The organism is Rhizobium sp. GW821-FHT14E12, from assembly GCF_058803745.1.
Map to the genome: position 1 here is coordinate 282436 of NZ_JBXAPH010000004.1, position 56611 is coordinate 339046.

Here is a 56611-nt window from a genome sequence, read left to right on the forward strand (position 1 = left end):
ATCGGCATCACGCAGACCCTGACCGCGATGAACAGCGATTCGGAGCTGACCGTCATGGAAGCGGCAGGCGCGAGACGCAGCATCATCATCCGCCCGATCATGATTCTCGCCATAGCGATCAGTGTCTTCTCCTTCCTCGTTGACAATATGGTAGAGCCGAAGGCTCGCGTCGCTGCCCGACAAATGGTTGCGGAAGCCTATGCCGACCTGCTCTCGACAGTGATCGAGGAGAAGAATTTCCGGCGCATCGAAGACGGGCTTTACGTGCAGATCACCCAGCGCATGTCGGGGCGAATCCTGAAGGGCCTGTTCGTGGTGGATTCGCGCGATCCGGCTTTCGATCTCATCTATTATGCCAAGGAAGGCGCCGTCGATGCGAGCGGTTCGTCGCTGCTGATGAGGGACGGCGAAGTCCACCGCAAGACGTCTGATGGCGACGTCTCCGTCATCAAATTCGATTCCTATTCCTTCGACCTCTCCGACATGACGCAAAGCCGTGGTCAGGCAACCCTGCGCGCCGGCGACCGCAGTCTCGGCTTCCTGCTCAATCCTGATCCGAACGATGCGGATTATAAGGCCAAACCGAGCGGATACCGTTCCGAATTGCATCGGCGCCTGACCGATTGGGCACTGCCAGCCATTTTTGCCCTGATATCCCTGGTGATTGCAGGCGACGCGCGATCCCATCGCGAGGCACGGCTGCATCCGATGGTATCGGCGCTCACTATCGCTTTTGCACTGCGATGGGCGGATTTTTACGCGGCCAACCAAATTGAGACGGCCCCCTATTTCGTCGGCATCCTCTATGGGATCAATATCGCCGCAACGCTGATTGCGATCGTCCTGCTGTTCAGGAACCGACGAATGTCCATGCCGGTGTCGATCCGCAACCGTTTCGGTAGCTGGCGGCAGAAGCTTCAGGAGCGCATCCCGACGCCCGGCAGCTCGAATGGGGGCGGCGCATGATCTTCAGCACGCTTGGCCGCTACTTCTTCACGCGCTATATCGCCACGACGCTCTGGTTTTTCCTCGGCGTCACCTCACTGGTGTATCTGATCGACTTCAGCGAAACCGCTGGCCGGCTCGCTGGCCTTCCGGGATACACGGTCAAAATCGGCCTGCTGATGACGGCGGTCAGATTGCCGTTCATCATACAGCAGACGGTGCCGTTCATCGCCCTCTTCGTCGGCATGACCGTGTTGATCACGCTCAATCGCCGCCGGGAACTGGTGATCGCTCGCGCGGCTGGCATCTCCGTCTGGCAATTCATGACGCCTTTCGTCGTCGGCGCCTTCTGTGTCGGCTTGCTGACCATGTTCGCTATCAATCCGGTTGCGGCGTGGGGTCAGCGGCAGGCGGAAACGATGGAAGCCGATCTGCGCGGCGACCCGTCCTATCGCAATACACTTTCCATTCCGTGGCTGCGTCAGTCGGATGGCAAAAACGACGTCATCATCGGTGCCAAGGCTGTTCTCGACAACGGCACGACGCTGATGAACGTCGTCTTTATCCACTTCGATTCACAGGGAAATATCATTCTGAGGCAGGATGCCCAGTCGGCTAAGTTGGAAAATGGTTACTGGCTTCTTAACAGTGTCGTCGAGCGCGCACCGGGCGAAATTCCCGCGCACAAGAGCACGACACAGGTACGTACGAATCTGAAACAGGATTTCGTTTCAGAGCGTTTGGCGCAGCCGGAAACCATTGCTTTTTATGATCTTTCTAATCGAATAGCGATTGCAAAGTCCTTTGGCATCTCAACCAAGGCGCTTGAAACGCAATTTCACTCGCTGCTGTCACAGCCATTCCTTTTGGTGGCAATGACGCTGATCGCAGCAACCGTGTCCCTAAAATTCAGTAGATTCAACCAATCGCGCTCCGTGATTCTGGGTGGAATCCTCTCAGGCTTCGTGCTTTATGTTGTCACCGTGCTTGTAAAAGCATTTGGGAGCAGCGGAGTGGTTCCTCCCTTCGTGGCGACATGGATACCCGTGATCGTCGCTTTAGCATTCGGAGCAACGATCCTGCTTCATCAGGAGGACGGCTAGTGGCGGGCGACCGCAAGAGTATCAGAAAGTTTGTGGCTGCCCTTATTACGGGCACGGCTGCATGCGCGTATATCATGAGCCCGGTCGTAGCTTACGCCCAGGCTACCAACAACAATGGCGGCGCCGGTGCTGCGACCGCTCCTGTAAAGGTCAACGTACCCGACGGCTCCAAGCTGATCCTTTCGTCCAACGAATTGGTCTACAACAAGGACAACCAGATCGTCACCGCCACCGGTGCCGTGCAGATCAACTATGGCGGCTACAAAATGGTCGCCCAGAAGGTTGAGTATAATCAGAAGTCCGGTCGGATGACGGCAATCGGCAATGTCGAGCTGATCAGCCCCGACGGCAATCGCATGTACGGTGACAAAATGGATGTCACCGACAGTTTCTCCGACGGCTTCGTCAATGCCCTGCGCATCGAAATGCCGGACAATACCCGCATGGCCGCCGAAAAGGGCGAACGTGTCGGCGGCACGCAGATGATTCTGACCAAGGGCGTCTATACGGCCTGTCAGTCCTGCTCCGAGCAGGGTCGCGCACCGCTGTGGCAGGTCAAGGCGCAGCGCGTGGTGCAGAATGGCGTGACGCATACCGTCCGCCTCGAGCATGCCCGCTTCGAACTGTTCGGCCAGCCGATCGCCTATATTCCGTGGATCGAGGTTCCGGACAATACGGTAAAGCGCAAGTCCGGCTTCCTGTTCCCGTCGATGAGTGTTTCCCAGCACCTCGGCTTCGGTCTGAAGGTTCCGTACTACTACGTCATCTCGCCGAGCATGGACGCCACGATCAGCGCCACCGGCTACACGAACCAGGGTCTGCTGCTGGAGGGTGAATTCCGGCAACGCCTTGAAAACGGCACGCATACTCTGCGCGTCGCCGGCATCAGCCAGATGGATCCCAGCGCGTTCACGTCCGGGACCACCGATGCCGAGCACAAGACTCGCGGCATGATCTCCTCCAAGGCGGATTTCAGGATCAATCCTCGCTGGACCTTCGGCTGGGATGTCATGGCGCAGAGCGACAACAACTTCTCGCGCACCTATGGGCTGGATGGTCTCAACCAGAGCACCCATACCAACCAGGCCTACCTGACCGGTCTCGGCAAGCGCAATTATTTCGATATGCGCGCCTTCTACTACCAGGTCCAGGACTCCGACAATAACGACACCGCCACGAAGCAACAGGCGACCGTCTATCCGAGCGTCGACTATCACTATGTCGATCCGAAGTCGGTCTATGGCGGCGAATTGTCGGCAACCATGAACTTCACGCACCTGTCGCGTAATACGACATCGGTGCTCGATGCCACCAATACTCTCGGCGACTCCAGCCTGAACGACCGCTATCTCGGTCTTTCCGGCGATTATACGCGCCTCAGCACCGAGGTGCAGTGGCAACGTACCTTCACCACGGATCAAGGTCTGGTGTTGACGCCATTGGCGGCACTTCGCGGTGACGTCTACGGCCTCGACATGGATGCGCCGGGAGCCGGCACTTATTCCGGCAATTACGACACGAGCGATTATGCCACGCGTGGCATGGCGACGGCCGGTCTTGAAGCGAAGTATCCCTTCCTCGTCACCACCAGCAACAGCACGCATGTGTTCGAGCCGATCGCACAACTCTATGTGCGTCCGGACGAGCAGCTTGCCGGACGTCTGCCGAATGAGGATGCGCAAAGCTTCGTCTTCGATGCGACCAACCTGTTCGATCGCGACAAGTTCTCCGGTTTCGATCGCGTCGAAGGTGGCACGCGGGCCAACGTCGGTTGGCGCTACACCGGCAGCTTCGACAGTGGCTACAAGTTGCAGCATATCTTCGGCCAGTCCTTCCAGCTCGCCGGCCGCAACTCCTTCGCAGAGACTGATCTTGCCGGCGTCGGCACGGATTCGGGACTTGAAACCACCCGCTCCGACTATGTGACCATGTTCGGTATCACCACGCCGCAGGGCTTCTCGCTTTCGCAGTCCTATCGTTTCGACGAAAAGGATTTCGCGTTCCGTCGCGGCGATACCACGGTCGGCTTCGCCAACGATGTCTTCCAGACCACGGCGACCTACACCCACATCGCCGCACAGCCGCAATATGGCTTCACCTCGGATCAGGATGAAATCCAGACGCGCGCCCAGATCAAGTTCAAGGAATATTGGTCGGTGTTCGGTACGGTGAACTATGACATCAACGATAGCGAGATCACTCGCCAGGGCGTGGGCCTCTCCTATGAGGACGAGTGCACGATCTTCAGCGTTTCCTTCCTGAACAAGAAGGATTCGACGAGCGCCTCGGCAAGCGACTGGTCGATCGGTGCCCGAATCACGTTCCGCACGCTCGGCGACGTCAATCTCGGCAACACTCAGGACGCCACGTTCTGACCTATCAAACTCCAAAAGAGGGCCGGCTCCACAAGCCGGCCCTTTTTGTTTGAAACCGGCCTCCACTCCCCTCCGCGTCATTGTTTCGCCGCAAGGATTTTGCAATTCGTCGTGCTTGTTGTAGACATGTGGCGCAAAATTGCCGTATTGCGCGAACGGCGTCCCGATGTGACGCAGTGCGGATAAGGACCTTTGGGAAGGGGTAATTGATGTTCTCTGAAAAGACACCGATGCGCGCTGTGCTATTCGGAGCCGCGGCGCTGATCATGGCCACGTTCGCCATGCCGAGCAGCGATGTTGCCTTCGCAGCAAGCGAGGTAAAGGTCGTTGTCAACAATTCGGTGATCACCTCGGGCGATATCGCCAAACGTGTCAACTTCCTCAAATTGCAGCACCAGAAGGGCGACCTCAACAAGCTGGCACAGGAACAGCTTGTCGACGAGACGCTGAAGCGCGCTGAAGTCTCCCGCGTACGCATGTCGGTCTCGACGTCTGACGTCGACAGCGCCTTTGGCCGCTTCGCCGCGAGCAACAAGATGTCGCCGCAGCAGCTTGGTCAGATCCTCGACAAGATGGGCGTCGGTGTCGATCACTTCAAATCCTATATCGCCGTCTCCATGAGCTGGCCGCGCGTCGTCAATGCCCGCTTCGGGTCGAATGGCGGCAACCGCCTGTCGAACGACGACCTCGTGACGCGCATGACGGAAAACAAGACAAAGCCGGTCACCACGGAATACTTCCTGAAACAGATCGTCTTCGTCGTCCCGGCCGCGAAGCGAAATGCCATTATCAACCAGCGCAAGGCGGAGGCGGAAGCCTCGCGGGCCAAGTTCCCAGGTTGCGATCAGGCGAAGGTCTTTGCCGCGACGATGCGTGACGTTTCCGTTCAGGATCTCGGCCGCGTGCTGGCCCCCGATCTTCCCGAAATCTGGAAGCCGCTGCTTGAAAAAGCCCAGGGCAATACGACCACCCCTGTCGTCACCGATCGCGGCGTTGAATATGTCGCCATCTGCTCACAGCGTCAGGTGAACGACGACGTTGCCGCCGCGGCCGTCTTCCGTGCCGAAGACATCGGCAAGGCGGGCGCCCAGGGCGCCAGCGCCAACGACAAGAAGTATATGGATGAACTGCGCTCCAAGGCGCAGATCCTTTATCGCTGATCGCCGCGATGCCGCAGCACTTTTCCCGCCCCCTCGCGCTGACGCAAGGGGACCCGGCAGGTATCGGACCTGACATCACGCTCGCCGCCTGGCTCCGCCGCGGCGAGCTTTCTCTGCCGCCCTTCCTCTTTCTCGGCGACCCAAAGATCCTTGCGGCGCGTGCCCTGCAATTGAACCTGGATGTCCCCCTGCGGGAAGCAGACGCATCGACGGCCTGCCATGTCTTTACCGAGGCCCTGCCGGTGCTGCCGATCGCCGCCGGTGCGACCGTAGTTGCGGGCGAACCGCATGTCGCGACCGCCAAGGCCACCATCGCCGCCATAGAAACAGCGGTCTCGCTCACCATGAACGGCGATACCTCCGCCGTCGTCACCAACCCGATCGCCAAATCCGTTCTCTACGATGCCGGTTTCGGCTTTCCCGGCCATACCGAATTCCTCGCCGATCTTGCGACACGCGCGACAGGCAGACCGGTGATGCCGGTGATGCTGCTGGCCGGGCCGAAACTGCGGGCCATACCCGTCACCATTCATATTCCGCTCAAGGACGTGCCTGGCGCGTTGACGGCCGATCTCATCATCGAGACCTGCCGGATCACCGATCACGATCTTAGAACCCGCTTCGGCATCGCCAAGCCACGACTGGCGGTCGCCGGGCTCAATCCGCATGCCGGCGAGAACGGCGCGATCGGCAAGGAGGATGAGGAGATCATCCGCCCGGCGATCGACGTACTCCGCAATGAGGGCATTGATGCCTTCGGTCCCCTTCCCGCCGACACGATGTTTCATGACGACGCCCGCCGTCGCTATGACGTCGCCATCTGCATGTATCACGATCAGGCCCTGATCCCGGCCAAGGCGCTCGGCTTCGACGATTCCGTCAATGTCACCCTCGGTCTTCCCTTCGTCCGCACCTCGCCCGACCACGGCACAGCCTTCGGTATCGCCGGCAAGGGTGTCGCCAAGGAGGATAGCCTCGTGGCCGCCCTCAGGCTGGCAAGCGAGATCAGCCGCCCAACAGGAAGCACTCGCTGATGCCTGCACTCGACGGTCTGCCCCCGCTTCGCGATGTGATCCAGCGCCATGGCCTCGACGCGCGCAAGGCACTCGGCCAGAACTTTCTGCTCGATCTCAACCTGACCCAGAAGGTCGCCCGCACCGCCGGGCCGCTGGAAGGCGTGACCGTCTTCGAAGTCGGCCCAGGACCGGGCGGACTGACACGCGCCATCCTGGCGCTCGGAGCCGCCAAGGTCATTGCCGTGGAGCGCGACGCGCGCTGCCTGCCGGCGCTCGCCGAAATCGCCGATCACTATCCCGGCCGGCTGGAGGTTATCGAAGGCGATGCGCTAAAGACGGATTTCGCGGCCATGGCGTCGGAAGGCCCGGTGAAGATTATCGCCAACCTGCCCTATAATGTCGGCACGCAATTGCTGGTGAACTGGCTATTGCCCGACCATTGGCCGCCCTTCTGGCAATCGCTGACGCTAATGTTCCAGAAGGAAGTCGGCCAGCGGATCGTCGCCGACGAGGATGACGATCACTACGGCCGTCTCGGCGTTCTCTGCGGCTGGCGTACGAACGCCCACATGGCCTTCGACATATCGCCGCAGGCCTTCTCGCCACCACCGAAGGTAACCTCGACGGTGGTGCATCTGACGCCCAGGGAAAACCCGATCCCTTGCTCCGTCGACAAGCTGGAAAAGGTGACGCAGGCAGCCTTCGGCCAGCGTCGCAAGATGCTGCGACAGAGCCTGAAGCCGCTCGGTGGCGAAACGCTGCTACAGAAGGCCGATATCGACCCGCAGCGACGCGCCGAAACGCTCTCAGTCGAGGAGTTCTGCAGGCTAGCAAATTGCCTCTGATCGGATCGGAGTTTCCGATCGGGATCAGAGCTTCGGCGTTTCTTCCAGGAGACCACGTACGAAATCGAACATGCCGTGGCGACGGTCGCGGCGCAGGCGTTCGGCCTTCACGATCGACTGAACGGCGTCGAAGGCGGCATTCAGGTCGTCGTTGATGATGACATAGTCATACTCACGCCAATGGGCGATCTCGGATCGCGAATTGGCAAGCCGCGTGGCAATCACCTCTTCAGAATCCTCGGCGCGACGGTGCAGGCGCGATTGCAGCTCCGTCATGGTCGGCGGCAGTACGAAGATAGAGACGACATCGGCGGGCATCTTCTCCTGAAGCTGCTGCGCGCCCTGCCAGTCGATATCGAAGAGCATGTCGCGGCCTTCGGCCATCGCCGTTTCCACCGGCTCGCGCGGCGTGCCGTAGAAATTGCCATGTACCTCGGCCCATTCGAGCAGCGAATCGGAATCACGAAGCCGTTCGAACTCCCGCTGCGAGACGAAGTGATAGTGCACGTCGGCGATTTCGCTCGGCCGACGCTGCCGCGTCGTGACGCTGACGGAAAGGCCGACATGTTTGTCGGTGTCGAGCAGCGTGCGTGCGATCGTTGACTTTCCCGCGCCCGACGGCGAGGAAATAGCCAGCATCAGCCCCCGGCGGGCAATTGGAATGGATGTGGATATCGCCGGCTTCATGGCCTACTCCAAATTCTGGACTTGTTCGCGGAACTGGTCGATGACCACTTTCAATTCGATACCGGCGGCGGTGACCGCCGCGGAATTCGACTTCGAACAGATAGTATTCGATTCCCGGTTAAATTCCTGTGCAAGAAAATCAAGCTTGCGTCCAACCGGACCGCCCTTGGCGATGAGGTCGCGAGCGGCCACGACATGCGCCTTCAGCCGGTCGATCTCCTCGCGCAGATCGGCCCTGGTGGCGATCAGCGCGGCCTCGGCATGCAGCCGGTCGCGATCAAGGCTGGCAGCACCGTCCAGAAGCATGGAGACCTGTGTGGCAAGCTTCGTGGCAATCTCCTGCGGCGAGCGCGACGGATCGCGCTCCACTACCGCCGTCAGCACCTCTATCGTGGCGACGTGACCGAGCAGGATCTGGCCAAGTGCGCGGCCCTCCTGGCTGCGCATCTCGCTGAGATCGCCAAGTGCCGCTTCGAGACCTGCCATGATGGCGACATCTCGCGCTGCGAGCACTTCCTCACTCTCCTCGGCTTCCTTGAATTCCACGATGCCACGGATGCCGAGCAGCGTGTCCAGCCGCAACGGCGCGGGATCTATGACGCCTGTAAGCTGATCACGCAAAGCCAGCACGGTCGCCAGCGCATCCTGATTGACCACGGCTTCGACCCGGCTTTCGTCGCCGGATACGGAGAGGCCAACCTGGAGATTGCCGCGCGAAAACCTGTCGGTGATCAGCTTGCGCACATCTGTTTCCAGGCGCTCCAGCCCCGGCGGCAGGCGCAGGCGGACGTCGAGGCCCTTGCCGTTGACCGACCGCAGCTCCCATGCCCAGCGAGAGCGCCCGCTCGTTCCTTCACGCCGGGCAAAACCGGTCATGGACTGCAGCACCATGCAAGCCTCCGATGATTCAAGTCCTCATCCGCCTAAACCGGCGCATTGCGGACGAATATAAAGTGAGTCCGCCCGTGCGTCCCATCGAAAGCACGGTACGGGCCAAGGATCAGTTCGTCTTCTTTTTCTGCTGTGTGCCGGAACCGGTGGTAGCGCCGCCATCGTCAGGCTGACCGTCGACCGCGATCGCGCTCGGGTCTTCGCCCTTCTCCGCCACGAGCTTGCGCCAGCGTTTGACGTTGGCATTGTGCTCTTCCAGCGTCGCGGCAAAGACATGCCCGCCGGTGCCGTCGGCAACGAAATAGAGGTCCTGCGTCTTCCAGGGGTTGGCAACGGCTTCCAGCGCGTCCCTGCCCGGATTGGCGATCGGCGTCGGCGGCAAGCCCTTGATGATATAGGTGTTGTAGGCTGTCTCTTTCTTCAGATCCGACTGGAAGATCGGGCGGTCGCTCGGCTTTCCGTCACCGCCAAAGAGACCGTAGATGATCGTCGGGTCGGATTGCAGACGCATGCCCTTGCCAATGCGGTTCAGGAAGACGGAGGCGACATGGGCGCGCTCGTCCGCCAGACCGGTTTCCTTCTCAACGATCGAAGCGAGCGTCACGAATTCCTGCTTGTTGGCAAGCGTCAGGTTCGGATCGCGCTTCTGCCAAATCTGATCGACCAGCTTTTCCTGCGCACCCGCCATCTGCTGGACGATCTCCGTCCGCTTGGTGCCGCGCGTGAATTTATAGGTGTCGGGCCGCAGGCTGCCTTCAGCCGGCAGCGCCGACGGCAATTCGCCTTCCAGTACCGGGTCAGCCTGCAGCTTGTTGAAGATCTGGCGCACCGTCAGCCCTTCCGGCAGGGTGACCGAATAAAGGATCGATTTGCCGGATTTCAGCAGTTCCATGATGTCCTTCATGGAAGCGCCGGCCTTGATCTCGTATTCGCCGGACCGCAGGGTCTCGCCGTCATGCAGGTTGGTGGCCGTCATATAGCGGAAAATGCGGGCGTCGGAGATGAGGTTGTTGGCTTCCAGCCGATTGGAGATTTCGGCAAGGCCTGCGCCACTGCGCACGATGAAGTTGCTGTTGGTCGCCAGCGGGCCGGGGCTCTGATAGGCGGAGATGGCGTAATAGGCGCCGATGATCGCGAGAACGATGACGAAGACCACAAGCGTCATCAGAAAGTTCAGGAAGATCACCATCTGGCTGCGGGCTTTGCGGGAGCGCTTCGGCGGATCCGGAACACGCTCCGGACGCAGCGCCTCGTTGGCCGATTTCGGGATGATCGGCCCCTTCTGCCCGTTCGGAGTTCCGTTGCTCTGATTCGTATCGCTCACCGGCAATCCCTTCATTTTGTCGTCGCCTGCTGTTTGGCCAAGCAATGCGGCAAAAAGCAGGTTCTGGAAACAAAGCGGAGCCCGGTGGAGCTCCGCTTTCGACCGATCAGACATTACCGCGAACGCATCGTCGATGCGCGAAAGACGCGGTAACATTCAAGGGCGGCGCACAACCTTGCCGAAAAGCATCTCTGCCTTTCGGACTTATATGCGCAGTTTATTATGCCTGATAGCGCCTCAGGACAAGTGACGCATTCGTACCGCCGAACCCGAAGGAGTTCGACAATGCGACATTGATCTCCCGCTTGCGGGCCTTGTGCGGAACGAGATCGATCGCCGTCTCGCGCTCCGGATTGTCCAGGTTCAGCGTCGGCGGCGCAATATTGTCGCGAATGGCAAGCGCGGAGAAGATCGCCTCGATCGCGCCGGCAGCTCCCAGAAGATGGCCGGTCGCCGACTTGGTCGAGGACATCGAGATCCTGGAAGCTGCGTCGCCAACCAGCCGCTCGACGGAGCCGAGCTCGATCGTGTCGGCCATGGTCGAGGTACCATGCGCGTTGATATAGTCGACATCAGCTGGCGCCAGACCGGCACGCTTCAGCGCCGATGTCATGCAGCGGAACGCGCCCTCGCCGTCCGAGGATGGCGCGGTGATGTGATAGGCGTCGCCGGAAAGGCCGTAGCCGACCACTTCGGCATAGATCTTGGCGCCGCGCGCCTTGGCATGTTCCAGTTCTTCCAGAACGACGATGCCTGCGCCCTCGCCCATGACGAAGCCGTCACGGTCGCGGTCGTAGGGGCGCGAAGCCTTCTGCGGATCGTCATTATAGTCCGTCGACAGCGCCTTGCAGGCGGCAAAGCCGGCAAGCGAGATTCGGCAGACCGGAGCTTCCGCGCCGCCGGCGACCATGACGTCGGCATCGCCGAGCATGATCAGGCGGGCCGCATCGCCGATGGCGTGCGCGCCGGTCGAACAGGCCGTGACAACGGCGTGGTTCGGACCGCGCAGCTTGTGGCGGATCGAGACCTGGCCGGAAACAAGGTTGATGAGGCGCCCGGGAATGAAGAAGGGCGAAATGCGCCGCGGACCCTTATCGCGCAGCGTATAGCCGGCCTCGACAATGCCTTCCAGGCCGCCAATGCCCGAACCGATCATGACACCGGTGGCGATCTGGTCTTCATCCGACGTCGGATGCCAGCCGGCGTCGGCCAACGCCATGTCGGCCGCTGCCATGCCGTAAATGATGAAAGGATCGACCTTGCGCTGTTCCTTGGGCTCCATCCAGTCGTCGGCATTGAAGGTGCCGTCGCTGCCATCGCCGACCGGAACGCGGCAAGCAATCTTTGCGGGGAGGTCTTCGACCTCGAATTCCGTTACCAGACGCGCGCCGTTGTGTCCGGCGATCAAGCGCGACCAGGACACCTCCGTGCCACAGCCCAAAGGTGATACCATGCCGGTACCCGTGATAACGACACGTCTCATCGCCTGCAGACCCCCGTCCTCTTATGCCATGCGTATGAATAGAAAGCGCCCGGCATCGCCGGACGAAATAGGGCGGACTCAGAGAGCCCGCCCATCACAAAGTGCAAATGATTAGGCCTGGGCCTTTTCAATGAACTTTACCGCGTCGCCGACCGTCAGGATCGAGTCAGCTGCGTCATCGGGAATTTCAACGCCGAATTCTTCTTCGAAGGCCATGACCAGTTCGACGGTGTCGAGCGAGTCAGCGCCGAGGTCGTCGATGAAGCTAGCGCCTTCAACAACCTTGTCGGCGTCAACGCCAAGATGATCAATAACAATTTTCTTTACGCGTTCTGCGATATCGCTCATGTCGGTTTCCTCGACCTTATATCCTGATCAGAATGTCGTTTGACATCCCTACCCTGTTCAAAGCCTGCAACGCCCCTATTGGCGCCGCTGGCAAATCTGTTCAACCCCGCCCTGAGATCCGGCCCAGCCGCCTTAAACGCGACGCGGTCCTTCTGCATTTTCGGGGCGACTGTTCACAGTCATGGCCCGCTTAACACGGTTTAAGTCCGTCGCAAAGCCAGAAAATCGCCGGTTCTGCGTTGCTCAACATGCTATTGGAGGGAAAGTTCCCACCAATAGACTTTTCCATTTCAGATCATCGCCATGCCGCCGTTGACGTGAATCGTCTGGCCGGTGACGTAGCTCGCCTCGGAGGAAGCGAGATAAGCGACAGCAGATGCGACTTCGGCACCGTTGCCCATGCGCTTCATGGGAATGGCACCCATGATCGCTTCCTTCTGCTTGTCGTTGAGCTTGCCGGTCATGGCACTCTCGATGAAGCCCGGAGCGACGCAATTGACCGTCACATTGCGGGTTGCGATTTCCTGCGCCAGCGACTTGGTGAAGCCGACCATGCCGGCCTTGGCCGCACAGTAGTTGGCCTGGCCAGGATTGCCGACGACGCCGACGACGGAGGTGATGTTGATGATGCGGCCATAGCGGCGGCGCATCATCGGATGGGTCAGCTCCCGCGTCAGCAGGAAGACGGAGGTGAGATCGACTTCCAGCACGCTATCCCAGTCTTCGTCGCTCATGCGTACGAAAAGACCGTCCTTGGTGATGCCGGCATTGTTGACGAGGATGTCGACGCCGCCGAGCTCCTCTTCCGCCTTGACGCCAAGCGCCTTGACCTCTTCGCGATTGGACAGGTTGGCCGGAAAGATCTTGACGCGGTCGCCAAGGTCGGCAGCGAGCGCCTCGAGCTTCTCGACGCGGGTACCGTGCAGGCCGACGATGGCGCCCTGCTTGTGCAGCAACCTTGCGATCTCTTCGCCGATACCACCCGAAGCACCGGTTACCAGGGCCTTGCGGCCGGTCAAATCAAGCATGTGGTGTTCCTCGTTCCGTAATGTTCTTAAAGCAGGCTTGCGAGCGCGGTATCGATATCGGCGGCCGAATTCACCGCGATGCCGTTCACCGATTTGTCGATGCGCCGTGCAAGTCCCGTCAGCACCTTGCCGGCGCCGAGCTCATACAATGTTGTCACGTTATGGGTGGCGAACCATTCCACCGTCTCGCGCCAGCGCACCTGGCCGGTGACCTGCTCCACCAGCAGATTGGCGATTTCGCCGGCGTCCGTGACCGGAGCGGCGCGAACATTGGCGATGAGCGGTACGATCGGATTGGATTTCGCGACGTCGGCGAGTGCCGCGCGCATCGCCTCGGCGGCGGGCGCCATCAGCGACGAATGGAAGGGTGCAGAGACCGGCAGCAGGATAGCGCGCTTGGCACCCTTGGCGGTTGCCAGTTCGGCAGCCTTCTCGACCGGGACCTTCTCGCCGGAAATGACGATCTGGCCGCCGCCATTGTCGTTGGCGATCTGGCAGGCGCCGAGGGCAGACGCCTCCGTGCAGACAGCGACGACATCGGCATGCTCGAGGCCGATGATTGCCGCCATGGCACCGACGCCGACCGGAACCGCCGCCTGCATGGCATTGCCGCGGATGCGCAGCAGCCGCGCCGTATCGGCAAGCGAGAACGTGCCGGCGGCACAGAGAGCCGAATATTCGCCGAGCGAATGGCCCGCGACATAGGCGACCTTGCTCTTCAGGTCGAGGCCGCGTGCCTGCAGAACGCGGATGACGGCGATCGACACGGCCATCAGCGCCGGCTGGGCGTTGGCCGTCAGCGTCAGCTTGTCCTCGGGACCATTGAAGATGACGTCGGAGAGCTTTTCACCTAGCGCTTCATCGACTTCCTCGAAGACGGCGCGCGCTTCGGCGAAATTGTCCGCGAGGTCCTTGCCCATGCCGACAGTTTGGCTGCCCTGGCCGGGAAATGTGAAGGCTACAGTCATTATACTAGGCTTCCTATGGGGTCGTTTCGTTCCCAAATGACATTGTTTGCGGTGGAGTCAATAGCGCGAGCCCCGTAGCCAACGGCTTTTGCGTCTGCGAAATGTGTCAATTTTCTTCTTGCGCTTGCTCAATTCGAGCCTAAATTCGCTCGACCTTCCCCTTAGAGACGCTCCTGTTATCCGCAAGGTTTTCCCATGAAGTATAAGAATTTAGGCCGCACCGACATTTCCGTTTCGCAGATTTGCCTGGGCACGATGACCTGGGGCACGCAGAACAGCGAGGCCGAGGCGCACGAGCAGATGGATTATGCCCTGCAAAAGGGCGTCAATTTCTTCGATACCGCCGAAATGTACCCGACGACGCCCGTCGGCGCGGAGACTCAAGGCCGCACCGAGGAATATATCGGCACCTGGTTCGAAAAGAGCGGCAGGCGCAAGGATGTCGTTCTCGCCACCAAAGTTGCCGGCCCCGGCCGCGATTATCTGCGCAGCGGCCAGGGTGCCGATGCCGCCAATATCCGCGCCGCGATCGACAGCAGCCTGAAGCGGCTGAAGACCGACTATATCGATCTCTACCAGGTGCACTGGCCGAACCGTGGCCACTTCCACTTCCGCCAGAACTGGCATTACAATCCCTTCACCCAGGACCGCGAGAAGGTGGTCGCCAATATCACCGATATCCTGGAGACGATGGGCGAGCTGGTGAAGGCCGGCAAAATCCGCGCGCTTGGCCTATCGAACGAGACGACCTGGGGCATTCAGAAATACCTCACGATCGCCGAACAGAAGAGCCTGCCGCGCGTCGTCTCGACGCAGAATGAATACAACCTGCTCTACCGGCACTTCGATCTCGATCTCGCCGAACTGTCGCACCATGAAGATGTCGGCCTTCTCGCCTATTCGCCGCTCGCCGGCGGCATCCTCACTGGCAAATATGTGGGCGGCGCACGCCCGGCCGGCTCGCGCGGCTCCATCAACCATGACATCGGCGGCCGCCTGCAACCGCTGCAGGAACCGGCGGTCAAGGCCTATCTCGAGATCGCCGCCAGGCACAATCTCGACCCGTCCAAGCTGGCGATCGCCTATTGTCTCACCAAGCCCTTCATGGCCTCCGTCATCATCGGCGCAACGTCGATTGCCCAACTCGAGACCGATATCGGCGCAGCCAACGTGACGCTGTCGGAAGAGGTACTGGCGGAGATCGAAAAGGTGCATCGGGTATATCCGCTGCCGATGTAATCTCCAGCGAAAGGCGCCTTGCCCGTTTTCGGGCGAGGCGCAACGACGGCCTTGGACGATAGTTGCCTGCCTGATTTTGCATTGCGCACGCTATGAGAGCTGCCGGTATCCTGATTGTCGCGCATAAGTATTGATCGATACGTAAAGTTACTTTAGTCTGATCTGACTTATAATCTCATCTGGATAGTCAGAATGTTCGATGTAAGAAAACTTACTTTTTCCAGCATGGCAGCTATTTTCGATAGATTTCACAGCAATAAATCTATGCAGAAGATGATATTCAATGCCATTCGTCTGAACCGGCCGCAGATATCAGACATCATCTTAAACGAAGACGTCAGGTTTATTAGCTATTGCTTAGCGAGACGCGAACGATCCAAAGCCCAGATCATGCAGGATTTATGGGTCTGTTTTGAACTGTCGGAAAAGAGAAACGGGTTTTTCGTGGAATTCGGTTCAACCAACGGACTGAAAAACAGCAATACTTGGCTGCTCGAAAAGAAATTCGACTGGAACGGTATCCTGGCCGAACCCAATCCAATCTGGCACGCAGATCTCGCCGCCAACAGAACGGCCGCTATCGAGCACAAATGCGTCTCTTCGAAATCCAACGAGATTGTCACGTTTATCGCCACCGATGCATCCGATCCCGAACTGAGCGCGATCGCCGATTTTTCCACGGGCGACCACTTCTCCGACGTTCGCAGCCAGGGAAAACATATTCAGGTGGAAACCATATCCCTGGACGATCTGCTGGAAAAATATCAGGCGCCGCCCACCGTGGACTATCTGTCGATCGACACGGAAGGCAGCGAGCTGGACATATTGTCCGCCTACAGCTTCGATCGCCAATTCGATCTCATATCGGTCGAGAACAATCCGAAGACGGAAAAAGCGATACAAAGGCTGCTGGAGAGCAAGGGATACAAGCGAGTATTCGAGCAATTCTCACAATGGGACGGCTGGTATGTCTCCAACAGGCTTCGGGACGGAAAGAAAGTTGAAATAGCGGCTCCGTCATCTTGAGACGCTGATGGATCGCAGGCGAAAGCCTGCTTCTCTGCCTCCGACGCGCAAGTTTTTTGCGCCATAGCATTTCTCTGTCATCGGCATTCTCTCAGCGACACTCGCCACCCGATGCAGGACCATTTCCGCCACCAACTATCAATTTCATAGTTATTTTATCGGCAGCGATCGATATATTCAAGATATTATATCTAAAAGATTTGCAAAATATATTGTATGAAAGATAGATTTTCTTACAATTTACATCACACCAAAGAAAATACCTCGATATCTATTATTACAGGCTAGACCATTCTCAGCTTTAAACCTTCGTTATATTGAAGCTGATATTTGACCGGAACACACCCCAAACAGAGAGGTTCTGGGAATGCGTCGCCTCCAACATGCAATCTGGGCAATCACCTTCAGCGCGGCTACGGCTATCTCGTCTATCGCGTGGGCTGACGGCTTCGAAAACATTATTATCTCTTCAACCGAGGGCGCGGAGACATCCGAAGACACTTTCGCCCCTGATACCGCCAAAATATTCGTAGCGGCGGACCTGACGGATGACGTCAAATCGGGCTCGACAATCACCGTATCCTGGATAGCCGTAGACACTGCCGGAGCGGCCCCGCCGAATTACAAGATCGACGAGGTAAGCTTCGATATCAAAGCGAATGAAAATCAGGTCAATTCGTCGATCACCAAGCCGAACAATGATTGGCCCGTCGGCACCTACAACATCATATTCTCGGTCGATGGCAAACCGATGGAAACCGCCGACTTCTCCATAGAAGAATAACCCCTCGACCTGGCCAGCGGCTTTGCACCTGGCCAGGTCGACGAAACTACCTTGGTTCACCGGTTCGAAACATACGTGTCACAACAAACTTCACGGACATATGTATTGCCGTAGGTAATGAAAGCCCCCTTCGGGATCTCTTTACTTTTTCTCAACCGCTGGAACAGCTGAGAATCGATATTCTTGCCATAAGCGCCTCTGACGGTGACGGCAAAAAGCGCGTCGGAAGTCAGATGAACGGCCAGGGGAGTACTGGACTTTCGGACGGCTGATCGTGCGGCTGCAAAATTTTTATAAGTGGCAATTTCAATATATTGCTTGCCATATTTGTTTTCTTCGAATTCACGCACCCATACCGACGTGCGTCGCAGATGGCCGGCTTTGTCGCCGATCAGCACCTGGTACCAGTCTCCGTTGCGACCGACGATCTCCACCCCGCTTCCATTCGCAAAAGTCGCAATCGTCCGTGATTGCATATCGCGGCTCGCCTTTAAGGAGACTGATCCCTGGTTATCTTGAATAAGTCCATTTCGAGCGACCGGAATTTTCAGCAGCGACGGCTTTTTACTCGGTGCCGCATTCTTATTCGCGTTGGCCGCCGGGGACTCATTCGATGACGATTTGACTTCAAAAGCCTGTAATTCCTGGAATGATATCGTCGTCACCCGGAACTGCGTCATTTCGCTCGATGACAGATACCTGAGATCATTGCTGTCGTATTTGAGAGCAAGTTGCAGCAGGCTGGGATCAGCACCCATCTCGTTCATGTAGGAGATCACGTCGGCAGTCTGCAATTGAATGGCCGCAACGGCGTCCTCCACATTCATTCCTCTGGTATCGTCAAACGAGGATTTATGAACGCCGATTGAGCCCGGCTCGGCAACGCGCCTTACCCCACCTAGAAATGACAAGGAACAGGCCGAAGCACAGACCAATTCCCGCGTAGCGACGGTATTCAAGCCCAAAGAGCGGACCAGGCGGCCAAATTCCATGGCTTTGTAGACATTTCCACCACCGCTATCGAAGCTGACGGAAACGGCGTGGCTGGACAAAACTCTGTTGCGGAATACACTCAAGTCGTCATTGGCTTCAAACTTGCCCGTCACTACGATGTAATTGTCTCCAGCGTCTGTCGGATGAACATCGTAGCTCAGCCTTGCCGCAGCATTACTCGCAACGAGAACAAGCCCAAAAGCAAGACTTGCTAAAGCGAACTTTCTTTTTGATAAATTCACGAACCCAACCCCTGCACGACCCCACTAGCATGAATTCCATAGCTGTTATCGTTTCACAAGCCGCGCTGACGCATAGCCAAATGTGTTTCACCGGCGGCCTCCCCTTGCCTTTCCCGCAAAAATCCGTATAAGCCGCCCTGTTCGCAACCCGGTCTTCTGGCTGGTGGCTGAACGGAGGGCCGGTTTTCCTTTGGGAAGATCGTCGGAACGGAAGCGTTCCAGCCTCCCGTGTCTCCGCTCTCGACCGTCTCGGAAACGCTTTTCTTGCTTGGGGTTATCCCTGTCAGGAGCAGTCGTTGAGGCTTAGCCGCCGAATCCCGGGTTCAGATCAACGCAAGAAAGGCGAAGCTATCATGGCTCTTTATGAACATGTATTCCTTGCCCGACAGGATATTTCCGCACAGCAGGTTGATGCCCTCGTAGAACAGTACAAGGGTGTTATTGAAGCTAACGGCGGTAAAGTCGGGCGTATCGAAAACTGGGGCCTCAAGTCCCTTACCTATCGCATCAACAAGAACCGCAAGGCTCACTACGCCCTGATGGACATCGATGCACCGGCCGCTGCCGTCCAGGAAATGGAACGTCAGATGCGCATCAGCGAAGACGTCCTGCGTTACATGACGATCGCTGTTGAAAAGCACGAAGAAGGCCCGTCTGCCATGATGCAGAAGCGCGACCGCGACGACCGTCCGCGCCGCGATGGCGACCGTCCGGAGCGCAGCTTCGGCGACCGTGACCGTGGTCCGCGCCCGGATCGTGGTGACCGCGAAGATCGTCCGCGCCGTCCGCGCGAAGACCGCGTATAAGGAGATTTTGAACAATGTCTGAAGTTTCCTCCGCACCGGTCCGCCGTCCGTTCCATCGCCGCCGCAAGACCTGCCCGTTCTCGGGCGCCAATGCGCCGCGCATCGATTACAAGGACGTCCGTCTCCTGCAGCGCTACATTTCCGAGCGTGGCAAGATCGTTCCTTCCCGCATCACGGCCGTTTCCCAGAAGAAGCAGCGCGAACTCGCCCAGGCGATCAAGCGCGCCCGTTTCCTCGGCCTGCTGCCTTACGTCGTCGCTTAATTCAAGCTGACACTGCATGAATTGAGGGAAGGCATTCGTGCCTTCCCTTCTCCCTTTCGCGGTGGGCGCGGATCGGAACTCTAAACCCCATGTTGGGGACGGCTTTCAGACCTGAGTGTCGAAAGCATCCTCTAACTGCTCGATCATGAAGCAGGACAGCGACGTGAAGAATTTGAACGCAAAAGTGCTTGGTATCGGCGCCCTCGCCGGTCTTACCGCTGCCTTACTCGTGTATGGCGCGACGGTACAGCCGTTGCTGTTCATCCTGTTCGGCGCGCTGTCCGCCCTCCCCATTCTCATTGTCGGCCTTGGCTGGGGCAACATCGCCGTCATCACCGCGGTTGTCGCGGCCGGCGTTGTCGGTGCTGTCGGCCAGTCGCCGTCTTTCGGGCTCTTCGCCGTGCTTTTGGCGCTGGTGCCCGCCTGGCTCAGCCATCTGGCCAATCTCGCGCGCCCGGCTTCCGAACTCGGCGGGCCGGAGCATCTGACGGCCTGGTATCCGCTCTCGGACATCATGCTGCATCTCTGCGGCCTTGCAGCCGCCGTCATCGTCATCGTCGGCGCGATCATGGGCTACAACGCCGATCTCGTCGGTCAGGTGGTCGATGCCTATGTCACCGTCATGAACCAGCAGCCGCAGCCCGAGCTTCAGCTCAATCCGGCGGTGATCGAGAAGACCAAGTCGCTGATGCTCTACGCCATTCCCCTCGTCTGGGGCATGATCTGGGTCATGATGCTGCTGGCCGCCTATTACATGGCCATCCGCGTCGTCGCGGCCTCCAGCCGCAATCTGCGTCCGCGCGAGGACATTCCCTCTGCGCTGCGCATGAACCGCAATGCGATCTTCGTCTTTCTCGCGGCGGTCGTCGCCATGTTCTTCGGCGGCATCCCGGCCTTGATCGGCGCCGCCGCGCTTGGCGCCTTCGGCGCCGGCTTTATCGTTTCCGGCTTCGCTTCACTGCATTACCACACGCGTGGCAAGGACTGGCGCATCCCCGTGCTGATCCTCGCCTACCTGACGTCGGTGATGCTGACGGTGCCGCTCTTCATCATCCTTGTTCTCGGGCTCTACGACACGCGTAAGGCGATCGCGCTCACCCCGAACAAGAATGCCGAAATACCCAAACAACCAGACACGAAAATCTGACATCTGAAAGGAACACTAAAATGGAAGTCATTCTCCTGGAGCGCATCTCCAAGCTCGGCCAGATGGGCGAAGTGGTTAAGGTTCGCGACGGCTTTGCCCGTAACTACCTGCTGCCGCTCGGCAAGGCACTCCGCGCCAATGCCGCCAACAAGACCCGTTTCGAAGCTGAGCGCGCAACGCTCGAAGCCCGTAACCTCGAGCGCAAGAGCGAAGCCCAGAAGGTTGCCGACGTTCTCGGCGGCAAGTCCTTCATCGTCGTTCGCTCGGCTGGCGAAACCGGCCAGCTCTACGGTTCGGTCGCGGCCCGTGACGTCGTTGAAATCCTCGCTGCTGAAGGCTTCAACATCGGCCGTAGCCAGGTTCACATGAACACGCCGATCAAGGCCATTGGCCTGCACAATGTTACGATCGGGCTTCACGCCGAAGTCGAAATCACCGTCGAGCTCAACGTTGCCCGTTCCGCTGAAGAAGCCGAACGTCAGACCAAGGGCGAAACCCTCACCTCCGCTGACGCCATCTACGGCATCGACGAAGATGCCCTGCGTCCGGAAGACTTCTTCGATCCGGAAGCCGACGGCAACGCCGAAGACGACGACGCATAATTTCCGGCCCATCGCTGGATATCGGAAAGCCCGGATCTCACGATCCGGGCTTTCTTTTTTGCGGCCATAGAAGCCGAGCCAAACGCACGTTTCCCGGGATTGCTTCAGTCGTCGTTGACACCCACTTCCGGCTGGGAAGTCTTGTCGATCGAAACGACGACCGACATGCCCGGCGCCAGATCATCCGCCAGCGGTTGATCCTTATCGATCTTGATCCTGACACCGATGCGCTGCGCGACCTTGGTGAAATTGCCGGTCGCGTTGTCAGGCTTGATGACGGCGAACTCCGAGCCCGCCGCCGGCGAGAAGCGCTGGACGTGACCTTTGAGCCGGCGGTGGCCGAGCGCGTCGACCGAGATCGTCGCGGGCTGATCGATCTTCATGCCGTCAAGCTGGGTTTCCTTGAAATTGGCGATCACCCAGATATCTCTCGGCACGAGACCCATAAGCTGCGTTCCAGCGGTCACATATTGGCCGAGGCGCACGCCGACTTCTCCGACACGCCCGTCCTGCGGCGCGACAATGGTCGCGTTCTGAAGATCGATCTCGGCGAGCTGCACGGCCGCTTCGGCGCCGCTGACGCCGGCCTCCAACGAAGCACGATTGACGATGATCGTCGTGAGGTTCTGCTGCGATACGTCAAGGGCGGCCTTCGCCTGGTTTACGGCGGCCTGCGCTTGTTGCAGCGTTGCCTGCGCCTGCTCGGAATCGCTTGTCGTCGACACGCCCTTGGCAACCAGCGTCGTTATACGCTCCGAGGCGAGTTGGGCACGCTTCAGCCCGGCGGCGGCGCTGTCGATCTGCGCCTGGCTGGAGGCGATGCCGGCCTTGGCGGCCTGTTCCTGCTGCTGGGAGTTGGCAAGCGCCGCCTTCTGGCCGTCGAGCGTCGCGCGCGCCTGCGCCACCTTCTGCTGATAGATGCGGTCGTCGATCTTGGTCAGCACCTCGCCCTGCTTAACGAGCTTGTAATCCTTGATCGGGACATCGGTGATATAGCCGCTGACCTGTGGGCTGATGGTGGTGACATAGCCTTTGACATAGGCATCGTCGGTCGTCTCGACCGAGCTTTTGAAGGGCGGCAGGTGCCAGGCGTAAAGCACCAGCATGACGCCGCCGACACCGGCGAGAACGGCAATGACTTCGATGGGGGAGCGAACGAGCCTCGACATGGCGCTATTTCATATCCTCAGGGGTTGGATGCCACGGTCTGCGGCCGATCGTCGGCCAGCCGCGCCTTGATGAAGCGGTAGAACACATGCAGCGAAAGTCCGACAAGCGACACGACGGCGATTACGCCGGCAACCAGGAAAGCATCGGCATAGGCGAGCGTGTTGGCCTCGCGGGTGACCTGCGCGCCGAGCAGCGCCAATCCTTCGCCCTTCAGGAGCGCGCTGTCGCCGATTACCTTGCCGTAGGATGATGAAAGCTGGCTGACGCGCTGGGCGACATGCGGATCGGTCAGCAGCACGCGCTCGGTCAGCACGGCGGAATGGAATTTTTCGCGGATGACGATCAACGTTCCGTAGAATGCCGAGGCGATCAGGCCGCCGATGCTCTGCGTGAAGGTGAAGACCACGAAGAAGGTCACCAGATAGGGCGGGCCTTTCGAAAAGGCCGCCTTGAAGCCCTCGGACATGGAAGGCGGCAGGAAAAGGGCGGCGCCCGCCGCCACCAGCGCCTGGCTGAGAAACATCTGCTCGGGCCGGGTCAGCGTAGTGACCTGCGCATCCATGAAGGCGCCCGCCGCCATCATGACGAGTGCTGCAAACTGGATCTGCCAGCTCAGCCCGTAGCGCATCAGCACCGTGCAGACGAGACCGCCGACAATCGTGAAAACCAGGATGATCCAATAGAGCATCGAGAGCTGGTCATAGAGCAGGCCAACCGCATTCTGGTAGAAGGTCATGATGATCGCGCTCTGCTCGCCGAAGATGATGCGAAAGAGCAGAAGAATGCCGGTCAGATGCAGGATCGCCGGACTGAGCAGCCAGCGGACGTCGATCAGCGGCGTCGGCCTGCGCAACTCGATGACGGCGGCGAGCGTCAGGCTGGCGATACTGATCGCCGACAGCACGCCGAGCCAAGGCACCTCCAGCCACCAGTAGAGCCGCCCGACCGAGAGAACGACGGCCAGACAGCCGAAACCGATGGCGATCAGCAGATAGCTGATGATATCCCCGAAGACGATGACCTTTACGCGCGGCGGCGGCGTCAGCGGCAGCAGATAGATGATCGGCATCACCAGCAGCGCCAATGCCATTTCCAGCGTATAGAGCCCGCGCCATTCGCCATAATCGAGCAGCGACGGCGAGACAAGGCGCGTGATGGGTGCTGCCAGCAGCGTATTCATCATCGCCAGGCTGACGCCGATCGTCATCTTCCTGGCCGGTTCGAAGGCCTCCAGCATGTAGAGGAAGCCGAGCGTCGAGAGGGGCGCTGCGGCGATGCCGCTCAGGAAGCGAACGACGACGGCTGATTGCAGGTCAGAGACGAAGAGATTGAGCAGCGAGGCGACGACAAAGCCGATAATGCTGACCTCGGCGAAATTGCGCACGCCATACTGCATGCGGATCTTCACCAGTGCGATGGCGAGACTGACGTTCGGCGCCATATAGGCGGCCGACAACCACACCGATTCGGTGGTCGTCGCAGCGATCGAACCTTGGATCTGCGTGAGATTGGCAAGAGCGAGATTGAGACCCAGGCCCTGCGTCAGGAAGAACATGACGGATGCCGAGATATAGAGCAGCATCTTCCAGCCGGGCATGGGCGGTGGAGCGGCTGGGACGACAGGTGCGGCAACGGTGGCTTCCGCATTTGCGATCGGGCCTGGCTCACCGCTCATACGTCACCTCATGACTTGCCCACATTCTGCAAATTTGCAGTCATGGCGCGGATGACCTTGAGAGCCATGCCGATATCCTCGTCCGGAATTCCCTGCAAGATATCCGCGCGCACGCCACTGGCAAGAGCCTCGACTTCGGCGGCCACGACTTTTCCGGATTCCGTCATGAAAATTTGCTTGGCGCGCCGATCCGACGGCACCGCGCGACGCTCGATAAAGGTCTGCGCCTCCATGGCGTCAAGAATGCGGACCAGCGTCGGGGTCTCAAGCTCAAGCTCGTCGGCGAGTTCCCGCTGATTGATGCCGTCACGGCGCGACAGCTTATGGAAGACCCGGGCTCTCGCCAATGTCATTCCATGCTCGCGCACCAGGCTGTCGAACGCCGCCCTAAGCTTCCGATTAAAGGCGGAAAGCTCGTCGAAGATTTCTCGGCGTTGTGGCTGACCCGGCATATACCTACTTTATATGATTAAAAACCTACCCTATTTCTAGGAAATAGCTGGATTTTTTCATTTTTACAAGGGCGACCGCCAGTTTACCGATGTATGCCAGGGCGGGCTGAGTTAAAATCGTCATCAGACATTCTGCATAAGTGATTCGCGTGTCGGCAATTCCATTGCAAGCCAGCGACAAAGACTTTTTTACTGCGGAGAGTTTGTCCCTGTGGATGAGTGGAACAACGTGAATAGCGCGAGCGAATTCGTCTCGCGCGCCACGCTGAGGCTCTTCTGCAATTGACCGTGACACCGGAACGTCGCAAACCATTCGGCACACCAAGAGACGAAGAGACGGAAAATGAACGAAGCTGCGCGCAACATTGCCGCCATTGCTCCCGCCGAAGCGCATTACCGCGAGGCGCCGAACAATATCGAGGCGGAGCAGGCCCTGCTCGGCGCCATTCTCGTCAACAATGACGCCTATTATCGTGTCTCCGACTTCCTGAAGCCCATCCATCTCTATGAGCCGCTGCATCGGAAGATCTACGAAGTGGCGGGCGATATCATCCGCATGGGCAAGACCGCCAATCCCGTGACGATCAAGACCTTCCTGCCGGCCGACGACAAGGTCGGCGACATGACCGTGGCGCAATATCTCGCCCGCCTCGCCACCGAAGCCGTCTCGATCATCAATGCCGAGGATTACGGCCGCGCGATCTATGATCTTGCGCTGCGCCGCGCGCTGATCACCATCGGCGAGGACGTGGTCAACATCGCCTATGACGCGCCGCTCGACATGCCGCCGCAGACACAGATCGAAGATACCGAGCGCCGGCTGTTCGAGCTTGCCGAAAACGGCCGCTACGACGGCGGCTTCCAGGCCTTCAACGACGCGGTGGCGCTGGCGATCGACATGGCGGCCGTCGCCAAGGAGCGCGATGGCGGTCTGTCGGGCATTTCCACCGGCATTCATTCGCTCGACAGCAAGATGGGCGGCCTGCAGCGCTCGGACTTGATCATCCTCGCCGGTCGTCCCGGCATGGGCAAGACATCGCTTGCGACCAACATCGCCTATAACATCGCCGCCGCCTTTGAAGGTGAAGTGCAGCCGGATGGGTCGACCAAGGCGAAGAACGGCGGCGTCGTCGGCTTCTACTCGCTGGAAATGTCGTCCGAACAGCTCGCCACTCGTATCATCTCCGAGCAGACGGAAGTCTCCTCGTCGAAGATCCGCCGCGGCGACATCAACGATGCGGATTTCGAAAAGCTGGTGGCCTGCTCGATGATGATGCAGAAGGTGCCGCTTTTCATCGACCAGACCGGTGGTATCTCCATCGCCCAGCTGTCTGCGCGCGCGCGGCGCCTGAAGCGACAGCGCGGCCTTGACGTTCTCGTGGTCGACTACGTTCAGCTGATGACCGGCTCGGGGAAATCGAACGAGAACCGCGTCCAGGAAATCACCCAGATCACCACCGGCCTGAAGGCGCTCGGCAAGGAACTCAACGTTCCGATCGTCGCACTTTCGCAGCTCTCGCGCGCGGTCGAAAGCCGCGAAGACAAGCGGCCGCAGCTGTCCGACCTTCGCGAATCCGGCTCGATCGAGCAGGACGCCGACGTGGTGCTTTTCGTCTTCCGCGAGGAGTATTATGTCAAGAACTCCGAACCGCGCGATCCGGCCGACCCGAAATATGCCGAATGGGAAGCCCTGTTCGAAAAGGTGAAGGGCACGGCCGATGTCATCATCGCCAAGCAGCGCCACGGGCCGACCGGCACCGTGAAGCTCGCCTTCCAGTCGGAATTCACGCGCTTCGCCGACCTCGCCGACCCGTCCTTCTCCCCCTATGAAGAGCATTGAGGAAGGCCGCCCACGGCACATATGTGCAGTGCAGCACTTTCTCTTTGCAGCGATGATCACTATCCTGGCCGGAGCAATAGTCCCCTCCGGCCATTTTTTGTTCAGGCGGTCTCATGACAGATAGTTTCGACGACAATGACGCTTTCGCCGCCGCCGGCCTGCGACTGACAGTCGATCTGGATGCCCTTGTCGAGAACTGGCGCGACATGGCGCACCGCTCGGGACGCGCCCGCGCGTCAGCCGTCGTCAAGGCGGACGCCTATGGGCTCGGGATCGAGGATGTCGGTGAGGCGCTCTATCTGGCCGGCGCCCGCGATTTCTTCGTCGCGACCGCCGACGAGGGCGCGACCTTGCGGCTCTACGCCCCCGATGCCCGCATCTTCGTGCTCTCAGGCATCTGGCCGGGCATGGAACGGGTCTTCTTCGAAAACGATCTCGTTCCGGTCATCGCCTCGGAAGAGCAGCTCGCCTTCTGGATGTCGGTGCTCTCGGATTATGGCGACTACCCTTGCGCGCTGCAGGTCGATACCGGTTTCAACCGGCTCGGCCTGCCGATGGAGGACGCGCTGGCGCTGGCCGACGACGTCTCCCGCCCAGCAAGCTTTGCGCCGGTGCTGGTGATGAGCCACCTCGCCTGCGGTGACGATCCCGCCAATCCGATGAACAGGCAACAGCTGGAGGCCTTCCGCAAGGTGAGCGCCGCCTTCGAAGGCATCGAGGCGAGCCTTGCCAATTCCGCCGGCATCTTCCTCGGCCCGGAATATCATTTCGACCTCACCCGTCCGGGCATCGCCACCTACGGCGGCGAGGCAGTTCCCGGCATCGCCAATCCGATGCGGCCGGTCGCGACCGCCGAAGCGCGGATCATCCAGACCCGCTTCGTGAAATCAGGCGAAACCGTAAGCTACGGACGGGCGTTGCAGTTGACACGCGACAGCCGGCTGGCGATCGTTTCCGCGGGCTATGCCGACGGCTATATGCGCAGCCAGTCGAGCGGCGGCGTGCCGCTGCGCCAGACCGGCGCGCCCGGTGGCCATGGCTTCATCGCCGGCCACAAGGTTCCTGTCGCCGGCCGCATCACCATGGACCTCACCATCTTCGACATCACCGATCTGCCGGACAATCTCGTTCGCGCCGGCGACTATGTCGAACTCTTCGGCAGTAATATTCTGGTTGATGACGCGGCCCGCTCAGCCGGCACGATCGGCTACGAAATGCTGACGAGCCTGGGGCTCCGGCACGAGCGGCGGTATGTTGCCGAAGAGGTCGAGGAGTAGCCAACCTCAACGCGTACTGATCGCCAGGCGGACGCCCAATGCCACGAACAGCGCGCCAAGCCCGCGATCCAGCCACAAGCCGACGCTTCGATTGCGCCGTAGCGCCTCGGTAAAGCGGCCGCCGAGAAGGATGAGCGGCGGCTCGATGAAGGCGGCAACGACGATGATGAGACTGCCGTGAAGCAGTAGCTGCGCCCAGACCGGGCCAGCGCCTTCAACGACGAATTGCGGCAGGAAGGCGAGAAAGAAGATCGCTACTTTCGGGTTGAGCAACGACACGAAAATACCCTGCCGATAGATCCGGCTCCACGGCAACGTCTTGCCCGTCTCCTTGATCCAGGCTCCCTCACCCTTCGAGCGCAGCGCCTGAACGCCGAGCCAGATGAGATAGGCGGCCCCGACCCATTTGATCGTTGAAAAGGCGAGCGCCGAGGCGGCCAATATCGCCGACAGGCCGGCCGCCGCCATCAGCACATGCAGGCACGCGCCGCTCCATATGCCAAACAGTGCCGCGAAGCCGGAGCGTATGCCGCTTCTGACCGTATGGCCAAGAATAAAGGCGATGTCCGGCCCCGGCGACAAATTCAATAATGTCGCTGCGGACAGAAACGCGATCCAGTGTGCAAGCGAATAGTCGAACATCGGTCATCATCCATCAAAAAGCTGGCATAAGGGTCGCACGAACGCCGTTGATGCGGAAATCATTAGTTTTGATAGGCCGCGAAAGACATTATCTGACAGCCGATCGCGATTCGCTTTGAAGAGCGAAGCATTCGAACATTGAGAACAGCATCCGATGGCAAAAACCCGTACACAATTTCTCTGCCAGAACTGCGGCACGATCCATAATCGCTGGGCGGGCAAGTGCGACGGTTGCGGCGAGTGGAATACCATCGTCGAGGAAGACCCGATGGGCGGCATCGGTGGCGGCCCCGCCAAAGTGCCGAAGAAGGGCCGCCCGGTGGCACTCACGGCGCTGTCCGGCGAAATCGAGGAAGCACCGCGCATCTATACCGGCATCTCCGAGCTTGATCGGGCGACCGGCGGCGGTTTCGTGCGTGGTTCGGCCGTGCTGGTCGGCGGCGATCCCGGCATCGGCAAATCGACGCTCCTGATGCAGGCAGCTGCGGCCCTTGCCCGGCGTGGGCACAAGATCGTCTACGTTTCCGGCGAAGAAGCCGTGGCGCAGGTTCGCCTTCGCGCCCAGCGGCTGCACGCCGCCGATACCGATGTCATGCTTGCCGCCGAAACCAACGTCGAGGACATCCTGGCGACGCTCGCCGAAGGCAAGCGGCCGGATCTTGTCATCATCGATTCCATCCAGACGCTGTGGAGCGAGCTTGCGGAATCCGCGCCCGGCACGGTGACGCAGGTGCGCACCGGCGTGCAGGCGATGATCCGCTTTGCCAAGCAAACCGGTGCCGCGATGGTACTGGTCGGCCACGTCACCAAGGACGGCCAGATCGCCGGCCCGCGCGTTGTCGAGCATATGGTCGATGCCGTTCTCTATTTCGAAGGCGATCGCGGCCATCACTACCGCATCCTGCGCACGGTAAAGAATCGCTTCGGCCCGACCGATGAGATCGGCGTCTTCGAAATGTCCGATATGGGCCTGCGCGAAGTGGCCAATCCGTCAGAACTCTTTCTCGGCGAGCGCAACTCCAAATCGCCGGGTGCCGCCGTCTTTGCCGGCATGGAAGGCACGCGGCCGATATTGGTCGAAGTGCAAGCGCTGGTCGCCCCCACATCGCTCGGAACGCCCAGACGCGCCGTCGTCGGCTGGGATTCGGCGCGGCTATCGATGATTCTCGCTGTTCTCGAAGCACATTGCGGCGTGCGGCTCGGCCAGCACGATGTCTATCTCAATATTGCCGGCGGTTATCGCATTTCTGAGCCGGCTGCCGACCTTGCAGTCGCTTCTGCACTGGTTTCCTCCCTGGCCGGTATTGCCCTTCCCGCCGATTGCGTCTATTTCGGCGAAGTCAGCCTGTCGGGCGCCGTCCGGCCGGTTGCGCACACCGGCCAGCGCCTCAAGGAAGCCGAGAAGCTGGGATTTTCAGCAGCGCTTCTCCCGACTGCCTCCGCCGACCTGCCGAAAGGCAACGGCGGACGCTGGAGCGAGATCGATAGCCTGCCGGATCTGGTGGCGCGCATTGCCGGATCGAAAGGCGCACTCAAGCGTGCGGAAGACGAAGACTGAGCCTTACTTCAGCCGTTCTTGACGGCAAGAGAGGCGCATAGTGAGACCGATGGCAGCCATGCTTGGCATGGCAAGTCTTGGAGTGGATTATACATGCCCATTACGATTTTCGACGGTATTGTTATCGGCGTCATCCTGTTCTCCGCCGTTCTGGCCATGGTGCGCGGCTTTTCCCGCGAAATCCTGTCGATCGTCAGTTGGGGCGGCTCGGCCGTTGCCGCCTACTATCTCTATTCGCTGCTCGTACCCTACGCGCTGCGCTACACGGCGGACACGCGTATCGCGACGATCGCCTCCGCCGCCGTCATCTTCCTCATCGCGCTGATCATCATTTCCTTCATCACCATCAGGATTGCCGACTTCATCATCGACAGCCGCATCGGCGCGCTGGATCGCACCCTCGGCTTTCTGTTCGGCGCCGCCCGCGGCCTGCTGCTGATGGTCGTCGTCGTGGCCTTCTGGAACTGGCTGGTCGCGCCGCCGGCCCGGCCTGATTGGGTCAACAACGCAAAATCGAAGCCTTTCCTCGATTCGATGGTCGAAAAGCTGAAGTCCGCGCTGCCTGAGAACGTCCAGGCGATGCTTCCGGCCGAGATCATCAACAAGATCGCGCCGAACCAGCAGCAGTCGCAGCCGCAGGATAGTGGCGCGACGAACGATACGGCGCCGTCCGACGACGCACCCGCGCCGCAAACGAATAACTAACAGTGCGTTTACAGGCTTGACCCGCCGGGCGATAATCGCCATGTGAACGCCATGAAAACCGAAGATCCGGCCCGATAATCTTTCCGGCCGGATTTTCAGCTATTTTTGCATTCAGTCGCGATGCCGCCCCGACCCACCCATGTTGAGAGCAAAGGTCCTGCAGCCATGACCCATTCCCTTTCCATCGAGGATGATATCGACGGCGATACGCTGCATGAAGAGTGCGGCGTATTCGGCATTCTCGGCCACCCGGACGCGGCGACGCTGACGGCGCTCGGCCTGCATGCTCTTCAGCATCGCGGCCAGGAAGCAGCCGGCATCGTCTCCTTCGATGGTCAGCGCTTTCACTCCGAACGGCGCATGGGTCTCGTCGGCGATCACTACACCGATCCAGCAACGCTGGCCCGCCTGCCCGGCGACCGCTCGATGGGCCATGTGCGCTACTCGACGACGGGCGAAACCATCCTGCGCAACGTGCAGCCGCTGTTTGCGGAACTGGAAGTCGGCGGCATCGCGATCGCTCACAACGGCAATTTCACCAACGGTCTGACCATGCGCCGGCAGCTGATCGCCGACGGTGCGATCTTTCAGGCGACGTCAGACACCGAAGTCGTCCTCCATCTCATTGCCCGCTCCAAGCAGGCCTCCTCCTCCGACCGTTTCATCGATGCAATCCGCCAGATGGAAGGCGGCTATTCGATGCTCGCGATGACGCGCACGAAATTGATCGCGGCGCGCGACCCGATCGGCATTCGGCCACTGGTGATGGGTGAGCTCGACGGCAAGCCGATCTTCTGTTCGGAAACCTGCGCGCTGGACATCATCGGCGCCAAATACGTCCGCGACATCGAAAACGGCGAAGTCGTCATCTGCGAGATCCAGCCCGACGGTTCGATCACCATCGATGCCCGCAAGCCTGAGGTCACCAAGCCCGAGCGGCTCTGCCTGTTCGAATATGTCTATTTCGCCCGTCCAGATTCCGTGGTCGGCGGTCGCAACGTCTATGTCACCCGCCGGAACATGGGCATCAACCTTGCCAGAGAAGCCCCCGTCGAGGCCGATGTCGTCGTCCCCGTGCCGGATGGCGGCACGCCGGCGGCTATCGGCTATGCGCAGGAAAGCGGCATTCCCTTTGAGCTCGGCATCATCCGCAACCATTATGTCGGCCGCACCTTCATTGAGCCGACGCAGCAGATCCGCGCTTTCGGCGTCAAGCTCAAGCATTCCGCCAATCGCGCCATCATCGAAGGCAAGCGCGTCATTCTCGTGGATGATTCCATCGTGCGCGGCACCACCTCGGTGAAAATCGTGCAGATGATCCGCGACGCCGGCGCCCTTGAAGTGCATGTCCGCGTCGCCAGCCCGATGATCTTCCATCCGGATTTCTACGGCATCGACACGCCTGATGCCGAAAAGCTGCTCGCCAATCAGTACAATAGCCTGAAGGCGATGGGCGATTTCATCGGTGCGGACTCGCTGGCGTTTCTGTCGATCGACGGCCTCTATCGCGCCGTCGGCGGCACGCCGCGCGACAATGCGCAGCCGCAGTTCACCGACCATTATTTCACCGGCGACTATCCGACCCGTCTGCTCGACCGGGAAAGCACCAGCAATGTGCGCAAGCTCTCCATGCTTGCCAGCAACGGCTGACCCCGGTAACTGCTGATAAGGGGCGTGTCTTCGCCTCTTTCCTTCCCCAGAGCATTCGGATCCAGGCAGCATGAGCGTCAATCTCAAGGACAAGATCGCCCTCGTTACCGGCGCATCGCGCGGTATCGGCTATTTCACCGCACTGGAACTGGCCAAGGCCGGCGCGCATGTGATTGCCTGCGCCCGCACGGTGGGCGGCCTTGAGGAACTCGACGACGCCATCAAGGCTGTCGGCGGGTCCACGACGCTTGTACCTTTCGATCTCGCCGACATGAATGCAATCGATGCGCTCGGCGCCTCGATCTTCGAGCGCTGGGGCAAGCTCGATATTCTCGTCGCCAATGCCGGCGTGCTCGGCGTCATCTCACCGATCGGCCATATCGAGGCCAAGGTGTTCGAAAAGGTGATGACGGTCAACGTTACCGCGACCTGGCGGCTGATCCGCTCGGTCGAACCGCTGCTGATGCGCTCAGACGCCGGCCGCGCCATCATCCTGTCGTCTGCTGCCGCCCATCGCTGCCGGCCGTTCTGGGGCGCCTACTCGGCGTCCAAGGCCGCCGTCGAGGCGCTTGCCCGCACCTGGGCAGGCGAAACCCAAAGCACACCGCTGCGCATCACCAGCGTCGACCCCGGCGCCACCCGCACCGCCATGCGCGCCCAGGCTATGCCGGGCGAAGATCCGGATACGCTGCCGCATCCCCGCGAAGTGGCGCAAGCCATCCTGCCGCTCGCCGGTCCGGATGTGACGGAAACCGGCAAGCTCTTCGTCGTGCGCGAGAACAAGCTCGTCGATTATCGGATGCCGGAATAGAACACCTTCTCCCCTCGGGGAGAAGGTCGAGCGAAGCTCGGGTTGAGGGGGGCGTTGCACCGTAAGGGTTGCTCTTCTCTATCGCTCATGCCGCTCCGAGCTAGCGCTCATCGTCCCCCTCATCCGACCCTTCGGGCCACCTTCTCCCCGAGGGGAGAAGGAGAGATTGGGCTCTTGACCAATCACCATAGTCGAGCGATAAAGCCTGCCATGAAAACGGTTATCTGCATTATCTGCCGGAAAATTATTCGCTAGCGTTTCGCTGGCCTGGCCGTTTTCGTCTCCCAAAATCCAAGATGACAAACGCCCCGGCCTGCCGGTGACGATATTTTTCGGATTTATGCCTTTGGGAGAATGAAATGGGTACCGAGCCACAACTGAAGCTGTACAACACGCTGATGCGCGAAAAGGTCGACTTCCAGCCGATCGACCGCGAGAATGTGCGCCTGTATGTCTGCGGCCCGACCGTCTATGATTTTGCCCATATCGGCAATGCGCGCCCGGCCATCGTCTTCGATGTGCTCTTCCGGCTGCTCAGGCAGGTCTATGGCGAAAGCCACGTCACCTATGCACGCAACATCACCGACGTCGATGACAAGATCAACGCGCGGGCACTGCGCGATCATCCCGGCCTGCCACTGAACGAGGCGATCCGTCTGGTCACCGAGAAGACCGAGACGCAGTACTATCAGGATACGACTGCCCTCGGTTGCCTGGAGCCGACGGTGCAGCCGCGGGCGACGGACAATATCGCGCAAATGATCGAGATCATCGAAAAGCTGATCGCCAGGGGCCATGCCTATCAGGCGGCGGGCGAAGTGCTGTTCGACACAAAATCCATGGCCGATTACGGCCAGCTCTCGAAGCGCAATCTCGACGAGCAGCAGGCCGGCGCCCGCATCGCCGTCGACGCCCATAAGAAGAGCCCCGGCGACTTCGTCCTCTGGAAGCTATCCGCCGACAACGAGCCCGGCTGGGAAAGCCCCTGGGGCCGTGGCCGTCCTGGCTGGCACATCGAGTGCTCGGCCATGAGCGGCCGCTATCTCGGCGACGTCTTCGACATTCATGGCGGCGGTCTGGATCTGATTTTCCCGCACCATGAGAACGAGATCGCCCAGTCGCGTTGCGCCCATGGCACTAATGTGATGGCGAATGTCTGGATGCACAACGGCTTCCTGCAGGTCGAAGGCCGCAAGATGTCGAAATCCGAAGGCAATTTCGTCACCATCTACGAATTGCTGCAGACGGAGAAACTCGGTGGCCGGACCTGGCCGGGCGCAGTGCTGCGCCTTGCCATGCTGATGACGCACTACCGCGAACCGATCGACTTCTCCGTGAAGCGGCTGGAAGAGGCCGAACGGCTTCTCGCCAAGTGGCCGGCGGCGGATATCGGTAATGCCAAGCCGGACGCCACTGTGCTGGCCGCCCTTGCCGACGACCTCAACACTGTCGTTGCCATCCAGGCGCTGCACGCCCTGGCGCAAGCCGCCAATGCCGATGCCAGCATCTTGCCTGTGTTTGCAGCAAGCGCGGCATTGCTGGGCCTATTGCCCGAAAAGATCGAGATGGACGACGCCGTCGCTTCGGAGATCGATCGGCGGGTGCAAGCGCGGCTGGAACTGCTGAAGGCGAAGAACTTTGCCGAGGCCGATAAGCTTCGTGAAGAGCTCACGGCAATGGGCATTCAGCTGAAGGATGGCAAGGATTCGGCAACGGGCGAGCGCATCACGACTTGGGAGGTCAAACGGTGAGTGTGATCTACACCGGCGGCTGTCAGTGCGGTGCGGTTCGTTTCCGGGTGCGGGGCGAACTCAAGGACGCGTCGATCTGTCATTGCCGGATGTGCCAGAAAGCCTTTGGCGCCTATTATGCGCCGCTGGTCTCGACGCGCGGTGCTGAGCTTGCCTGGACGCGGGGGGAGCGGAAGACATTCCGGTCGTCAAATTTCGTCGAGCGCGGTTTCTGCGGCGATTGCGGCACGCCGCTGACCTATGAGGCGCCGGATGGCGTGGCAGTGGCGGCAGGCGCCTTCGATGAACCCTCGTTGTTGCCGCCGGTGGTGCAGTTTGGCACGGAAGGCAAGATCGGCTTTGTCGACGGGCTGCATCTGCTGCCGGGCCACCGCACGGAAGAGGATGCGGAACAGGCGCCCTTCGTGCTGGAGCTTGTGTCCTATCAGCATCCGGATCACGATACGGCAGCATGGCCACAGGAGACAGGTCAATGACGATAGCGGCGGGATATAGTGGTGGATGCCAATGCGGCGCGGTTCGCTATCGAACCGCCGGTGCGCTTGGCTATCCGCATCTCTGCCATTGCCGCATGTGCCAGAAAGCCTCCGGCAATTACGCTCTGCCGCTTGGCAGCGCAATGCTTACGGATTTCGAGCTGACGCGCGGTGAGCCCTCGTGGTTTCATTCATCCGATCTCGTGCGCCGCGGCTTTTGCGGCACCTGCGGCACGCCGTTGTTCTATGACATTCCGGGCGCGGATTCCATCAATGTAACGCTTGGCTCGCTGGACGAGCCGATGGCGGTGCAGCCGGTTGCGCAATCAAATCTGGCGGCAAAGATGCCGTGGTTCGATGCGCTGGATGTGCTTCCGGTGGAGGCGGATGAAGATGAGGCCGAGCGCACCGAGGCGATCCGCTCGTCCAACCATCAGCATCCCGATCACGATACCCAAACCTGGCCACAGGAGAAGAGCCATGACTGAAGTCACCAGAAGCGGCGGATGCCAGTGCGGTGCGGTGCGGTTTCGCATTCGCGGTCAACTCGGCCGCCCCTCGATCTGCCATTGCCGCATGTGCCAAAAACAGTTCGGTAGCTTCTTCTCCGCTCTGGTGACCGCACCGGATGGCAAGCTGGACTGGACGCGCGGCGAACCGACCTATTTCCAGTCCTCGGTCAACATCGAGCGCGGCTTCTGCGAGAATTGCGGCACGCCGCTGACTTATCGCCATCCCGGCGGCCTGGAGATCGCCATCGGCGCCTTCGACGAGCGCGACGATCTGGCGCCGCAGATCCAGGTGAACCACGCTTCGCGCCTGCCCTGGGTCGAAACCATATTCCAGCAGCCGGTGCATCAGGATCCGGATTTCTATGCCCAGCAGGAGCGGATCATCTCCTTCCAGCACCCAGACCACGACACCGATATCTGGCCCTCGGAAGGGCTGAAAATATGACGGAAGTGTTGCGCACGCTTTACCCGGAAATCGAGCCCTACGCCTCCGGCCATCTCGATGTCGGCGACGGCCATGTCATCTATTGGGAACGCGTCGGCACACCCGGCGCCAAGGCGGCTGTCTTCCTGCACGGCGGCCCCGGCGGCGGCATCTCGCCGAGCCATCGCCGTCTGTTCGATCCGGCGCTCTACGACGTGACGCTGTTCGACCAGCGTGGCTGCGGCAAGTCCACTCCGCATGCGGGGCTGGAAGCCAACACCACCTGGCATCTGGTTGATGATATCGAACGGCTGCGCGAGATGGCGGGGGTCGACAAGTGGTTGGTGTTCGGCGGCTCCTGGGGATCGACGCTGGCGCTCGCCTATGCGGAAACCCATCCGGAGCATGTCTCGGAACTGGTCGTACGCGGCATCTATACCCTGACGAAGGCGGAGCTCGACTGGTATTATCAGTTCGGCGTCTCGGAAATGTTCCCGGAAAAATGGGAGCGCTTCTTAGCGCCAATCCCGCCGGAAGAGCGCCACGAGATGATGGCCGCCTATCACCGTCGGCTGACGCATGAGGACAAGGCCACGCGCCTCGAGGCCGCCAAGGCCTGGGCGATCTGGGAGGGTGAGACCATCACGCTTCTGCCGGACCCTGCGACCAGCACGCCGTTCGAAGATGCGGAATTCGCGCATGCCTTCGCGCGCATCGAGAACCACTTCTTCGTCAATGACGGCTGGCTGGAAGAAGGCCAACTGCTGCGCGATGCCCACAAGCTGAAGGACATTCCCGGCGCCATCGTCCATGGCCGCTACGACATGCCATGCCCGGCCAAATATGCCTGGGCGCTGCACAAGGCATGGCCGAAAGCGGAATTTCATCTGATCGAAGGCGCGGGCCATGCCTATTCCGAGCCCGGTATCCTCGACCAGCTGATCCGCGCGACGGATAAGTTTGCCGGGAAAATTTGATCCCAAAAGGCCTTCTCCCGTTAACGGGGAAAGGGAGTGACTGAGCAAGAAGAAACCGGCTCGCCGGAGGAAATAGTATGACACGCGAAAAAATCTATCTCTTCGACACGACCTTGCGCGACGGGCAGCAGACGCCCGGCATCGACTTTTCGGTCGAGGACAAGATTTCGATCGCCACCATGCTGGATGAATTCGGCCTCGATTATGTCGAGGGCGGTTATCCCGGCGCGAACCCGACCGATACCGCCTTCTTCAACGAGAAGAGGACGCAGACAGCCTCCTTCGTCGCCTTCGGCATGACCAAGCGCGCCGGCGTTTCCACCTCCAACGATCCGGGCCTGGCGACCCTCCTGCAAGCCAAGGCCGATGCCATCTGTTTTGTCGCCAAGAGCTGGGACTATCACGTCAAGGTCGCGCTTGGCTGCACCAACGAGGAAAACCTCGAAAGCATTGCCGAAAGCGTCAAGGCGGCTATCGGCGCGGGCAAGGAAGCGCTAGTCGACTGCGAACATTTCTTTGACGGCTATAAGGCCAACCCGACCTATGCGCTGGCCTGCGCCAAGACGGCATACGAGGCCGGGGCACGCTGGGTCGTGCTCTGCGACACCAATGGCGGCACGCAGCCGCCGGAAGTGCGCGCCATCGTCGAGGCCGTGATCGCTGAGGGCGTTCCGGGGCACTGTCTTGGCATTCATGCTCATAACGATACCGGCCAGGCGGTCGCCAACTCGCTTGCCGCCGTCGAAGCCGGCGTGCGGCAGATCCAGGGGACGCTCAACGGCATCGGTGAGCGCTGCGGCAATGCCAACCTGATCACGCTGATCCCGACATTGGCCTTGAAGAGAACCTATAGCGAGCGCTTCGAAACGGCGATCGACGGCGAACGGCTGCTTGGCCTCACCGGACTGTCGCATGCCTTCGATGAGCTGTTGAACCGCTCGCCGGACCATCAGGCGCCCTATGTCGGCGCTTCCGCCTTTGCGACCAAGGCCGGCATCCATGCCTCGGCGCTGCTGAAGGACCCGCGCACCTACGAGCATGTGCCGCCGGAAAGCGTCGGCAATTTCCGTAAGGTGATGGTCTCCGACCAGGGCGGCAAGTCGAATTTCATCAATGCGCTGAAGCGGCGCGGCATCGAGGTCGGCAAGGACGACCCGAAGCTCGACCGGCTGATCCAGATCGTCAAGGAACGGGAAGCCACGGGCTATGCTTACGAAGGCGCAGACGCCAGCTTCGAGCTTCTGGCGCGCCGCACGCTCGGCACCATTCCGGAATTCTTTGCCGTCGAGGGCTTCCGCGTCATGGTCGAGCGCCGTTTCGATTCCCACGGCCGGGTGAAGACCGTCTCGGAAGCTGTGGTCAAAATGATCATCGATGGCCAGACCATCATGTCGGTTGCCGAAGGCGACGGCCCGGTCAATGCGCTCGATCTGGCGCTGCGCAAGGATTTCGGCAAATACCAGCATGAGATCGACGATCTGGAGCTGGCCGACTTCAAGGTGCGTATCCTCAACGGCGGTACGGGAGCCGTGACCCGTGTCCTGATCGAATCCACCGATAGCGACGGCGTGCGCTGGTGGACGGTCGGCGTTTCGGAAAACATCATCGACGCCTCGTTCCAGGCGCTGATGGATTCCGTCATCTACAAGCTGATGAAGAACCGGCATATGGCGGGCAAAATCGCGGCGGAGTAATCCGCCGCCCATCAAAAACCTTGACCATGCCGTCAAGGAAATGAATTGGCCCTGCCCCGCGCTTTGGAGTAGTTCCGTCCTAAAGAAAAAATATTAGGACGGGAAACACCAATGGCTACCGATACGGTCGCACCTGACGTTAAGAACGAGGACAGCCTGCGCGGCTTCGGCTTCGCGCTGACGGCCTACCTTTTTTGGGGCGTCCTGCCGCTCTACATGAAGGCCTTGGCGCATATTCCCGCCACGGAGGTCGTCGCCCATCGTATTTTATGGTCCGTACCCGTTGCCGGTGTCGTGCTTCTGGCGCTCGGTCGCATGGGCGACATCAAGGCGGCGCTCAGCAGTCCGCGCACGGTCGCCATGGTATCGCTGACGGCGACGCTGGTGACCATCAACTGGGGAACCTATGTCTGGGCGATCAGCGCCGGACATTCGCTCGACGCGGCGCTCGGCTATTTCATCAATCCGCTGTTCAGCATCGCCCTCGGCGCCCTGCTGTTGAAGGAGAAGCTGGCACCGCTACAGATCGCCGCGATCTGCCTTGCAGCGGCGGCAGTGGTCATCCTGACCATCGAGGCCGGCACCGTGCCCTGGGTGGCGCTGACGCTGACCTTATCCTGGGGTTTCTATGCCTTTTTCCGCAAGACGCTGCCTGTCGGGGCAAACCAGGGCTTCTTCCTGGAGGTGCTGCTCCTTTGCATTCCGGCTGCGATTTACATCCTCTATCTGGAAACGCGCGGCGAAGGCCATCTCTACCGCACGGGCATCTCGGATACGGCGCTTCTGCTCGGTTGCGGCCTGGTAACCGCCCTGCCGCTGATGATCTTCGCCAATGGGGCGAAGCTGCTGAAGCTCTCCACCATCGGCATCATGCAGTACATCGCGCCGACCATGATCTTCCTGATCGCCATCTTCCTGTTCAAGGAGCCTTTCGGTACGACGCAGATGACTGCCTTCTCGCTGATCTGGGCGGGGCTGGTGCTTTATAGCTGGTCAATGCTGCGTCAGAGCCGGGCGCGTTAGGCACATCAAGCAGGACAGCTAAACCGCGCTTCTGACCGCAATTACGCGATTTCGTTAGCGTTGGTTGCTATCCGAAACACCCGAGGCGCCTTCGCGAGCCTCTTGATATTTGCGCGCAAACTCGATGCACTCATTCAAGCTATCGCGAAGCCTAACGGCCGTATCAACATCGAAGTTGATATAATTTTTGACAGCACCTTCCGGTCCCGCATAGCTGTCGGGCCGCATTTTAACGGCGATAAAGACGTCGGATTTATCAATGGATTCTTTGACACGCCATTCGAAAAACGAGTGGCGGGAGACACCGCTTTCTTGCGAAGTAGTGAGAATGATCTCCCCGGCCGTCACGTTTAACAACTTCGAGCCAGATAACAACGTCTTGAAGATCGGCCACATATTAGATCTCTCATTTCGAGATAGAACTGAGCCGTATGTTACCCGATCGCATTCGGTCAGCAAGCTTCGATACTTAGCACCAAAGTCCTGCTCTACAATCAGAGCTTTGAGATAACCGCCTCTTCGCCATCGCGCGGTCCCTGCGCTTCGGCGGCATGCTTGCGGATCGCCGGGATGATGTCGGCAATCTGGTCGATCACCAGCGGCTGAACGCGGTGGCTCGTATGGATGAAGCCCTCTTCCGTCATGTGGCGGATCAGTTCCATCATCGGGTCCCAGAAACCGTTGATATTGGCAAAGACCATCGGCTTCTCATGACGGCCGAGCTGGCCCCAGGTCATGATCTCGACAATCTCCTCCAGCGTGCCGATGCCGCCCGGCAAGGCCACGAAAGCGTCGGCGCGCTCGAACATGCCGTGTTTGCGCGTGTGCATGTCCGGGGTTATGATGAGCTCGTCCAGCTGGCCGAGCGAATGGCGTGTCGCTTCCATATCGACGAGGAACTCCGGAATGATGCCGGTGACCTTGCCGCCATGCGACAGGACACCGCTTGCCACAGCGCCCATGATGCCCTTCGTTCCGCCGCCGTAGACGAGGCGCAGCCCGCTTTCGGCGATGCTTTTGCCAAGCTCGCGGCCCGCGGTCATGTGAGCAGGATCGCGTCCCGGCCTTGAGCCGCAATAGACGCAAATGGATCGAATTGGTGCAGAATCTTCGGTCATGAATGCAAACAACTATGCTGCAGATGCTCAGTCAAGAATTTTCACAAGAAAACTTGTGCCAGAACATGCGGAAATGGCTGAGAAAGCTTGTAAAAGCAGGCGAAATCGTTAGCAATTTCAAGAGTGGGGACGATGCCGCCGCTTGGAGATGAATGATGATGAAGAACCGTGCCGGCTGGCTGGCTCTGTTGGTGCTGGTAATTGCGACCCTGCTGATGGTCTTTTTCGTGATGCCGCGCATCAACGGCGACAAAAAGCCGATTGGCGACGCCGTCAATCAAGCCAGTGACGCGGTAAAGAATACGATTACGGAGAGCGCGCAAAAAGCTGACGATGCGGCGCAGAAGGCAAGCGAAGCAACGCAGGACGCTGCTGCGACCGCAATCAATGCCGCCGATGTCGTCAAGAAGCTCACCGATCTCAGCGGCGCGGCGACCGCCTCCCTCGCCGATCTCAAGGCGCTCTTCAAGGACGGCAAGGGTCCGAGCGAGGATATATTCGCAGCCGCCAAGACGAAGGTGATCACAGCGCTGCAAGCGGTCGTCGGCTTTACCGTTCCCCAAGGGACGGACGCCACCACGACCGCCCTGGTCGACAAGGCGCATGACGGCGCCGGCAAGGCGCTCGCCATCATCCAGTCACTTCCGGAAAATATTGCCGATGCCAATGCCGCAATCGACAAGGCGCTGGCGGCGCTGACCGGCCAGGCCGCACCGCAGACACAGGCCGCAGCCGGACCCTCGACGCCATCCTTCGACGTGCTGCGTGTCGAGCCCGATGGCTCCACCGTCATCGCCGGCTCGGCCGAGCCAAATTCCAAGCTGGAAATCGTCGATGGCGACAAGGTTGTGACGACGACCCAGGTCGGGCCGACCGGCGATTTCGTTGCCGTGCTCGACAATCCGCTGCCGCCCGGTGACCATGAACTGGCCCTGCGCGCAACCGGCAAGGACGGCAAGGCCGTGACATCGGAAGAAGTCGCCACCGTTTCGGTTCCGAAGGACGACAAGAGCCAGCTTCTTGCCATGGTTTCCAAGCCTGGCGCGGCAAGCCGCATCATCACCGCGCCATCGTCCAAGCAGGGACGCGTCACTTCGGGCGAACAGACAACGGCCGCCAACGCGCCGGCAACTGCGACTGACGTCAAACCGCAGGATAATGCCGCCGTCGCCTCTGCCAATCCGGCTGCCGGCAGCCCGCCTGCCGCAACATCCAGCGGCGAGCCGGACGTCATGGTCAATGCGGTCGAGATCGAGAATGACCGCATCTTCGTTGCCGGAACGACCAAGCCGAACGCCAAGGTCCGCGCCTATGCCGACGACAAGCTGATCGGCGAAATCACGGCCGGAGCCGATGGACACTTCGTCGTCGACGGCACGTTGCCCCTGGCGGTCGGCGATCACAAGATTCGTGTGGATGTCCTCGGCGCCAATGGCGACGTGGTGGTCCGCACCAGTGTCAACTTCACCCGCCCCGCAGGCAATCAGGTGACCGTTGCGGCACAGACACCAGCGGCTGCCGGTGCCAGCGGCAGTCCTGCGGCCACCACAATGGTGCCGCTTGATGAAGGCGAACTCGGCAAACTGACGGAGAACGCCTCCAGGGCCTTCTCCCTGCTCAAGGGCCTGTTCGCCGATGGCAAGCAGCCGAATGCCGAGCAGCTCGCCGCCGCCCGCTCGGGAACGGAAATCGCGCTCAAGTCCCTTTCGGAATTCCGTCCGACGATCGATGCGAATGCGGCGCTGAAACAGGCGGCCACGGATGCCTCGAACGCGGCACTCAAGGCGCTGTCCGCGCTGCAGGCCCTGCCGAAGGATCCGAAGTCGGTTGGCGATGCGCTGCCCAATCTCGATCAGATGATCGCCGCCGTCGCCAAGCCGGAAAAAGCCGCACCGGCAAGCGCCGAATCCGCCTCCAATGGCGGTGGCCCGAAGACCCTCGAGCAGGCACCGCTATCGCAGGATACCAATGCGGTCATCATCCGCCGTGGCGATACGCTCTGGCAGATCTCCCGCCGCATTTACGGCGCGGGCGTGCGCTACACGACGATCTATATCGCCAACGAAGACAAGATCAACAATCCGGACCGCATCCTGCCGGGCCAGGTCTTCGGCCTGCCGAAGGACGCGCTGCCGAATGCCGAAGAGCTGCACCGCAAGCGGCTTTCGGGCGGGCACCTGTAAAAGGCACGCTTCACGACAGATCGACACGATATGGCCAGGCGCAATCAGCGCCTGGCCATTGCTTTTACCTGCCATAAAAATGGTATAAGCCTGCCTCCAACCCCATTGCCCTGGTCATGATCCGACCGGGCCTTTCCAGCCAGGCTGCGCGACTGCGCGCCGTTGCCCGGCTGCCTCACATATTCGCCGGAGACGGACATGGCAGACCGCAAGAAAACCATATCGGCGGATTCCAGCAATCCATTGAATACGCTTATCAATCTCTGGCCCTATATGTGGCCGACGGGGCGCATGGACCTGAAGATGCGGGTTGTCTGGGCAACCGTCTACCTGCTGATCTCGAAATTCTTCCTGCTGCTGGTCCCCTATTTCTTCAAATGGTCCGTCGACGCCCTCAACGGCAAGCTGGACATGCAGGGCATCCTGCCGGCCTTCATGGTCGGCGCCATCGCGCTGATCATCGCCACCAACGTCACGCGCCTCATCCAGCTCGGCCTCAACCAGCTGCGCGACTCGCTGTTTGCCAGCGTCGGCCAATATGCCGTGCGCCAGCTCGCTTACCGGACCTTCGTGCATATTCACGAACTGTCGCTGCGCTTTCATCTCGAACGCAAGACCGGTGGCCTATCGCGCGTCATCGAGCGCGGCACCAAGGGCATCGAGACGATCGTCCGTTTCACCATTCTCAACACCCTCCCGACCTTCGTCGAGTTCCTGCTGACCGCCATCATCTTCTGGCGTGGCTATGGCTTTTCCTATCTCGCCATCACGGCGGTCACGGTCTGGCTCTATATCTGGTTCACCGTCAAGGCGAGCGACTGGCGCATCTCCATTCGCCGGACGATGAACGAGAGCGATACGGACGCCAACACCAAGGCGATCGATTCACTGTTGAACTTCGAGACGGTCAAATATTTCGGCAACGAGGAGATGGAGGCCAAGCGCTTCGACCAGTCGATGGCGCGTTACGAGAAGGCAGCCACCGGTGTCTGGACATCGCTGGGCTGGCTGAACTTCGGCCAGGGCGTGATCTTCGGGCTGGGCACCACGGTCATGTTGGTCGTCTCCGGCTGGGCTGTTCTCAACGGCCACCAGACGGTCGGCGACTTCGTGTTCATCAATGCCATGCTGCTGCAGCTCTCTGTACCGCTCAACTTCATCGGCTTCGTCTATCGCGAAATCCGCCAGGGCCTGACCGACATCGAGGAGATGTTCGACCTGCTGGAAGTCAAGCCGGAAGTCACTGACGCGCCTGACGCCAAGGAACTTGTCATCGACCACGGCGCCATCTCCTTCAAGGACGTACATTTCGCCTACGACGCCGCCCGGCCGATCCTGAAAGGTATCTCGTTCGAAGTACCCGCCGGCAAGACGGTCGCCGTCGTCGGTCCCTCGGGCGCCGGCAAGTCGACCCTGTCGCGGCTGCTTTATCGCTTCTACGATGTCCAGAGCGGTACGATCACCATCGACGGTCAGGATCTGCGCACAGTGACGCAGAAGAGCCTGCGCAAGGTGATCGGCATGGTGCCGCAGGACACCGTGCTCTTCAACGACACCATCGCCTACAACATCCGCTATGGCCGGCCCGGCGCGAGCGAAGCGGAGGTGACGGCAGCAGCCGAGATCGCCCAGATCGGAAACTTCATCAGCCAGTTGCCCGAAGGTTTCGAGACCAAGGTCGGTGAGCGCGGCCTGAAGCTTTCCGGCGGCGAAAAGCAGCGCGTCGCCATTGCCCGCACCGTTCTCAAGGCTCCGCCGGTGCTCATCCTCGACGAGGCGACCTCGGCGCTGGACTCCACGACCGAGCAGGAAATCCAGACGGCCCTCGATGTCGTTTCGAAAAACCGCACGACGCTGGTCATCGCCCACCGGCTCTCCACCGTCATCGGCGCCGACGAAATCATCGTGCTGAAAAGCGGCGAGATCGCCGAGCGCGGCACGCATGCCGCCCTTCTGGAACAGAACGGCCTCTACGCCTCGATGTGGAACCGCCAGCGCGAAGCGACACAGGCCGAAGAACATCTAAAGCAGGTGCGCGAGAACGACGACCTCGGCGTCGTCAACCGGCTGGCGCCGGCACGCTGAAGCACGCGGCTGTCATGAGACTGAGATGCTCGCTTGATAGCGAGAGCGGTCACTCATTCGAAGAGGCCCCCCGAATGCGCAATCTCGCCAGAACCTTTACCCTTCTTCTCGCCGTCGGTCTTGCCGCGCCGGTCTTCGCCGACGACGCCAAGCCGTTTACCGACAACAAGGAGGTCAACCTCCTGAATCTCCTGCCCCCACCGCCGGCCAATGACTCGGCCCAGACCAAAGCCGAGCTGGGAGAAATCCTGACGCTGCAGGTGACCCGCACCCCGGACATGGCGGCCCGCGCCGTTGCCGACGCCGAGGAAAACGTCTGGCGCTTCTCCGACGTCATCGACAATCCGAAGTTCACCAAGGAAAACCTTCCGAAGTTCTCGGCCTTCTTCGATCGCATCGTCGAAACCGAAGGCGCCGTCGTCGATCCGGCCAAGGATGTCTGGAAGCGCCCGCGTCCGCATCTCTACAGCGATCTCGTCAAGCCGATCGTGCCGCTGTCGAAGTCCGGTTCCTATCCGTCCGGCCACACGACGCTCGGAACGCTGATGGGTATCGTGCTGTCGAACATGGTGCCGGAAAAGAAGGCTGCCATCATGACCCGCGCCTGGGAATACGGCCACAACCGCATCGTCGGCGGCATCCACTACGCCACCGACATCGAGGCCGGCCGCATCGCGGGTACGGTCATCGCTCAGACCATCACCACGCATGAGGACTACAAGGCCGAATATGAGGCCGCCAGGGAAGAGCTGCGGGCCGCCCTCGGCCTCTGATCTTCGCTGACCACAGCACTGGCATAACAAGCCGCCGGACCATCTTCCGGCGGCTTTTCATTTGCCGTCGCAACAGTCCTTTCAGTGCCACAACAGCTTGCGCGTGATCATGCGTTTCGGAATGCAGGCGTCACCCAGCCGGTTTCGCCTGGGGGTGACTGCGCGAAACCATTGCCCATGACGGCTTTTGCCTGTAGTCACCGTCAACTGGCAATCATAGGAGCCCGCCATCGATGAGCTTGTTGAATAGCGTCCGCAACGTAATCGTCCCCGTGCACAAGGAAGGCTATCCCTTCGTCGCAGGCTTCTTTGTTGCATCGCTGGTTCTCGGCTGGGTCTTCAAGCCGCTCTTCTGGATCGGCCTGATCCTGACGCTCTGGTGCGCCTATTTCTTCCGCGACCCCGAGCGCATGACGGCACAGGACGACGATCTCGCCATATCGCCCGCCGACGGCAAGGTTTCCGGCGTCCAGATGGTAACGCCGCCGGCCGAGCTCAATCTCGGCACAGAGCCGATGCTGCGCGTGTCGATCTTCATGAATGTCTTCGACTGCCATGTGAACCGCTCGCCGATGCGTGGCCGCATCACCAATATCGCCTATCGCCAGGGCAGCTTCCTCAATGCGGAGCTGGATAAGGCCAGCGAGCAGAATGAGCGCAACGGTCTTACGATCGAAACCAAGCATGGCGAAATCGGCGTCGTGCAGATCGCCGGCCTCGTTGCCCGCCGCATCCTTTGCTTCGTCAACGTCAACGAGCCGCTCGATGCCGGTGAGCGCATCGGTCTGATCCGCTTCGGTTCGCGCCTCGATGTCTTCCTTCCCGCAGGCGCCGAGCCGCGCGTCGCGGTCGGTCAAAGGGCGATCGCCGGCGAAACCGTAATCGCCGAATTTGGCTCGCCAAAAGGCCCGACCGTTAGCCGCCGCAGCTGAGCCCCAAGGAAACGAGCACGATGAAGACGCCTTTTCCGCCCTTCGAGCCGAATGGTCCCAATGACGAGGCGCGCGGGCCGCGCCTGCGGGAAATTCCATTGCGGCTGATGGTGCCGAACATGATCACCGTCCTGGCGATCTGCGCGGGCCTGACCGGCATCCGTCTCGCTTTCGAAAATCGCTATGAGCTCGCCGTGGTTGCCGTGCTGGTCGCCGCCTTCCTCGATGGCGTCGACGGACGCGTGGCGCGGCTGATGAAGGCCACGTCCAAATTCGGCGCGCAGATGGATTCGCTTGCCGACATCGTCAATTTCGGTGTAGCGCCGGCGCTTGTCGTCTATGTCTTCCTCTTGGATCAGGCACGCTCGCTCGGCTGGATCGCAGCCCTGATCTACACCATCGCCGCCGGCTTGCGCCTTGCCCGCTTCAACGTCATGGCGGAGCGCGAGCACAAGGCGTCCTGGCAGTCGGAATATTTCGTCGGCGTGCCGGCGCCGGCCGGAGCCATGCTGGTGCTGCTGCCGGTCTACCTCGGTTTTCTGGGTGTGGAACCCACCAGGACTTTTGCGTATTGGGGTGCCGCTTATACCGTACTGATCGGCTTCCTGCTGGTCAGCCGCCTGCCCGTCTGGTCCGGCAAAACGGGAGGTAATGGCATTCGCCGCGATCTCGTGCTGCCGGCCATGCTGGCAATCGTCGTCTATGTGGCGCTGCTGATGAGCTACACTTGGCATGTCATGGTCGTGACCGTCATTGCCTACCTGCTGTCGCTGCCGCTCGGCGCCCGTTCCTGGGCGCGCAAATACGGCACCTTCACCATCAACGGTCCAGCCGATCCCGACGTCGACGATTCCAACGACGATATCGGTCGGCATATCTAGCCAAAAAGCCGGTATGGCTCGACGTGCCGCTCGTCTCGTTGGACGATTGGTTGCGACGGTTCACGCAAAGCGTGAAGATGGTTAATGAAGAATTAATACCCTGGGTAGATTAGGAAAATACGGAAATTTCGCCCTCATCTCGCGAAATATGGTCGGTGTTTACAAAAGCTGATCGGCAAACGCCTTTGATTTGTCATGATTTACGACACATTAGCAAAGCAGTTTGGTGATTCAGGAAACACCAGCGGGAACAAGGTGAGGAGTAACCCATGACCACGAAGAAAGACGAAGCGGCACAACCGCAGGCAAAGATCGATCCCAGCTTGCTTTATCGTCCGCTCGGCCTGAAGGCCGTTCTAGCAGCACATCTGATGCTGAAGACCAAGCCGATGAAAAAGAAGATCGCCTAAGACCAGACTTTATTCGCCAGCCAGGGGGAGCCGACTGTTAACAGCGGCTTGTGGCAGCGCCGATCTCGACACGAAGCCGTTCAGAAGAGGTTCAACTGGCCATCGCCGGGGTCCGACTTCTTCGACGGCTTGGTCGGAGCCTCTATCGTTACCGGCTCCTGTAAGTCAGGTCCCATATTGGCGACTTTGTTGACGCGATCCGAAACCGGGATCGCCTCGAAGAAATCCTCCTGAACCGGTGCCATCAGATCGAGAACCTCGCGCGGTTCCTGTGTCTTGCAATCGAGCCAGCGGGCAAAATCCTCCGGCTTGATGACGACGGGCATGCGATCGTGAATGGGACGCATCGCTCTGTTCGCAGCCGTCGTCAGGATAGCACCGGTATCGACCTCCGATCCATCGGCCGATGCCCATGTCTCCATCAGGCCGGCAAAGGCGATAACGCCGCCATTGCGCGGACGTATCCAATAGGGCTGCGACTTCTCGCCGCTCTCCTTGGAAGGACGACGCCATTCGTAGAAGCCCGAGGCGGGGATCAGAATGCGCCGATGCCGCATGGCCGCGCGGAATGAAGCCTTGCCGATCGCGGTTTCGGCACGCGCATTGATCAGCAGCGGAAATTCCTTCGGATCCTTCACCCAGGCGGGCGTAAAACCCCAGCGGACCAACACAGCGCGACGATCCGGCAGATTGCTGCCCCGCTCCTGTCTATCGCCCGAGATGACGACGAGGATCGGCTGTGTCGGCGCGATGTTATAGCGCGCGGGAAAGCCTTCGCTCAGCAGGACGCCCAGCGCTTCGCCCACGTATTCCGGCGTCGATGTCAATGCAAAGCGTCCGCACATAGGGCTTGTTTTGCACCCTGAAAGCGCCGGGTCAAGGAGAAGGTCAGCCGCGCGGGCCGAAGAGAATGATGGCACCGCCCGCAAGGCAGACGGCGGCACCGGAAATATCCCAACGATCGGGCAACCGCCCCTCGGCCAGCCAAAGCCAGAGAATGGAGGCGACGATATAGACGCCGCCATAGGCCGCGTAGGTGCGCCCCGCCGCATCGCTCGGCACCAGCGCCAAAAGCCAGGCGAACAGCGCCAGTGACACCAGGCCGGGCGCCAGCCACCAGATCGGCTTTGCCAGCCGCAGCCATGCCCAGAAGGCGAAACAGCCGGCAATTTCTGCCAGCGCGGCAAGGGCATAGAGTGCGTAGGTCATCATGATTTCCAGCAGCGCGGGCCGCGGTCTCGAATCGTCGTTTTCATTTGCGAGTAAAAGGGCTTTCATCCGGCGCAACAAGAGCCGTATCTTGTCGGCGCTCAAAGCTTCCATCGCCGCCTGATACTTCCCTCAAAATCCGAAGACCCATGACCTCCATCCCCCAACCCGCTTCCTCCGCCATCCTTGAACGCAACGGCCGCTTCCTGTTGGTCCTGCGCCGCAATCCGCCGTCCGCCGATATGTATGCCTTTCCGGGCGGGCGGGCCGAGGATGGTGAAACGCCGGCGGAAACGGCGTTGCGGGAGTTCGAGGAGGAGACGGGGATATCAGCCCGCAATCCCCGCCTGTTCGAGACTTACGACCTCAGAAGCCATGCAGCAGATAGGACGCTCACCAGTCACTTTCTCCTGTCCGTCTTTCAGGTGGATGCAGACGAAGAAGCGACCGCCGAAGCTGCCGACGATGCCGCCGCGATCGGCTGGTATTCGCTGGAGGAGATCCGCGCCCTGCCCGTTCCCGCAAGTGTGCTCGAATGCGTCGAGAGGATCGCCACAACCCGCGACTGATGGGATCAGCCGGGCTCCGGCGTTAACGATGCTTAACAATAACGGGGTGGAAAGCGCGCATTTCGCCTTGTTCCCGTCATGCTTGCCGTATCAATTGAACACATGATTCATCGTCGCCTCATTCATCCGCTTGTGATCTGCGCCGCGCTTGCGGCCGCATTTCCGGCGTTTGCGCAGTCGGCGACGACCGTTCCGCAGGGACAGGCACCCGGCAATAGTGGCGAGACCGAGCAACCGACGCCCTATGACGACCAGCTTTTACGGCTCTCCGAAATCCTCGGATCGGTCAACTATCTGCGCAACCTCTGCAACCCCGCCACGGAAGATGGTTGGCGGGTCGGCATGCAGCAATTGCTCGATACCGAGACCAAGAACGAGCCGAAACGCAAGGAAAGACTGACCGCCGCGTTCAACCGTGGATACAGATCCTTTGCGTCGGTTTACACAAATTGCACCTCGCAGGCCGTTGTCGCCGAGGAGCGATACCGTAACGAAGGTGCAACACTTGCGACAGAAATAACCGCTCGCTTTGGAAATTGACGATTTATTAACCCCTTTTCGTACCGAGCCGTGTCGTTTTAGGAAAAGGCTGATAAAGTCGTTAATCAAGCGGTAAGGACATGAACGTCTTAAGGAAGAATCAATGGAAGCCAGCCTGAACGAAATCGACGACATGATTGTCCACGAAAAGATGCAGGCAGCGCTGGAATACCAGAACGAAGCTTGGGCCGACGGAATGGCCGATGGCATCGAGCCGGAGATCATTGCCGACGCCGCTATTGCCCATGCCATCCGCGAGACTATTCGCATTCATGGGGAACAGGGCGCCGAGGCCTTGCTCGAATCGCTTAGGGAACGCATGCTTGCTGGTGAATTCTCTCCGAACCGCACCCTGCAATAACAGCCAGAGATCCCTTATGCATATCGTACCGGGCAGTGAGTTTCGACGTTCCATTGCCTCGCTTGCCGCTGCGACCATGTTTTTCGGCAGCCTTGCCCAGCCGCTGCCAGCCCTCGCCTTCTCGCTGATAAACCCGCCCGCCGCTCAGCCAGGTGCTGCAAGCAAGCCCGCGCAGCAGAACAATGACAAGCCGATCGAGCAGGCGCTTGAAGCGCCCTCCAAGGCTCTTCCAATGCCGGACCCGCTGGTCAAGAGCCAGGCAGGGCAGCCCAACAGCAACGCGACCGCCGGCGATGCCTCGAACAACGCTAAGTCAGTAGAGATCATCTACGATATCAGCAAGGTGCCGGAACCGGTGCGCAAGCTGAGGGAGACCATCGTCGAGGCGGCAGCTTCCGGTGATCTCGAGCGTCTGCGCCCGCTGATGAATATCGGCGGCGGCCTCAACCAGACACAGGTAACGGCGGACGATCCGGGCGAAGATCCGATCAAGACGCTGCATGATCTCTCCGGCGATTCCGACGGCATCGAGATCCTCTCCATCCTCCTCGATATCCTGTCGAGCGCCTGCGCCCATGTCGGCCAGGGAACGCCGAACGAAATGTATGTCTGGCCCTATTTCGCCGAGAAGGACATCAAGACCCTGACCGCGCCGGAAAAGGTCGACCTGATGCGGATCGTCACCGCCGGCGATTTCTCCGACATGCTGGAGTTCGGTGGTTACAATTTCTACCGCGTCGGCATCACGCCGGACGGCAAGTGGAAATTCTTCACCTCCGGCGAATGATCCGGCCGCAGAACTTGCGGTTCCCGAGCAGAGGCCCTACCTCTGGGCGATAGGCGAAATTAGCGGGTCCATCATGCCAGCCGTATTCCTGAAAGACCGCTCCTTTCTTCGCGTCACCGGCGCTGAGGCGGAGCCTTTCCTGCACAATCTCATCACCACCGACCTTGCCTCGCTCGGCGCGGACGAGGTGCGGCCTGGCGCGCTGCTGACGCCGCAGGGCAAGATCCTGTTCGATTTCATGATCTCCAGGGATGGTTCCGGCTTCCTGCTGGAAACTGATACGACGCAAAGGGATGGGCTGCTGAAACGGCTCACCATGTACCGGCTGCGCGCGCCGGTCGATTTCGCGGTCGAAGAGACCGAGGGCGTTACGGTCGCCTGGGGCGACAATGCAGCCGAGGGTCCCAAAGACAGTCGTTTCGCCAAGGCAGGCATTGCGTTGACGCGGATTTCAGGCCATCACGGCGACGATACCCAAGCACTTTACGAGGCACTGCGCATCGCCAACGGCATTGCCGTCTCCGGCCGTGATTTTGCCCTGCAGGACGCTTTTCCGCATGATGTGCTGCTGGACCTCAATGGCGGTCTCGGCTTCCGCAAGGGCTGCTATGTCGGCCAGGAAGTGGTTTCCCGCATGCAGCATCGCGGCACCGCGCGTCGGCGGGTGGTTATCGTCACCGGCAGCGCCGATCTGCCCGCAAGCGGCACGGAACTGACCGCTGGCGGCAAGCCGATCGGCACGCTCGGCTCTGTCGAAGGTGCCAACGGTCTTGCCATCGTCCGCATCGATCGCGCCGGGGAAGCTATCGCTGCCGGCACGCCGATCCTGGCGGCAGGTCACGAGGTCGCCGTTGCACTGCCCCTCTGGTCCGGCCTTTCCTTCCCGACGCAGACCGACGAGGCTTCGGCATGACATCGGGTGCTACCCCGCGTGCCTGGCAGCGCATGCTGTCCGGTCGCAGGCTCGACCTGCTGGATCCCTCGCCGCTCGACGTCGAGATCGGCGACATCGCCCATGGCCTCGCCCGCGTCGCGCGCTGGAACGGCCAAACCTCCGGGGACCACGCCTTTTCGGTGGCCCAGCACAGTCTCGTGGTCGAGGCGATCTTCCGCCAGCTCAACCCGGCGACACCGGATGAACTGCTGGCAGCACTGCTGCACGATGCGCCCGAATACGTCATCGGCGACATGATCTCGCCGTTCAAATCGGTGGTCGGCGGCGAGTACAAGCTGGTGGAAAAGCGCCTGGAAGCAGCGATCTACCGGCGCTTCGCCTTGCCGCCGCATTGCGCACCCCGCCTGAAGGACAAGATCAAGAAGGCCGACACGGTCTCCGCCTATTTCGAAGCGACGCTGCTGGCAGGCTTCACGCCAGAGGAGGCGCGAAAGTTCTTCGGCCAGCCGCGCGGCATTACCCAGGACATGCTGCCGATCCAGCCAATGCCGGCGATCGAAGCCCAGCGGCTGTTCTTGAAGCGTTTCGAGGCGATCGAGGCCGAACGCGCCACCGTGAGAGCCGAGGCATGACCGCGATCGTCGTCTCGCCGCTGGCGCGCATCGCGGAAATGGCGGTTCGCCACGGCGCATCCGAAATGATCAGCCTGATGGCGAAGGAACAGAGCTTTCACCGGCCGGCCGTGATCAAGTCGCACCGGCATCTTTTGCTCAGCATGAACGATATCAGCTTTGCCGGCACCGGCGACCTTGTCGCGCCACAAGAGACGCATGTCCGCGACATCATCGATTTCGCGAGAAGCTGGGATCGCACCGCGCCGCTGCTGATCCATTGCTGGATGGGCGTCTCGCGCTCGCCGGCAGCGGCTTTGATCGCAGCACTAGCTGTCCATCCCGAAGAGGACGATATGGTTCTCGCCCGCCGCCTGCGTACCGCCTCGCCCTATGCCACGCCGAACACTCGGCTAGTTGCGATCGGTGACGAAGTGCTTGGCCGCAAGGGCCGGCTGGTCGACGCCGTCAAAGCGATCGGCCGGGGTGCCAATACCGATGGCAACATGCCCTTCGTGCTGCCTCTACTGGCAAAGATCGACGTCACATAAAAACGGAGACTGCATTTGCGCAATCTCCGTCCATTTCAGGTTTAAGTCTTGCCGACTGATCAGGCGGCAACGCTACCTGTCTGATCCGTATCGTACTGACCATAGGTATTCTGATAGACGTTCATCGAGGCCTGCAGCTCGCTGATGAAAACTTCCAGGGCATTCTGGTCGGCATTATCGCTGCTGCTATCACTGGAGGGCTGCTCCTGCGACAGGACATCGGCGGCGGATGCATCGGTCGGCTTCAGGACATCGAGGCCCTCGGCGAATTGATCTTTGTCCAGCGAACCTGAGCTTTGGGTATCCAGGCTCTTGAACAGGTTCGCGGCATCGCTTTCGCTCATATCCTTCGGGCGCCCGGCCACGAACTCGTCCGACGAAACCTTGCCGTCCTTGTTGGTGTCGAGGCTGGCGAAAAGCTGGTCCATTGGCGATTGGTCAGACGAGCTGTCGCTCGACGTGTCCGTGCTGGTCTGGCCGCTGGCGCTTGCCTGCTGCATCTGCAGCAGCATGGACGCCAGATTGCCGGAGAACGCACTCGTCGGGCTCTGATCGCTGCTGTCATCGCTGTCTTCGTCGCCGAGAACGCTCGCCGACAGAAGCCCTGATTGTGCTGCTTCCTGCAGCTCCTGGGCGTCCACAACGCCGTCATGGTTTTTATCAAGGGGATTGTACGAGGCAGCGCTCATGCTGCTTCCAACTGAAGAAATACCACTCATCCAAATCTCCTGAAGTAAACGCCACCAGGCGCTTTCCGTGGGACGCAGTACGCTTGTTGAAATGCCTGATGGGATAGGCCGATTTGGAGGGGTGGTCAAAGATAGGTGTTAATTGATCATTAACCCCAATTGACAGGCATCGAATCATATCGCCGGTGGGCCTCCGCATGAAGAGGACAACCGGCGTTAGGCAAGAAATCGGGACAAATGCCGCGAATCACTAAGGCGACAAAACTATTGGATGACCGCACAGGCTAGCCGCTTGCCGGCGCCGCCGACGGGCTGACTGCGGTAATCGTCGGAGTCCGCATGGATCATCAGCGTCCGGCCGCGGATGCCGTTCTTGCCGTCGAGCGACACCATGCCGTTGAAGACCTGCGCCCGCAGCTTTCCGTCCTGATCGACATATTGATTAGGCATATCGCCGGCATGCGGGCCATTGGCCGCGAGCAAACCATGCTCCGCCTTGGTGGGATTGAAATGACCGCCGGCAGAATCGAACCCATGCGTGTGGTCGCAGCGATCGCTCTCATGGATATGGAAGGCAACCCAGCGGTTGACCGGCAGACCGGAAACGTCGAGCTCTATCAGCACGCCCGTCTTCGCCTCAGTCAGGACCGCCCGTCCCGACTGCTTGCCGTCGGCACCGACAAAATTGGCAATCGCCGTCTGCTTGCCCTGCGCGAAGGCAGGCAGAGCCGCAGCCAGCGCCAGCGTTGCGGCAATAATGATCGTTCTCATGGATACATCCTCCCTTTTGGTATCACCAATGCAACGCACCACGGGGACGGGTGTTCCGGCGAGGAGGAAAATGAATGGTTTCAATCACAAGCAAGCGGTCCGCCGTAGTCCGGCGAACCGCTATCATCATCCAGCAAAAACGGATCAGGCCGCTGCGCTGTCCACGTCGTACTGGCCATAGGTGCTGTTATAGGCATCCATCGGCGTCAGCAGATCGAGGTCGAAAGCGCTGTTCGTCTCCAGCGATTTGCCTGTCACCGTAGCGCCGGCACCCGGCATTTGCATGAGCTTCGCCATCAGGCTGCTCAGCGCGCTGCTCGTTCCATCGCTGCCATCGGCACTCGGATCGGTCTCGAAAATGCCCGGGCGCTCGTCGGCTTCACGCTCCTCTTGGCTCAGGACGCCGTCACCATTTGCGTCGAGCCGCGATAGCGTACCACGATAGGCATAAGAACTATTGGATATGGAAGAAACATGGGACATACAAACCTCCTAAGGTTAGGAGCCGCCTCATGCGACGTCGTATGTACGCAATACATTTCGGTTGAACTATCTGTGCTGATAGGCCGGTTCACAGCACCGGTAAAGGACAAATTGTTAATGAGTATTAACAATAGTTTCCAAGTTATAAATTAGCATACTCTAATAATTCTAGGGCCGCTAGCAAACCAGAACACGCCATCTCCGTCGCGTAATCCACTGAAATCATAGATAAATTGGCCAATCATCCCTTACTCCCCGGCTCATTTCGTATAATGTACGGCCAAGAGCCCATGGAGGGGACATCATGAGTTTGCTGCTGATCGCGGTCGTGGTCGTCGGTATTTTTATACTGCGAAGCTACAATCTACGGCTAGGAAAGCTCGAAAGCCGCGTCCAGGAGCTACAAAATGCACTCGCCGGCCGGGTGCTGGCGGTGGGAAGCAGCGAATCAACCATTGCAGCCGAATCCATCGATATGGCCGATTCATACACCGAAGCTGCCGCGCAGCCTTTGGCAGAGACGGTTGCGGCGCCTGCGACGAAAGCCGAGGCCATGACCGATGGCGGCGAAACCGCACCAAACCACGAGACCGCAACTCCCGCCTTCGCGCGGGATGCCGCCTCCAAAAATGAGAGTCTGGAAAGCACGATCGGCGCGCGCTGGGCCGTCTGGGTCGGCGGCATCGCGCTGGCGTTCGGCGGCATCTTCATGGTCAAGTATTCGATCGAGAGCGGCCTGCTGAGCCCTGGCGTGCGACTGGCACTCGCCGCGCTCTTCGGTCTCGTTCTGATCGCCGCCGGCGAAGTGATCCGCCGTCGCTCCGCGCCGGTTCTGGCCAACACCTTCCAGA

General features: G+C 60.2%; 59 protein-coding genes (2 of these 59 running past the window's edge). 40 read left to right on the top strand and 19 right to left on the bottom strand.

Features of this window, described 5'->3' with window-relative positions:
- The 6 genes from AC1RO0_RS18210 to rsmA all read left to right on the top strand — a co-directional run.
- Positions 1-966 carry the 3' portion of an LptF/LptG family permease gene (locus AC1RO0_RS18210; RefSeq protein ID WP_498594238.1) on the top strand. 210 nt of this gene lie to the left of the window's left edge, so 966 of the gene's 1176 nt are visible here — the last part of the coding sequence; the start codon falls outside the window, past its left edge; it ends in the stop codon at positions 964-966.
- Positions 963-2048 carry an LPS export ABC transporter permease LptG gene (gene lptG / locus AC1RO0_RS18215; protein WP_498594239.1) on the top strand — a complete coding sequence of 362 codons (1086 nt, stop codon included), beginning with the start codon at positions 963-965 and terminating at the stop codon, positions 2046-2048. The genes AC1RO0_RS18210 and lptG overlap by 4 nt, the downstream gene beginning before the upstream one ends.
- Before the next feature lie 74 nt (positions 2049-2122).
- Positions 2123-4423 carry an LPS-assembly protein LptD gene (locus AC1RO0_RS18220; protein ID WP_498594240.1) on the top strand — a complete coding sequence of 767 codons (2301 nt, stop codon included), beginning with the start codon at positions 2123-2125 and terminating at the stop codon, positions 4421-4423.
- A 209-nt stretch (positions 4424-4632) separates the two neighbouring features.
- Positions 4633-5583 carry a SurA N-terminal domain-containing protein gene (locus AC1RO0_RS18225; protein ID WP_498594241.1) on the top strand — a complete coding sequence of 317 codons (951 nt, stop codon included), beginning with the start codon at positions 4633-4635 and terminating at the stop codon, positions 5581-5583.
- A gap of 8 nt (positions 5584-5591) precedes the next feature.
- Positions 5592-6617 (top strand): 4-hydroxythreonine-4-phosphate dehydrogenase PdxA, encoded by a 1026-nt coding sequence (gene pdxA, locus AC1RO0_RS18230; RefSeq protein ID WP_498594242.1) that lies wholly within the window; start codon positions 5592-5594, stop codon positions 6615-6617.
- Positions 6617-7444: a 16S rRNA (adenine(1518)-N(6)/adenine(1519)-N(6))-dimethyltransferase RsmA gene (gene rsmA, locus AC1RO0_RS18235; protein ID WP_498594243.1), complete on the top strand. Its 828-nt coding sequence runs from the start codon at positions 6617-6619 to the stop codon at positions 7442-7444. Before pdxA ends, rsmA begins: the two co-directional genes overlap by 1 nt.
- A gap of 24 nt (positions 7445-7468) precedes the next feature.
- Here the strand turns inward: rsmA and gmk are convergent, their stop codons facing one another.
- The 7 genes from gmk to fabD all read right to left on the bottom strand — a co-directional run bounded on the left by gmk (position 7469) and on the right by fabD (position 14173).
- A complete protein-coding gene (gmk, locus tag AC1RO0_RS18240; RefSeq protein WP_498594244.1) occupies positions 7469-8131 on the bottom strand; it encodes a guanylate kinase in 663 nt (220 codons plus the stop codon).
- A 3-nt stretch (positions 8132-8134) separates the two neighbouring features.
- Positions 8135-9022, bottom strand: a complete 888-nt coding sequence (locus AC1RO0_RS18245) for a YicC/YloC family endoribonuclease (RefSeq protein WP_498594245.1) — start codon at positions 9020-9022, stop codon at positions 8135-8137.
- A gap of 109 nt (positions 9023-9131) precedes the next feature.
- A complete protein-coding gene (mltG, locus tag AC1RO0_RS18250; RefSeq protein ID WP_498594246.1) occupies positions 9132-10346 on the bottom strand; it encodes an endolytic transglycosylase MltG in 1215 nt (404 codons plus the stop codon).
- 220 nt (positions 10347-10566) lie between these two features.
- The gene (gene fabF, locus AC1RO0_RS18255) at positions 10567-11829 is read right to left on the bottom strand and encodes a beta-ketoacyl-ACP synthase II (protein WP_498594247.1); all 1263 of its coding nucleotides are present in this window, start codon (positions 11827-11829) and stop codon (positions 10567-10569) included.
- Between the two features lie 111 nt (positions 11830-11940).
- Positions 11941-12177: an acyl carrier protein gene (locus AC1RO0_RS18260; RefSeq protein WP_003502080.1), complete on the bottom strand. Its 237-nt coding sequence runs from the start codon at positions 12175-12177 to the stop codon at positions 11941-11943.
- A gap of 290 nt (positions 12178-12467) precedes the next feature.
- Positions 12468-13205: a 3-oxoacyl-[acyl-carrier-protein] reductase gene (fabG, locus tag AC1RO0_RS18265; RefSeq protein WP_007702484.1), complete on the bottom strand. Its 738-nt coding sequence runs from the start codon at positions 13203-13205 to the stop codon at positions 12468-12470.
- A gap of 26 nt (positions 13206-13231) precedes the next feature.
- Positions 13232-14173, bottom strand: coding sequence for an ACP S-malonyltransferase (fabD, locus tag AC1RO0_RS18270; RefSeq protein ID WP_498594248.1), 942 nt, complete (start codon positions 14171-14173; stop codon positions 13232-13234).
- Positions 14174-14368: 195 nt separating this feature from the next.
- On the opposite strand from fabD, the gene AC1RO0_RS18275 reads away from it, so the two are divergent.
- From AC1RO0_RS18275 to AC1RO0_RS18285, 3 genes are all read left to right on the top strand, one after another.
- On the top strand, positions 14369-15412 hold the full coding sequence (locus AC1RO0_RS18275) for an aldo/keto reductase (protein ID WP_498594249.1): 1044 nt from the start codon (positions 14369-14371) through the stop codon (positions 15410-15412).
- Positions 15413-15604: 192 nt separating this feature from the next.
- A complete protein-coding gene (locus tag AC1RO0_RS18280) occupies positions 15605-16438 on the top strand; it encodes an FkbM family methyltransferase (protein ID WP_498594250.1) in 834 nt (277 codons plus the stop codon).
- Between the two features lie 367 nt (positions 16439-16805).
- Positions 16806-17222, top strand: a complete 417-nt coding sequence (locus AC1RO0_RS18285) for a hypothetical protein (RefSeq protein ID WP_498594251.1) — start codon at positions 16806-16808, stop codon at positions 17220-17222.
- A gap of 56 nt (positions 17223-17278) precedes the next feature.
- Here AC1RO0_RS18285 and AC1RO0_RS18290 read toward each other — a convergent pair whose 3' ends face one another.
- Entirely contained in the window at positions 17279-18457 is a 1179-nt protein-coding gene (locus AC1RO0_RS18290) for a COG3904 family protein (RefSeq protein WP_498594252.1), read from the bottom strand.
- A gap of 353 nt (positions 18458-18810) precedes the next feature.
- Here AC1RO0_RS18290 and rpsF point away from each other — a divergent pair, with 353 nt between their 5' ends.
- The 4 genes from rpsF to rplI all read left to right on the top strand — a co-directional run bounded on the left by rpsF (position 18811) and on the right by rplI (position 21275).
- Positions 18811-19263: a 30S ribosomal protein S6 gene (rpsF, locus tag AC1RO0_RS18295; RefSeq protein ID WP_498594253.1), complete on the top strand. Its 453-nt coding sequence runs from the start codon at positions 18811-18813 to the stop codon at positions 19261-19263.
- Positions 19264-19277: 14 nt separating this feature from the next.
- Positions 19278-19526, top strand: coding sequence for a 30S ribosomal protein S18 (gene rpsR / locus AC1RO0_RS18300; protein WP_004122103.1), 249 nt, complete (start codon positions 19278-19280; stop codon positions 19524-19526).
- A gap of 163 nt (positions 19527-19689) precedes the next feature.
- Positions 19690-20673 (top strand): DUF2232 domain-containing protein, encoded by a 984-nt coding sequence (locus AC1RO0_RS18305; protein ID WP_498594254.1) that lies wholly within the window; start codon positions 19690-19692, stop codon positions 20671-20673.
- 20 nt (positions 20674-20693) lie between these two features.
- A complete protein-coding gene (rplI, locus tag AC1RO0_RS18310; RefSeq protein ID WP_498594255.1) occupies positions 20694-21275 on the top strand; it encodes a 50S ribosomal protein L9 in 582 nt (193 codons plus the stop codon).
- A gap of 104 nt (positions 21276-21379) precedes the next feature.
- Here the strand turns inward: rplI and AC1RO0_RS18315 are convergent, their stop codons facing one another.
- From AC1RO0_RS18315 to AC1RO0_RS18325, 3 genes are read right to left on the bottom strand one after another with little or no spacing between them, the layout of a single operon-like run.
- Entirely contained in the window at positions 21380-22444 is a 1065-nt protein-coding gene (locus AC1RO0_RS18315) for an HlyD family secretion protein (RefSeq protein WP_498594256.1), read from the bottom strand.
- Between the two features lie 17 nt (positions 22445-22461).
- Entirely contained in the window at positions 22462-24120 is a 1659-nt protein-coding gene (locus AC1RO0_RS18320; RefSeq protein WP_498594257.1) for an MFS transporter, read from the bottom strand.
- A gap of 8 nt (positions 24121-24128) precedes the next feature.
- Positions 24129-24572, bottom strand: a complete 444-nt coding sequence (locus AC1RO0_RS18325) for a MarR family winged helix-turn-helix transcriptional regulator (protein ID WP_174163061.1) — start codon at positions 24570-24572, stop codon at positions 24129-24131.
- A gap of 343 nt (positions 24573-24915) precedes the next feature.
- On the opposite strand from AC1RO0_RS18325, the gene AC1RO0_RS18330 reads away from it, so the two are divergent.
- Both AC1RO0_RS18330 and alr read left to right on the top strand, forming a co-directional pair.
- Positions 24916-26412 carry a replicative DNA helicase gene (locus tag AC1RO0_RS18330; RefSeq protein WP_498594258.1) on the top strand — a complete coding sequence of 499 codons (1497 nt, stop codon included), beginning with the start codon at positions 24916-24918 and terminating at the stop codon, positions 26410-26412.
- 113 nt (positions 26413-26525) lie between these two features.
- Complete coding sequence (gene alr, locus AC1RO0_RS18335; protein ID WP_498594259.1) at positions 26526-27689, top strand: alanine racemase; 1164 nt, start codon at positions 26526-26528, stop codon at positions 27687-27689.
- A gap of 6 nt (positions 27690-27695) precedes the next feature.
- Here the strand turns inward: alr and AC1RO0_RS18340 are convergent, their stop codons facing one another.
- Positions 27696-28331, bottom strand: coding sequence for a LysE family translocator (locus AC1RO0_RS18340; protein ID WP_498594260.1), 636 nt, complete (start codon positions 28329-28331; stop codon positions 27696-27698).
- A gap of 154 nt (positions 28332-28485) precedes the next feature.
- Here AC1RO0_RS18340 and radA point away from each other — a divergent pair, with 154 nt between their 5' ends.
- The 11 genes from radA to rarD all read left to right on the top strand — a co-directional run bounded on the left by radA (position 28486) and on the right by rarD (position 39912).
- The gene (radA, locus tag AC1RO0_RS18345; RefSeq protein WP_498594261.1) at positions 28486-29889 is read left to right on the top strand and encodes a DNA repair protein RadA; all 1404 of its coding nucleotides are present in this window, start codon (positions 28486-28488) and stop codon (positions 29887-29889) included.
- Between the two features lie 93 nt (positions 29890-29982).
- A complete protein-coding gene (locus AC1RO0_RS18350; RefSeq protein ID WP_153366193.1) occupies positions 29983-30594 on the top strand; it encodes a CvpA family protein in 612 nt (203 codons plus the stop codon).
- Between the two features lie 165 nt (positions 30595-30759).
- A complete protein-coding gene (gene purF / locus AC1RO0_RS18355) occupies positions 30760-32244 on the top strand; it encodes an amidophosphoribosyltransferase (protein WP_498594262.1) in 1485 nt (494 codons plus the stop codon).
- A 70-nt stretch (positions 32245-32314) separates the two neighbouring features.
- Positions 32315-33055, top strand: coding sequence for an SDR family NAD(P)-dependent oxidoreductase (locus AC1RO0_RS18360; protein ID WP_498594263.1), 741 nt, complete (start codon positions 32315-32317; stop codon positions 33053-33055).
- 359 nt (positions 33056-33414) lie between these two features.
- Positions 33415-34806, top strand: a complete 1392-nt coding sequence (cysS, locus tag AC1RO0_RS18365) for a cysteine--tRNA ligase (RefSeq protein WP_498594264.1) — start codon at positions 33415-33417, stop codon at positions 34804-34806.
- The gene (locus AC1RO0_RS18370; RefSeq protein WP_498594265.1) at positions 34803-35282 is read left to right on the top strand and encodes a GFA family protein; all 480 of its coding nucleotides are present in this window, start codon (positions 34803-34805) and stop codon (positions 35280-35282) included. Before cysS ends, AC1RO0_RS18370 begins: the two co-directional genes overlap by 4 nt.
- Entirely contained in the window at positions 35279-35770 is a 492-nt protein-coding gene (locus AC1RO0_RS18375) for a GFA family protein (protein WP_498594266.1), read from the top strand. The genes AC1RO0_RS18370 and AC1RO0_RS18375 overlap by 4 nt, the downstream gene beginning before the upstream one ends.
- Positions 35763-36239, top strand: coding sequence for a GFA family protein (locus AC1RO0_RS18380; protein ID WP_498594267.1), 477 nt, complete (start codon positions 35763-35765; stop codon positions 36237-36239). Before AC1RO0_RS18375 ends, AC1RO0_RS18380 begins: the two co-directional genes overlap by 8 nt.
- Entirely contained in the window at positions 36236-37195 is a 960-nt protein-coding gene (pip, locus tag AC1RO0_RS18385) for a prolyl aminopeptidase (RefSeq protein ID WP_498594268.1), read from the top strand. The genes AC1RO0_RS18380 and pip overlap by 4 nt, the downstream gene beginning before the upstream one ends.
- A 77-nt stretch (positions 37196-37272) precedes the next feature.
- Positions 37273-38889, top strand: a complete 1617-nt coding sequence (cimA, locus tag AC1RO0_RS18390) for a citramalate synthase (protein WP_498594269.1) — start codon at positions 37273-37275, stop codon at positions 38887-38889.
- A 111-nt stretch (positions 38890-39000) separates the two neighbouring features.
- Positions 39001-39912, top strand: a complete 912-nt coding sequence (gene rarD, locus AC1RO0_RS18395) for an EamA family transporter RarD (protein WP_498594270.1) — start codon at positions 39001-39003, stop codon at positions 39910-39912.
- A gap of 54 nt (positions 39913-39966) precedes the next feature.
- Here rarD and AC1RO0_RS18400 read toward each other — a convergent pair whose 3' ends face one another.
- Together AC1RO0_RS18400 and AC1RO0_RS18405 are read right to left on the bottom strand one after the other, a co-directional pair.
- Positions 39967-40308 (bottom strand): hypothetical protein, encoded by a 342-nt coding sequence (locus tag AC1RO0_RS18400; protein WP_498594271.1) that lies wholly within the window; start codon positions 40306-40308, stop codon positions 39967-39969.
- Positions 40309-40406: 98 nt separating this feature from the next.
- The gene (locus AC1RO0_RS18405) at positions 40407-41030 is read right to left on the bottom strand and encodes an LOG family protein (protein WP_498594272.1); all 624 of its coding nucleotides are present in this window, start codon (positions 41028-41030) and stop codon (positions 40407-40409) included.
- Positions 41031-41185: 155 nt separating this feature from the next.
- Between AC1RO0_RS18405 and AC1RO0_RS18410 the strand changes: the two genes are divergently transcribed.
- The 6 genes from AC1RO0_RS18410 (at position 41186) to AC1RO0_RS18435 (ending at position 48294) form a co-directional block, all read left to right on the top strand.
- Positions 41186-43213: a LysM peptidoglycan-binding domain-containing protein gene (locus AC1RO0_RS18410; protein ID WP_498594273.1), complete on the top strand. Its 2028-nt coding sequence runs from the start codon at positions 41186-41188 to the stop codon at positions 43211-43213.
- A gap of 198 nt (positions 43214-43411) precedes the next feature.
- The gene (locus AC1RO0_RS18415) at positions 43412-45298 is read left to right on the top strand and encodes an ABCB family ABC transporter ATP-binding protein/permease (protein ID WP_498594274.1); all 1887 of its coding nucleotides are present in this window, start codon (positions 43412-43414) and stop codon (positions 45296-45298) included.
- 74 nt (positions 45299-45372) lie between these two features.
- Complete coding sequence (locus AC1RO0_RS18420; RefSeq protein WP_498594275.1) at positions 45373-46071, top strand: acid phosphatase; 699 nt, start codon at positions 45373-45375, stop codon at positions 46069-46071.
- Between the two features lie 233 nt (positions 46072-46304).
- Positions 46305-47003: a phosphatidylserine decarboxylase gene (locus AC1RO0_RS18425; protein ID WP_047464666.1), complete on the top strand. Its 699-nt coding sequence runs from the start codon at positions 46305-46307 to the stop codon at positions 47001-47003.
- Between the two features lie 20 nt (positions 47004-47023).
- Positions 47024-47884: a CDP-diacylglycerol--serine O-phosphatidyltransferase gene (gene pssA / locus AC1RO0_RS18430; protein WP_047464663.1), complete on the top strand. Its 861-nt coding sequence runs from the start codon at positions 47024-47026 to the stop codon at positions 47882-47884.
- A 269-nt stretch (positions 47885-48153) separates the two neighbouring features.
- The gene (locus AC1RO0_RS18435) at positions 48154-48294 is read left to right on the top strand and encodes a hypothetical protein (RefSeq protein WP_183692278.1); all 141 of its coding nucleotides are present in this window, start codon (positions 48154-48156) and stop codon (positions 48292-48294) included.
- Positions 48295-48374: 80 nt separating this feature from the next.
- On the opposite strand, the gene AC1RO0_RS18440 is transcribed toward AC1RO0_RS18435, so the two are convergent.
- Both AC1RO0_RS18440 and AC1RO0_RS18445 read right to left on the bottom strand, forming a co-directional pair.
- Entirely contained in the window at positions 48375-49139 is a 765-nt protein-coding gene (locus tag AC1RO0_RS18440; RefSeq protein ID WP_498594276.1) for an SOS response-associated peptidase, read from the bottom strand.
- 43 nt (positions 49140-49182) lie between these two features.
- Positions 49183-49503, bottom strand: coding sequence for a YnfA family protein (locus tag AC1RO0_RS18445; RefSeq protein ID WP_498594277.1), 321 nt, complete (start codon positions 49501-49503; stop codon positions 49183-49185).
- Positions 49504-49652: 149 nt separating this feature from the next.
- Between AC1RO0_RS18445 and AC1RO0_RS18450 the strand changes: the two genes are divergently transcribed.
- The 7 genes from AC1RO0_RS18450 (at position 49653) to AC1RO0_RS18480 (ending at position 53817) form a co-directional block, all read left to right on the top strand.
- The gene (locus AC1RO0_RS18450) at positions 49653-50072 is read left to right on the top strand and encodes an NUDIX hydrolase (protein ID WP_498594278.1); all 420 of its coding nucleotides are present in this window, start codon (positions 49653-49655) and stop codon (positions 50070-50072) included.
- Positions 50073-50150: 78 nt separating this feature from the next.
- On the top strand, positions 50151-50612 hold the full coding sequence (locus AC1RO0_RS18455) for a TIGR02301 family protein (protein ID WP_498594279.1): 462 nt from the start codon (positions 50151-50153) through the stop codon (positions 50610-50612).
- 103 nt (positions 50613-50715) lie between these two features.
- Complete coding sequence (locus AC1RO0_RS18460) at positions 50716-50973, top strand: hypothetical protein (protein ID WP_034518861.1); 258 nt, start codon at positions 50716-50718, stop codon at positions 50971-50973.
- A gap of 16 nt (positions 50974-50989) precedes the next feature.
- Positions 50990-51760, top strand: a complete 771-nt coding sequence (locus AC1RO0_RS18465) for a hypothetical protein (RefSeq protein ID WP_498594280.1) — start codon at positions 50990-50992, stop codon at positions 51758-51760.
- 73 nt (positions 51761-51833) lie between these two features.
- The gene (ygfZ, locus tag AC1RO0_RS18470) at positions 51834-52673 is read left to right on the top strand and encodes a CAF17-like 4Fe-4S cluster assembly/insertion protein YgfZ (protein ID WP_498594281.1); all 840 of its coding nucleotides are present in this window, start codon (positions 51834-51836) and stop codon (positions 52671-52673) included.
- Positions 52670-53287 (top strand): YfbR-like 5'-deoxynucleotidase, encoded by a 618-nt coding sequence (locus AC1RO0_RS18475; protein ID WP_498594282.1) that lies wholly within the window; start codon positions 52670-52672, stop codon positions 53285-53287. The genes ygfZ and AC1RO0_RS18475 overlap by 4 nt, the downstream gene beginning before the upstream one ends.
- The gene (locus tag AC1RO0_RS18480) at positions 53284-53817 is read left to right on the top strand and encodes a tyrosine phosphatase family protein (RefSeq protein WP_498594283.1); all 534 of its coding nucleotides are present in this window, start codon (positions 53284-53286) and stop codon (positions 53815-53817) included. Before AC1RO0_RS18475 ends, AC1RO0_RS18480 begins: the two co-directional genes overlap by 4 nt.
- Before the next feature lie 59 nt (positions 53818-53876).
- Here the strand turns inward: AC1RO0_RS18480 and AC1RO0_RS18485 are convergent, their stop codons facing one another.
- The 3 genes from AC1RO0_RS18485 to AC1RO0_RS18495 form a co-directional block, all read right to left on the bottom strand.
- A complete protein-coding gene (locus AC1RO0_RS18485; RefSeq protein ID WP_498594284.1) occupies positions 53877-54506 on the bottom strand; it encodes an EF-hand domain-containing protein in 630 nt (209 codons plus the stop codon).
- Positions 54507-54770: 264 nt separating this feature from the next.
- On the bottom strand, positions 54771-55277 hold the full coding sequence (locus AC1RO0_RS18490; protein ID WP_498594285.1) for a superoxide dismutase family protein: 507 nt from the start codon (positions 55275-55277) through the stop codon (positions 54771-54773).
- Positions 55278-55421: 144 nt separating this feature from the next.
- A complete protein-coding gene (locus AC1RO0_RS18495; protein WP_498594286.1) occupies positions 55422-55760 on the bottom strand; it encodes a hypothetical protein in 339 nt (112 codons plus the stop codon).
- Positions 55761-56064: 304 nt separating this feature from the next.
- On the opposite strand from AC1RO0_RS18495, the gene AC1RO0_RS18500 reads away from it, so the two are divergent.
- A protein-coding gene (locus tag AC1RO0_RS18500; protein ID WP_498594287.1) for a DUF2339 domain-containing protein crosses the window boundary here: on the top strand, positions 56065-56611 show its start. 2222 nt of this gene lie beyond the right edge of the window; only the first 547 of its 2769 coding nucleotides appear in the window; it begins with the start codon at positions 56065-56067; its stop codon lies beyond the right edge, outside the window.

Coding starts and splice junctions, on each gene's coding strand:
- lptG (WP_498594239.1), top strand. CDS start 963: ATGATCTTCAGCACGCTTGGCCGCTACTTCTTCACGCGCTATATCGCC.
- AC1RO0_RS18220 (WP_498594240.1), top strand. CDS start 2,123: ATGAGCCCGGTCGTAGCTTACGCCCAGGCTACCAACAACAATGGCGGC.
- AC1RO0_RS18225 (WP_498594241.1), top strand. CDS start 4,633: ATGTTCTCTGAAAAGACACCGATGCGCGCTGTGCTATTCGGAGCCGCG.
- pdxA (WP_498594242.1), top strand. CDS start 5,592: ATGCCGCAGCACTTTTCCCGCCCCCTCGCGCTGACGCAAGGGGACCCG.
- rsmA (WP_498594243.1), top strand. CDS start 6,617: ATGCCTGCACTCGACGGTCTGCCCCCGCTTCGCGATGTGATCCAGCGC.
- gmk (WP_498594244.1), bottom strand. CDS start 8,131: ATGAAGCCGGCGATATCCACATCCATTCCAATTGCCCGCCGGGGGCTG.
- AC1RO0_RS18245 (WP_498594245.1), bottom strand. CDS start 9,022: ATGGTGCTGCAGTCCATGACCGGTTTTGCCCGGCGTGAAGGAACGAGC.
- fabF (WP_498594247.1), bottom strand. CDS start 11,829: ATGAGACGTGTCGTTATCACGGGTACCGGCATGGTATCACCTTTGGGC.
- AC1RO0_RS18260 (WP_003502080.1), bottom strand. CDS start 12,177: ATGAGCGATATCGCAGAACGCGTAAAGAAAATTGTTATTGATCATCTT.
- fabG (WP_007702484.1), bottom strand. CDS start 13,205: ATGCTTGATTTGACCGGCCGCAAGGCCCTGGTAACCGGTGCTTCGGGT.
- fabD (WP_498594248.1), bottom strand. CDS start 14,173: ATGACTGTAGCCTTCACATTTCCCGGCCAGGGCAGCCAAACTGTCGGC.
- AC1RO0_RS18275 (WP_498594249.1), top strand. CDS start 14,369: ATGAAGTATAAGAATTTAGGCCGCACCGACATTTCCGTTTCGCAGATT.
- AC1RO0_RS18280 (WP_498594250.1), top strand. CDS start 15,605: ATGTTCGATGTAAGAAAACTTACTTTTTCCAGCATGGCAGCTATTTTC.
- AC1RO0_RS18285 (WP_498594251.1), top strand. CDS start 16,806: ATGCGTCGCCTCCAACATGCAATCTGGGCAATCACCTTCAGCGCGGCT.
- rpsF (WP_498594253.1), top strand. CDS start 18,811: ATGGCTCTTTATGAACATGTATTCCTTGCCCGACAGGATATTTCCGCA.
- rpsR (WP_004122103.1), top strand. CDS start 19,278: ATGTCTGAAGTTTCCTCCGCACCGGTCCGCCGTCCGTTCCATCGCCGC.
- rplI (WP_498594255.1), top strand. CDS start 20,694: ATGGAAGTCATTCTCCTGGAGCGCATCTCCAAGCTCGGCCAGATGGGC.
- AC1RO0_RS18315 (WP_498594256.1), bottom strand. CDS start 22,444: ATGTCGAGGCTCGTTCGCTCCCCCATCGAAGTCATTGCCGTTCTCGCC.
- AC1RO0_RS18320 (WP_498594257.1), bottom strand. CDS start 24,120: ATGAGCGGTGAGCCAGGCCCGATCGCAAATGCGGAAGCCACCGTTGCC.
- AC1RO0_RS18325 (WP_174163061.1), bottom strand. CDS start 24,572: ATGCCGGGTCAGCCACAACGCCGAGAAATCTTCGACGAGCTTTCCGCC.
- AC1RO0_RS18330 (WP_498594258.1), top strand. CDS start 24,916: ATGAACGAAGCTGCGCGCAACATTGCCGCCATTGCTCCCGCCGAAGCG.
- alr (WP_498594259.1), top strand. CDS start 26,526: ATGACAGATAGTTTCGACGACAATGACGCTTTCGCCGCCGCCGGCCTG.
- AC1RO0_RS18340 (WP_498594260.1), bottom strand. CDS start 28,331: ATGTTCGACTATTCGCTTGCACACTGGATCGCGTTTCTGTCCGCAGCG.
- radA (WP_498594261.1), top strand. CDS start 28,486: ATGGCAAAAACCCGTACACAATTTCTCTGCCAGAACTGCGGCACGATC.
- AC1RO0_RS18350 (WP_153366193.1), top strand. CDS start 29,983: ATGCCCATTACGATTTTCGACGGTATTGTTATCGGCGTCATCCTGTTC.
- purF (WP_498594262.1), top strand. CDS start 30,760: ATGACCCATTCCCTTTCCATCGAGGATGATATCGACGGCGATACGCTG.
- AC1RO0_RS18360 (WP_498594263.1), top strand. CDS start 32,315: ATGAGCGTCAATCTCAAGGACAAGATCGCCCTCGTTACCGGCGCATCG.
- cysS (WP_498594264.1), top strand. CDS start 33,415: ATGGGTACCGAGCCACAACTGAAGCTGTACAACACGCTGATGCGCGAA.
- AC1RO0_RS18375 (WP_498594266.1), top strand. CDS start 35,279: ATGACGATAGCGGCGGGATATAGTGGTGGATGCCAATGCGGCGCGGTT.
- AC1RO0_RS18380 (WP_498594267.1), top strand. CDS start 35,763: ATGACTGAAGTCACCAGAAGCGGCGGATGCCAGTGCGGTGCGGTGCGG.
- pip (WP_498594268.1), top strand. CDS start 36,236: ATGACGGAAGTGTTGCGCACGCTTTACCCGGAAATCGAGCCCTACGCC.
- cimA (WP_498594269.1), top strand. CDS start 37,273: ATGACACGCGAAAAAATCTATCTCTTCGACACGACCTTGCGCGACGGG.
- rarD (WP_498594270.1), top strand. CDS start 39,001: ATGGCTACCGATACGGTCGCACCTGACGTTAAGAACGAGGACAGCCTG.
- AC1RO0_RS18400 (WP_498594271.1), bottom strand. CDS start 40,308: ATGTGGCCGATCTTCAAGACGTTGTTATCTGGCTCGAAGTTGTTAAAC.
- AC1RO0_RS18405 (WP_498594272.1), bottom strand. CDS start 41,030: ATGACCGAAGATTCTGCACCAATTCGATCCATTTGCGTCTATTGCGGC.
- AC1RO0_RS18410 (WP_498594273.1), top strand. CDS start 41,186: ATGATGAAGAACCGTGCCGGCTGGCTGGCTCTGTTGGTGCTGGTAATT.
- AC1RO0_RS18415 (WP_498594274.1), top strand. CDS start 43,412: ATGGCAGACCGCAAGAAAACCATATCGGCGGATTCCAGCAATCCATTG.
- AC1RO0_RS18420 (WP_498594275.1), top strand. CDS start 45,373: ATGCGCAATCTCGCCAGAACCTTTACCCTTCTTCTCGCCGTCGGTCTT.
- AC1RO0_RS18425 (WP_047464666.1), top strand. CDS start 46,305: ATGAGCTTGTTGAATAGCGTCCGCAACGTAATCGTCCCCGTGCACAAG.
- pssA (WP_047464663.1), top strand. CDS start 47,024: ATGAAGACGCCTTTTCCGCCCTTCGAGCCGAATGGTCCCAATGACGAG.
- AC1RO0_RS18435 (WP_183692278.1), top strand. CDS start 48,154: ATGACCACGAAGAAAGACGAAGCGGCACAACCGCAGGCAAAGATCGAT.
- AC1RO0_RS18440 (WP_498594276.1), bottom strand. CDS start 49,139: ATGTGCGGACGCTTTGCATTGACATCGACGCCGGAATACGTGGGCGAA.
- AC1RO0_RS18445 (WP_498594277.1), bottom strand. CDS start 49,503: ATGACCTACGCACTCTATGCCCTTGCCGCGCTGGCAGAAATTGCCGGC.
- AC1RO0_RS18450 (WP_498594278.1), top strand. CDS start 49,653: ATGACCTCCATCCCCCAACCCGCTTCCTCCGCCATCCTTGAACGCAAC.
- AC1RO0_RS18455 (WP_498594279.1), top strand. CDS start 50,151: ATGCTTGCCGTATCAATTGAACACATGATTCATCGTCGCCTCATTCAT.
- AC1RO0_RS18460 (WP_034518861.1), top strand. CDS start 50,716: ATGGAAGCCAGCCTGAACGAAATCGACGACATGATTGTCCACGAAAAG.
- AC1RO0_RS18465 (WP_498594280.1), top strand. CDS start 50,990: ATGCATATCGTACCGGGCAGTGAGTTTCGACGTTCCATTGCCTCGCTT.
- ygfZ (WP_498594281.1), top strand. CDS start 51,834: ATGCCAGCCGTATTCCTGAAAGACCGCTCCTTTCTTCGCGTCACCGGC.
- AC1RO0_RS18475 (WP_498594282.1), top strand. CDS start 52,670: ATGACATCGGGTGCTACCCCGCGTGCCTGGCAGCGCATGCTGTCCGGT.
- AC1RO0_RS18480 (WP_498594283.1), top strand. CDS start 53,284: ATGACCGCGATCGTCGTCTCGCCGCTGGCGCGCATCGCGGAAATGGCG.
- AC1RO0_RS18485 (WP_498594284.1), bottom strand. CDS start 54,506: ATGAGCGCTGCCTCGTACAATCCCCTTGATAAAAACCATGACGGCGTT.
- AC1RO0_RS18490 (WP_498594285.1), bottom strand. CDS start 55,277: ATGAGAACGATCATTATTGCCGCAACGCTGGCGCTGGCTGCGGCTCTG.
- AC1RO0_RS18495 (WP_498594286.1), bottom strand. CDS start 55,760: ATGTCCCATGTTTCTTCCATATCCAATAGTTCTTATGCCTATCGTGGT.